Origin of the sequence: Roseateles sp. (genome assembly GCF_046300915.1) — a bacterium.
Taxonomy (GTDB): domain Bacteria; phylum Pseudomonadota; class Gammaproteobacteria; order Burkholderiales; family Burkholderiaceae_C; genus Kinneretia.
In genome coordinates, this window is record NZ_JBKCLH010000040.1 from 1 (window position 1) to 50,773 (window position 50,773).

General features: G+C 68.8%; 45 protein-coding genes. 19 read left to right on the top strand and 26 right to left on the bottom strand.

Annotated features, from left to right (window positions below; all coding sequences use genetic code 11):
- From ACK5F2_RS02705 to ACK5F2_RS02715, 3 genes are all read right to left on the bottom strand, one after another.
- A partial coding sequence (locus ACK5F2_RS02705) for a double zinc ribbon domain-containing protein (protein WP_409862575.1) occupies positions 1 to 484 on the bottom strand: 484 nt, incomplete at its 3' end.
- Positions 485 to 612: 128 nt separating this feature from the next.
- Positions 613 to 1,965 (bottom strand): MATE family efflux transporter, encoded by a 1,353-nt coding sequence (locus ACK5F2_RS02710; RefSeq protein ID WP_409862577.1) that lies wholly within the window; start codon positions 1,963 to 1,965, stop codon positions 613 to 615.
- Positions 1,966 to 2,043: 78 nt separating this feature from the next.
- Positions 2,044 to 2,601 (bottom strand): peroxiredoxin, encoded by a 558-nt coding sequence (locus ACK5F2_RS02715; RefSeq protein ID WP_409862578.1) that lies wholly within the window; start codon positions 2,599 to 2,601, stop codon positions 2,044 to 2,046.
- A 197-nt stretch (positions 2,602 to 2,798) separates the two neighbouring features.
- On the opposite strand from ACK5F2_RS02715, the gene murQ reads away from it, so the two are divergent.
- From murQ to ACK5F2_RS02735, 4 genes are all read left to right on the top strand, one after another.
- Entirely contained in the window at positions 2,799 to 3,683 is an 885-nt protein-coding gene (gene murQ, locus ACK5F2_RS02720) for an N-acetylmuramic acid 6-phosphate etherase (RefSeq protein WP_409862580.1), read from the top strand.
- 131 nt (positions 3,684 to 3,814) lie between these two features.
- Entirely contained in the window at positions 3,815 to 5,128 is a 1,314-nt protein-coding gene (locus tag ACK5F2_RS02725; protein ID WP_409862582.1) for an MFS transporter, read from the top strand.
- Positions 5,125 to 6,258: an acyltransferase family protein gene (locus ACK5F2_RS02730; protein ID WP_409862583.1), complete on the top strand. Its 1,134-nt coding sequence runs from the start codon at positions 5,125 to 5,127 to the stop codon at positions 6,256 to 6,258. Before ACK5F2_RS02725 ends, ACK5F2_RS02730 begins: the two co-directional genes overlap by 4 nt.
- Positions 6,240 to 7,814 (top strand): glycoside hydrolase family 10 protein, encoded by a 1,575-nt coding sequence (locus tag ACK5F2_RS02735; RefSeq protein ID WP_409862585.1) that lies wholly within the window; start codon positions 6,240 to 6,242, stop codon positions 7,812 to 7,814. Before ACK5F2_RS02730 ends, ACK5F2_RS02735 begins: the two co-directional genes overlap by 19 nt.
- A gap of 12 nt (positions 7,815 to 7,826) precedes the next feature.
- Here ACK5F2_RS02735 and ACK5F2_RS02740 read toward each other — a convergent pair whose 3' ends face one another.
- Positions 7,827 to 8,537 carry a PEP-CTERM sorting domain-containing protein gene (locus ACK5F2_RS02740; RefSeq protein ID WP_409862586.1) on the bottom strand — a complete coding sequence of 237 codons (711 nt, stop codon included), beginning with the start codon at positions 8,535 to 8,537 and terminating at the stop codon, positions 7,827 to 7,829.
- Between the two features lie 228 nt (positions 8,538 to 8,765).
- On the opposite strand from ACK5F2_RS02740, the gene ACK5F2_RS02745 reads away from it, so the two are divergent.
- From ACK5F2_RS02745 to ACK5F2_RS02770, 6 genes are all read left to right on the top strand, one after another.
- Positions 8,766 to 9,698 (top strand): N-acetylglucosamine kinase, encoded by a 933-nt coding sequence (locus ACK5F2_RS02745; protein ID WP_409862588.1) that lies wholly within the window; start codon positions 8,766 to 8,768, stop codon positions 9,696 to 9,698.
- Positions 9,695 to 9,880, top strand: coding sequence for a hypothetical protein (locus ACK5F2_RS02750; RefSeq protein ID WP_409862589.1), 186 nt, complete (start codon positions 9,695 to 9,697; stop codon positions 9,878 to 9,880). The genes ACK5F2_RS02745 and ACK5F2_RS02750 overlap by 4 nt, the downstream gene beginning before the upstream one ends.
- The gene (locus ACK5F2_RS02755; protein WP_409862590.1) at positions 9,847 to 10,560 is read left to right on the top strand and encodes an N-acetylmuramoyl-L-alanine amidase; all 714 of its coding nucleotides are present in this window, start codon (positions 9,847 to 9,849) and stop codon (positions 10,558 to 10,560) included. Before ACK5F2_RS02750 ends, ACK5F2_RS02755 begins: the two co-directional genes overlap by 34 nt.
- A 210-nt stretch (positions 10,561 to 10,770) precedes the next feature.
- Positions 10,771 to 11,670 (top strand): LysR family transcriptional regulator, encoded by a 900-nt coding sequence (locus ACK5F2_RS02760; protein WP_409862592.1) that lies wholly within the window; start codon positions 10,771 to 10,773, stop codon positions 11,668 to 11,670.
- The gene (locus tag ACK5F2_RS02765) at positions 11,667 to 12,302 is read left to right on the top strand and encodes a M15 family metallopeptidase (protein ID WP_409862594.1); all 636 of its coding nucleotides are present in this window, start codon (positions 11,667 to 11,669) and stop codon (positions 12,300 to 12,302) included. Before ACK5F2_RS02760 ends, ACK5F2_RS02765 begins: the two co-directional genes overlap by 4 nt.
- Positions 12,303 to 12,312: 10 nt before the next feature.
- Complete coding sequence (locus ACK5F2_RS02770; RefSeq protein ID WP_409862595.1) at positions 12,313 to 13,359, top strand: LD-carboxypeptidase; 1,047 nt, start codon at positions 12,313 to 12,315, stop codon at positions 13,357 to 13,359.
- A 15-nt stretch (positions 13,360 to 13,374) separates the two neighbouring features.
- Here ACK5F2_RS02770 and ACK5F2_RS02775 read toward each other — a convergent pair whose 3' ends face one another.
- From ACK5F2_RS02775 to dacB, 4 genes are all read right to left on the bottom strand, one after another.
- The gene (locus ACK5F2_RS02775; protein ID WP_409862597.1) at positions 13,375 to 13,662 is read right to left on the bottom strand and encodes a hypothetical protein; all 288 of its coding nucleotides are present in this window, start codon (positions 13,660 to 13,662) and stop codon (positions 13,375 to 13,377) included.
- Entirely contained in the window at positions 13,584 to 14,213 is a 630-nt protein-coding gene (locus tag ACK5F2_RS02780; protein WP_409862598.1) for a substrate-binding periplasmic protein, read from the bottom strand. The genes ACK5F2_RS02775 and ACK5F2_RS02780 overlap by 79 nt, the downstream gene beginning before the upstream one ends.
- 25 nt (positions 14,214 to 14,238) lie before the next feature.
- The gene (locus ACK5F2_RS02785) at positions 14,239 to 16,521 is read right to left on the bottom strand and encodes an ATP-binding protein (RefSeq protein WP_409862599.1); all 2,283 of its coding nucleotides are present in this window, start codon (positions 16,519 to 16,521) and stop codon (positions 14,239 to 14,241) included.
- An 89-nt stretch (positions 16,522 to 16,610) separates the two neighbouring features.
- Positions 16,611 to 18,068 carry a D-alanyl-D-alanine carboxypeptidase/D-alanyl-D-alanine-endopeptidase gene (dacB, locus tag ACK5F2_RS02790; protein WP_409862601.1) on the bottom strand — a complete coding sequence of 486 codons (1,458 nt, stop codon included), beginning with the start codon at positions 18,066 to 18,068 and terminating at the stop codon, positions 16,611 to 16,613.
- Positions 18,069 to 18,504: 436 nt separating this feature from the next.
- Between dacB and ACK5F2_RS02795 the strand changes: the two genes are divergently transcribed.
- Positions 18,505 to 21,294, top strand: a complete 2,790-nt coding sequence (locus ACK5F2_RS02795) for a TonB-dependent receptor (RefSeq protein WP_409862602.1) — start codon at positions 18,505 to 18,507, stop codon at positions 21,292 to 21,294.
- Between the two features lie 399 nt (positions 21,295 to 21,693).
- The gene (locus tag ACK5F2_RS02800) at positions 21,694 to 24,516 is read left to right on the top strand and encodes a TonB-dependent receptor (RefSeq protein WP_409862604.1); all 2,823 of its coding nucleotides are present in this window, start codon (positions 21,694 to 21,696) and stop codon (positions 24,514 to 24,516) included.
- Positions 24,517 to 24,596: 80 nt separating this feature from the next.
- Here ACK5F2_RS02800 and ACK5F2_RS02805 read toward each other — a convergent pair whose 3' ends face one another.
- The 9 genes from ACK5F2_RS02805 to ACK5F2_RS02845 all read right to left on the bottom strand — a co-directional run bounded on the left by ACK5F2_RS02805 (position 24,597) and on the right by ACK5F2_RS02845 (position 35,574).
- Positions 24,597 to 25,940: a hypothetical protein gene (locus ACK5F2_RS02805; RefSeq protein ID WP_409862606.1), complete on the bottom strand. Its 1,344-nt coding sequence runs from the start codon at positions 25,938 to 25,940 to the stop codon at positions 24,597 to 24,599.
- Between the two features lie 97 nt (positions 25,941 to 26,037).
- Positions 26,038 to 27,027 (bottom strand): hypothetical protein, encoded by a 990-nt coding sequence (locus ACK5F2_RS02810; protein WP_409862608.1) that lies wholly within the window; start codon positions 27,025 to 27,027, stop codon positions 26,038 to 26,040.
- A gap of 335 nt (positions 27,028 to 27,362) precedes the next feature.
- Positions 27,363 to 28,277 carry an LD-carboxypeptidase gene (locus ACK5F2_RS02815; protein ID WP_409862610.1) on the bottom strand — a complete coding sequence of 305 codons (915 nt, stop codon included), beginning with the start codon at positions 28,275 to 28,277 and terminating at the stop codon, positions 27,363 to 27,365.
- Between the two features lie 4 nt (positions 28,278 to 28,281).
- A complete protein-coding gene (locus ACK5F2_RS02820) occupies positions 28,282 to 29,526 on the bottom strand; it encodes a hypothetical protein (protein ID WP_409862612.1) in 1,245 nt (414 codons plus the stop codon).
- Between the two features lie 10 nt (positions 29,527 to 29,536).
- Entirely contained in the window at positions 29,537 to 30,796 is a 1,260-nt protein-coding gene (locus tag ACK5F2_RS02825) for a D-amino acid dehydrogenase (protein WP_409862613.1), read from the bottom strand.
- A 125-nt stretch (positions 30,797 to 30,921) separates the two neighbouring features.
- Positions 30,922 to 32,115, bottom strand: a complete 1,194-nt coding sequence (locus tag ACK5F2_RS02830; protein WP_409862615.1) for an aromatic amino acid transaminase — start codon at positions 32,113 to 32,115, stop codon at positions 30,922 to 30,924.
- 60 nt (positions 32,116 to 32,175) lie between these two features.
- Positions 32,176 to 33,522, bottom strand: coding sequence for a glutamate carboxypeptidase (locus ACK5F2_RS02835; RefSeq protein ID WP_409862616.1), 1,347 nt, complete (start codon positions 33,520 to 33,522; stop codon positions 32,176 to 32,178).
- Positions 33,523 to 33,644: 122 nt separating this feature from the next.
- Entirely contained in the window at positions 33,645 to 34,367 is a 723-nt protein-coding gene (locus ACK5F2_RS02840; RefSeq protein ID WP_409862617.1) for a substrate-binding periplasmic protein, read from the bottom strand.
- Between the two features lie 100 nt (positions 34,368 to 34,467).
- Entirely contained in the window at positions 34,468 to 35,574 is a 1,107-nt protein-coding gene (locus tag ACK5F2_RS02845; protein ID WP_409862619.1) for a DUF2332 domain-containing protein, read from the bottom strand.
- 59 nt (positions 35,575 to 35,633) lie between these two features.
- Here ACK5F2_RS02845 and ACK5F2_RS02850 point away from each other — a divergent pair, with 59 nt between their 5' ends.
- The gene (locus ACK5F2_RS02850) at positions 35,634 to 36,308 is read left to right on the top strand and encodes a Crp/Fnr family transcriptional regulator (protein WP_409862621.1); all 675 of its coding nucleotides are present in this window, start codon (positions 35,634 to 35,636) and stop codon (positions 36,306 to 36,308) included.
- 19 nt (positions 36,309 to 36,327) lie between these two features.
- Here ACK5F2_RS02850 and ACK5F2_RS02855 read toward each other — a convergent pair whose 3' ends face one another.
- Positions 36,328 to 37,233: a bile acid:sodium symporter family protein gene (locus tag ACK5F2_RS02855; protein ID WP_409862623.1), complete on the bottom strand. Its 906-nt coding sequence runs from the start codon at positions 37,231 to 37,233 to the stop codon at positions 36,328 to 36,330.
- Positions 37,234 to 37,237: 4 nt separating this feature from the next.
- A complete protein-coding gene (locus tag ACK5F2_RS02860; protein WP_409862624.1) occupies positions 37,238 to 38,968 on the bottom strand; it encodes an AMP-binding protein in 1,731 nt (576 codons plus the stop codon).
- A gap of 240 nt (positions 38,969 to 39,208) precedes the next feature.
- On the opposite strand from ACK5F2_RS02860, the gene ACK5F2_RS02865 reads away from it, so the two are divergent.
- Positions 39,209 to 39,976 carry a substrate-binding periplasmic protein gene (locus tag ACK5F2_RS02865; protein ID WP_409862625.1) on the top strand — a complete coding sequence of 256 codons (768 nt, stop codon included), beginning with the start codon at positions 39,209 to 39,211 and terminating at the stop codon, positions 39,974 to 39,976.
- A gap of 12 nt (positions 39,977 to 39,988) precedes the next feature.
- Here the strand turns inward: ACK5F2_RS02865 and ACK5F2_RS02870 are convergent, their stop codons facing one another.
- Both ACK5F2_RS02870 and ACK5F2_RS02875 read right to left on the bottom strand, forming a co-directional pair.
- Entirely contained in the window at positions 39,989 to 40,477 is a 489-nt protein-coding gene (locus ACK5F2_RS02870; protein ID WP_409862627.1) for a glutathione peroxidase, read from the bottom strand.
- Positions 40,478 to 40,519: 42 nt separating this feature from the next.
- Positions 40,520 to 41,392, bottom strand: coding sequence for a DMT family transporter (locus ACK5F2_RS02875; RefSeq protein ID WP_409862629.1), 873 nt, complete (start codon positions 41,390 to 41,392; stop codon positions 40,520 to 40,522).
- 212 nt (positions 41,393 to 41,604) lie between these two features.
- Here ACK5F2_RS02875 and ACK5F2_RS02880 point away from each other — a divergent pair, with 212 nt between their 5' ends.
- Positions 41,605 to 42,558, top strand: coding sequence for a hypothetical protein (locus ACK5F2_RS02880; RefSeq protein ID WP_409862630.1), 954 nt, complete (start codon positions 41,605 to 41,607; stop codon positions 42,556 to 42,558).
- A gap of 47 nt (positions 42,559 to 42,605) precedes the next feature.
- Here the strand turns inward: ACK5F2_RS02880 and lplT are convergent, their stop codons facing one another.
- Entirely contained in the window at positions 42,606 to 43,883 is a 1,278-nt protein-coding gene (gene lplT / locus ACK5F2_RS02885) for a lysophospholipid transporter LplT (RefSeq protein ID WP_409862632.1), read from the bottom strand.
- 164 nt (positions 43,884 to 44,047) lie between these two features.
- Here lplT and alr point away from each other — a divergent pair, with 164 nt between their 5' ends.
- The 3 genes from alr to ACK5F2_RS02900 are packed head-to-tail and all read left to right on the top strand — an operon-like array spanning position 44,048 to position 47,158.
- Entirely contained in the window at positions 44,048 to 45,157 is a 1,110-nt protein-coding gene (alr, locus tag ACK5F2_RS02890; protein ID WP_409862633.1) for an alanine racemase, read from the top strand.
- 14 nt (positions 45,158 to 45,171) lie between these two features.
- On the top strand, positions 45,172 to 45,576 hold the full coding sequence (gene arfB / locus ACK5F2_RS02895) for an alternative ribosome rescue aminoacyl-tRNA hydrolase ArfB (protein WP_409862634.1): 405 nt from the start codon (positions 45,172 to 45,174) through the stop codon (positions 45,574 to 45,576).
- Between the two features lie 49 nt (positions 45,577 to 45,625).
- The gene (locus ACK5F2_RS02900; protein ID WP_409862636.1) at positions 45,626 to 47,158 is read left to right on the top strand and encodes an EAL domain-containing protein; all 1,533 of its coding nucleotides are present in this window, start codon (positions 45,626 to 45,628) and stop codon (positions 47,156 to 47,158) included.
- Here the strand turns inward: ACK5F2_RS02900 and ACK5F2_RS02905 are convergent, their stop codons facing one another.
- The 4 genes from ACK5F2_RS02905 to ACK5F2_RS02920 form a co-directional block, all read right to left on the bottom strand.
- The gene (locus ACK5F2_RS02905; protein ID WP_409862637.1) at positions 47,159 to 48,040 is read right to left on the bottom strand and encodes a DMT family transporter; all 882 of its coding nucleotides are present in this window, start codon (positions 48,038 to 48,040) and stop codon (positions 47,159 to 47,161) included.
- Between the two features lie 63 nt (positions 48,041 to 48,103).
- Positions 48,104 to 48,739, bottom strand: a complete 636-nt coding sequence (locus ACK5F2_RS02910; RefSeq protein ID WP_409862639.1) for a LysE family transporter — start codon at positions 48,737 to 48,739, stop codon at positions 48,104 to 48,106.
- A gap of 112 nt (positions 48,740 to 48,851) precedes the next feature.
- Positions 48,852 to 49,199: a nuclear transport factor 2 family protein gene (locus ACK5F2_RS02915; RefSeq protein WP_409862641.1), complete on the bottom strand. Its 348-nt coding sequence runs from the start codon at positions 49,197 to 49,199 to the stop codon at positions 48,852 to 48,854.
- Positions 49,200 to 49,342: 143 nt separating this feature from the next.
- Positions 49,343 to 49,840, bottom strand: a complete 498-nt coding sequence (locus tag ACK5F2_RS02920; protein WP_409862642.1) for a hypothetical protein — start codon at positions 49,838 to 49,840, stop codon at positions 49,343 to 49,345.
- Positions 49,841 to 50,063: 223 nt separating this feature from the next.
- On the opposite strand from ACK5F2_RS02920, the gene ACK5F2_RS02925 reads away from it, so the two are divergent.
- The coding region (locus tag ACK5F2_RS02925) for a hypothetical protein (RefSeq protein WP_409862643.1) at positions 50,064 to 50,773 on the top strand (710 nt) is incomplete at its 3' end.

Here is a 50,773-nt window from a genome sequence, read left to right on the forward strand (position 1 = left end):
CGCCAGGCGCGGACGCGGCAGGACCCACAGGCACAAACGCGGGCGCCAGCGACTGCGCCGCCGCCTGATGCAGGGCCAGGCGATAGCCGCCCCAGGCGCTCAGGCCGGCCAGCAGCAGGCCGGGGGCCAGCAACCAGGGCCAGCGTGGTGCCCGGGGCGCAGAACTGGTCGGTTCGCTGGCCAGGCGCCAGTCCCGGTCCACCACCAGCTCAGCGACCAGGGGCAGGGCCGGACGGGGGCTCAGGGCGCTCGTCGCCGGGGGACTGGCCTCAAGTGGCTCGGGTTCCTGCGGCTCGGGTTCCTGCAGCCCCAGATCCTGATGACAGCGCGCGCATTGCCGGGTCTGGGTTACGTCATTGAGCGCACCGCAGTGCCGGCAGGGCTGCAGATGCAGGGCCGCACCGCATTGATTGCAGAACTTGGACCCGGACGGGCTGCGATGCTCGCAGAACGGGCACAGGCTCAGTGGCCGGTGCGCGTGCACGGCCGTCTGTGGCTGCGCCGACGTGGACGGTTCGGCTTCTATGCTGGTCCCCTCAATCTGCCCAGCGCAGTGTAGGACGGCACCCCGCCCGCCGCCACCCGCCCGCCTGAGTGGGTCAAGACCTGTCCCTAGAGCGGGTGACGCCGGTGTAGCCGCCGGTGAACACCGCGGGCATGGGGCACCCAGCCCTGGGTGGCCCAGCGTCGCCACATCAGCAGGCCCCGCAGCCACTCGTCGGCCGCGTAGGCGATCCAGAGGCCCACCAGGCCCCAGCCCAGTCCATGGCCCAGCAACCAGCTGCCACCCGCCAGCACCAGCAGCATGGAGCCCGCGCCCACCATCACCGGATAGCGCGCATCGCCCGCGGCTCGCAGGGCATTGATGACCACCAGATTGAAGGTGCGGCCGGGCTCCAGCAGCACGGTGAGCCACATCAGGGTCACGCCGGCCGAGACGATGCCGGCATCCGTGCTGAACTGCTTGAGCAGCCAGGGTGAGGCCAGGGCCGCCAGCGTGGCCACCACCACACTGATCAGCAGACCTCGGGCCAGGGCCCGGCGCACCAGGCGATGCGCCTCGTGCAGACGGCCCGCACCGATCAGATGCCCCACCACGATCTCCGCCGCGAAGCCGGTGGCCAGGCCGGGCAGCAGCACGAAGTACATCAGCTGGGAGGCGTAGGAATGTGCCGCCAGGGCCGAGGCGCCCAGGGTGCCGGCCACCGCGATGCTGACCATATAGGCCAAGCGGTAGGCAATGTTCTCGGCCGCCCCCGGCAGGCCGATATGCAGCACCGTGGCCAACTCGCGGCGGGGCAGGCGCCACCAGTCGCCCCATTGCGGCCGCAGGCCCAGGCGCAGACGCCACAGCCCCAGATGCAGGCCCAGCCCCAGGCCGCGGCTGAGCACCAGGGCCAGGGCAAAGCCCGGCAGGCCCAGCAGCTGCATCAGCGGAATGGCCAGGGCCAGCTGGCACAGCTGCATGGCCACCAGCACCGCCAAGGTGTCCCGGCTGCGCAGATGGGCGCGCATCACGCTGGCCATGGAGGCATTCCAGGCATCCAGCAGCAGGGCCGGGGCCAAGGCCATCAGAAAGGGCTGGGCCAGGGGCAGCACCTCGGCCGGCGCGTTCAGCAGGCGCAGCAAGGGCCCGGCGCCCAGCAGGGCCGCGGCCCCACCCAGCAGGCCGATCCAGCTGCTGGCGCCCAGGGCCGCGCGGGCCAGGGCGTCGGCCTGGTCGCGGCGTCCGCCGCCCAGGCTCTGGGTCACGACCACGCTGACGCCCGCCCCGATGATGCGAAACAGGATGAAGAGCGTGGCCAGCACATGATTGGCCAGCGCAAAGGCCGCCCCGGCTGCGTCCGACACCCGAGCGGCCAGCAGCGTCCCTATCATGCCCACGGCCAGGCCGAGCAGCAGCTCGATGAACAGGGGCCAGGCCAGGGCGAAGAGGCGGGGCGAGGGCGCGGTGTGTGGCGTCATGGGCTGGGGCGGCGAAGCTGCGCATGCTAGCGCCGCAGCCCAGCGGCTCAATGACTCAGGGGAGCCAAGGGGCGAGGGTCAGGGCTTGGCGGCCCCGCTCTTCCAGCGCTGCAAGGCTTGCAGCATGGCATCCACATGGCCGTCCGGATTCATGCTCTCGTGCACGGCGGCAATGCGTCCGTCGGGGGTGATGAGGTAGGAGATGCGGTCCGCCATGCCGGGCACGATGCGCAGGGCGGCGTCATAGTCCTTCATCACCTTGGCGCCCGCGTCCGCCGCCACGGCAAACCGGCTGCGGCAGGCCTCGACCGAGAACTTCTTGAGCGTAGCGATATCGTCATTGGACATGCCGATCACGGTGGCACCCAGCTGCTTGAACTGAGGCGTGGCGTCCGCGAAGCGCTTGGCCTCAATGGTGCAGCCGCTGGTAAAGGCCTTGGGGTAGAAGTACAGCACCACCGGCCCCTCCTTCAGGGCCGTAGCCAGATGGAAGGCAAAGCCCTGGCCGCCCAGAGCGGCCTCGGCTTTGAAATCGGGCGCTCGGGCGCCCACCTGCAGGGCGGCTTGAGCAGCGGTGCCGAGCAGCAGCAAGGCGGCAAGGCCCGATCGGGCAAGGTTCGGAATGGATATGTTCATGATGGGCAGGGCGGTTGGCGTCGGGCTGATGATCGCTCATTCGACAGTGGCTTGCAGAGACCGGCCCATGCCCGCTGCGCCAGCCACCTCGTGCCACCTCTCGATTACCTGATGTTATGCGCCGAGCGCCGGCTTTCATTGGTCAGACGGACGGGCGAGCTCTAGAGTCAAAGCTCCCGCCAGAACGCAAGCCCCCCATGCTCAAGACCGAGACCCCCAGCACGGCCCACCCGGATCTGGACCTGTATGAACTGCCCCAGCTGATCAGCGCCTTTGTCGAGGATCAGCTGCAGGCGGTGGCGGCGGTCCGCGCTGCCGGTCCGCAGCTGGCTCAGGCCGTGGCCGCCGCCCTGCCCCGCATCCAGGCCGGCGGGCGCCTGATCTATGCCGGTGCCGGCACCTCGGGCCGCCTGGGCGTGCTGGACAGCGTGGAGCTCTACCCTACCTTCTCCTGGCCGCGCGAGCGCGCCGTGGCCCTGATCGCCGGGGGGCAGGAGGCCATGTTCGTGGCGGTGGAAGGTGCCGAGGACGACCAGGCACAGGGCGCACGCGATGTGCAGGGCGTGAGCATCGGCCCCCAGGATGTGCTGCTGGCCCTGGCCGCCTCGGGCGGCACGCCCTATGTGCTGGGCGCTTTGGAGGCGGCGCGCAGCGCCGGGGCCCTGACGATTGCCTTTGCCAACAATGCGGACGCGCCGGCGACGGCCGCGGCCGAGATCGGCATCACCCTGGACACCGGCCCCGAAGTGATCTCGGGCAGCACGCGACTCAAGGCCGGCAGCGCGCAGAAGATGGCGCTCAACACCTTCTCCAGCAGCCTGATGGTCAAGCTGGGCAAGGTCTACGGCAATCTGATGGTGGACCTCAAGGCCACCAATGCCAAGCTGCTGCGCCGCGCCGTGGCCCTGACCGTGCGCGCCACCGGCGCCGATGAGGCCCAGGCCCGCGCGGTGCTGGAGCAGTGCGACTTCCAGGTCAAGGTGGCCGTGGTGGCCCTGCGCCGCCAGATCCCGGTGGAGGCGGCACGCCAGCTGCTGGACCAGGCCCAAGGCCACGTGCGCCAGGCCCTGGACGCAGGCTGAGCGCTAGCCGCCCGTGAATCAGCGCGGTGCGCCACGGCGATGAGCATCGAGCGCATGGAGTTGTCCCGCTTGCGGGCCGAGAATGCACGCCGGACTATGCGGCTGCTCCACGCCGAAACGAACCCTAGCGCATGACAACAAGCATCCCTGAAGCCGGCGGCTCCACCGTCCGCAATCCCTGGGCCTGGAGTCCCAGCCTCTACTTCGGCCAGGCCCTGCCCTATCTGGTGGTCATGACCCTGTCCGTGGTCATGTACAAGAACCTCGAGGTCTCCAACACCGAGATCGCGCTGTACACCAGCTGGCTCTACCTGCCCTGGGTGATCAAGCCGCTGTGGTCGCCACTGATCGAGATCTTCGGCACCAAGCGGCACTGGATCACGGCGCTGCAGTTCCTGGTGGGTGCGAGCCTGGCCCTGGTGGCCTTGTCGGTGCCGGCGCCCAAGTTCTTCCAGCTGACGCTGGCCATGTTCTGGCTCATGGCCTTTGCCTCCGCCTCGCATGACATCGCGGCCGACGGCTTCTACATGCTGGCGCTCAAGACCCACCAGCAGGCGGCGTTCGTGGGCGTGCGCTCCACCTTCTACCGCCTGGCCAATATCGGCGGTCAGGGCGGCCTGGTCTATCTGGCGGGCGAGCTGCAGGAACGCACCGGCAGCATGACGACGGCCTGGAGCATCGTGTTCTTCATCCTGGCGGGCTTCTTCGTCGCCATGGCGGCCTATCACCAGTGGGCCCTGCCCAGGCCCGCATCGGACACGCCACGCAGCCCGACCGGGCAGCACTGGCTGGCTGAGTTCCTGGCCGTGTTCGCGGCCTTCTTCCGCAAGCCAGGCATTGCGGTCTTCCTGGCCTTTTTGCTGCTGTACCGATTCCCCGAAGCCCAGCTGCTGAAGCTGGCCACGCCCTTTCTGCTGGACAAGCTGGAGGCCGGTGGCCTGGCGCTGACGACCAAGCAGCTGGGCATCGCCTACGGCACCGTGGGCCTGACGGCGCTGACCCTGGGCGGCCTGCTGGGCGGCTGGATCATCTCGCGCGTGGGTCTGGGCCGGGCGCTGTGGCCCATGGTGCTGGCCATCAATGTGCCCAATATCGTCTATGTGCTGATGGCAGCCTGGCCGACCGGCAATCTGTGGCTGATCAGCGCCGCCATCGCCTTCGAGCAATTCGGCTACGGCCTGGGCTTCGCCGCCTATCTGCTGGTGATGATCTATGTGGCCGAGGGCGAGCATAAAACTGCGCACTACGCCATCTGCACCGGCTTCATGGCCCTGGGCATGATGCTGCCCGGCATGTGGAGCGGCTGGCTGCAGCAGCAGCTGGGCTATCTGAACTTCTTCATCTGGGTGCTGATCGCCACCCTGCCCTCCTTTGCCGTGGCCGCGCTGATCAAGGTGCCGGCCGAGTTCGGCAAGAAGACGGACGAGGAAGACGCGGCCCGATGAATGCCCGCCTGCTGTCCCTGGATGCCTTTCGGGGCTTCACGATCGCGGCCATGCTGCTGGTCAACAACCCGGGCAGCTGGAGCCATCTGTACGGCCCGCTGGGGCATGCGCCCTGGCACGGCTGGACCTTCACGGACTGGATCTTCCCCTTCTTCGTCTTCATCAGCGGCATGGCCATGCCCATCAGCCTGGGCCGCCGCGCGGCGCTGGGCGATGACAAGCTGAGGCTGCTGGCCCAGACGGCGCGGCGCGCGTTGACCATCATCGCCATCGGCCTGCTGCTCAACTGGATCCCCAGCTTCAGTCTGGCCGAGCTGCGCATTCCCGGCGTGCTGCAGCGCCTGGGCCTGTGCACCCTGCTGGCCGCACCCATCGTGCTGTGGTGGGGCTGGCGCGGCCAGCTGGCCTGGGCCCTGGGCCTGATGGCGCTCTACAGCGCCATCCAGCTGGGCGTGCCGGTGCCGGATGCCCAGGGCGTGTGGCACACCGGCTCGCTGCGCCCGGGCGAGGATGTGGGCGCCTGGCTGGACCGCTGGCTGATGGAGGGCCATCTCTGGCGCCAGAGCAAGACCTGGGACCCCGAGGGTCTGCTGTCCACCCTGCCGGCCGTCGCCAGCCAGCTCCTGGGCGTGCTGGCCGGCCAGTGGCTGCTGAGCCGCCGCGAGCCGGGCGAGAAGGCCATGTGGTTCATGGTGTCGGGTCTTGCCTGCCTGTGGATCGGCCAGCTGCTGGATGCCTGGCTGATGCCCATCAACAAGAATCTGTGGACCCCGTCCTATGTGTTCGCGATGGCGGGCTGGGCCCAGCTGGTGTTCGCCTGCTGCTACTGGCTGCTGGACGCCATGCCCCTGCCGCTGCTGCGCGCGCGCATGGCGCGCCTGGCCAGGCCCCTGCTGGTCTTCGGGATGAATGCGCTGTTCATCTTTGCGTTTTCGGGCCTGGTGGCCAAGCTGCTGGCCAGCGTGAAGCCCGACGGTCAGACCAGCCTCAAGGCCCTGCTCTATGCGCCCATCCAGCAGCTGGGGCTGGCGCCGGTCAATGCCTCCCTCCTGTATGCGCTGGCATTCCTGGGCGCCATGTATGGTGTGGCCTGGTTGATGTGGAAAAAGCAATGGTTCGTCAAAGTCTGAATGCCGGGCGCCGCCGCCTGCTGCTGGCCGGCGGTGCCGGTGCCGCCCTGTCGGCCTGCGGCAGCCTGCCGCCGCCGCAAGAGCGGGCCCCGCTCGCGCGCCCCGCGCCCGAGCTGGCCGCTGCGGCCCCGCCCGCGCCGCGCGAGTTCCGCGCCGCCTGGGTGGCCACCGTGGCCAATATCGACTGGCCCAGCCAGCCCGGCCTCAGCGCCGAGCAGCAGATCACCGAGATGCGCGCCATCCTGGACCGGGCGGTGGCACTCAAGCTCAATGCCCTGATCCTCCAGATCCGCACCAGCGCCGATGCCTTCTACGACTCGCGTCTGGAACCCTGGAGCGAATACCTGAGCGGTCAGCAGGGCCGCTCGCCAGGCTATGACCCCCTGGCCCTGTGGATCCCCGAGGCCCACCAGCGCGGCCTGGAGCTGCACGCCTGGTTCAACCCCTTCCGCGCGCGCCAGAGCGGCGCGAAGTCGGCCCCGGCCCCCAGCCATCTGAGCCAGACCCGCCCCGACTGGGTCAAACGCTATGGCGACCAGCTCTGGCTGGACCCGGGCGAGCCCGGCGCGGCCGAGCACACCCTGGCCGTGTTCCGCGATGTGCTGCAGCGTTACGACGTGGACGGCATCCACATCGACGACTACTTCTACCCCTACCCCGTGCCGCAGCCGGGCAGCGACCCGGCGGCCAAGCTGGAGCTGGACTTCCCGGACGAGCCGGCCTGGCAGCGCTATGTGCAGGGGGGCGGCAAACTGGGCCGGGCGGACTGGCGGCGCCAGAATGTGGACGAGCTGGTGCAGCGCCTGCATCAGCTGATCCGCAGCACCAAGCCCTGGGTGCGCTTCGGCATCAGCCCCTTTGGCCTGCCCAAGCCGGCGCTGCGGCCCGAGGGCATCGCCGGCTTCAGCCAGTACGACAAGCTCTATGCCGATGTGGAGCGCTGGCTGCACGAGGGCTGGCTGGACTATCTGGTGCCCCAGCTCTACTGGCCGCGGGCCCAGCGGGCCCAGGCTTTTGCGCCCCTGCTGGACTACTGGAACGCGCAGAACCGCCAGGGCCGCCATATCTGGGCGGGGCTTTTCACCAGCCGCATCACCCCGGCCGACAAGGCCGAGGGCTGGCCCGTCGAGGAGATCACGGCCCAGATCGCCCACTGCCGCCAGGCCTACCCGGGCAGCGGTCACGCGCACTTCAGCATGGTGGCCCTGAGTCAGAACCGCCGCGGCCTGAGTGAAGCCCTGCAGCGCGAACTCTATGCCGAGCCAGCCCTGGTGCCCGCCACGCCCTGGCTGGAAGCGGGCGGCCCGGCCGCCCCACAGCTGGCCGTGCAGGAAACCGGCCCGGCCCAGCTGCGCCTGCAGCTGCGTCCCGGCCCCGGCAAGCCGGTGCTGCGCTATGCGCTTTGGCAACGCCGTGCGGGCCAATGGCGCTTCAGCACCACGCAGGAGGCCGAGCTCCTGCTGGAGCGCGCGGGACTGGAGGCCCTGGTGGTCTCGGCCCTGGACCGCGTGGGCAATGAGGGCCCGCGTGCCGCCCTGCGGCTGATGGCGGACTGAGCCGCCGCAGGCTCAGGCGGCCCGGGCGCGACGGCGCCAGCCCAGGGCCAGCACACCCAGGCCCAGCATGGCCCAGCTGGCCGGCTCGGGCACCTGGGCCACCAGGGCGATGGGCGTGATCGAGACAAAGCGCTGAGCCCCGTCGAGCTGGATCATGGGGCTGCTCAGCAGGCTGCTGACCTGGCTGAAGCTCAGGCTGGTGCCCCCGATATATTCGTTCATCAGATTGCCGCTGGTGTTGACATGGCCCAGACCCAGCACATGGGCCAGCTCATGCGCGGCCAGGGCGGATCCCAGATTTGAGGCCGCGGTGCTGGACTTCAGCACCATGATGCGCGCAGAGGGATAGCCGGGGCCACCCAGATCCGCGCAACCCACAAAATTGCTGCCGTCCTCGCCACACCAGCTGATGCTGTCCGCGAAGAACATGCTCAGGGTCTTGCTGCCCGGCGCCGCCAGGCTGCGCAGCTCGTCCATCTCCCAAATGCTGTCCAGGCCCAGCAGACTGGGCTTGACCAGGGTCATCGGGGCATTGAATCGGATATCCAGGGTCTGAGAGCCAAAGCTCGGCTGGCTGAAGATGCTGTCCATACCCTGTTCATTCAGGGTAATGAAGCCGGCCATGGCGCCCGCACTCGCCAGGGTGCCCAGCGCCATGACGGCGGCAGCGCGCAGACGCTGCCAGGGCGTGGGGCGGGAAGTCTGGGCGAAAGAGGTAGGCATGGGAAAGCTCCTGCAAGGCAATGCTGCACCGCAGTGTCTCCTCGGACACTCGGCTTTTCCGGGAACGTCCACCCACAAACTAGGGGGATAGACGCGACAGGCCGCAGATGCGGACTCATGAGCCGAGCGCGGTCCGCATGGCGAGGCACCACTGAGCCCAGGTTATGGGCCGGGCCGGCATTGACATTGGCCGCGGCAGGACTGCGGCCCTAAGCTGGGCCGCCGACCATGTCAGTCTCCCCTTACTCCACCACCGCGCTGGGCCTGGGCCTGGATGCCGGGGGCACGCAAACCCGCTGGGCATTGGCCCGGGCCGATGGGCAGATCCTGGCCGAAGGCCAGGTCGCGGGCCTCAGCGGCCTGCAGCTGGCCAGCAGCGCGGGGCGTGTGAGCTTGGCCCTGACCAGCCAGGTCCTGGCCAGCGCCGTGCTGGCGCGGGGCCGGCCGCGGGGCATTTACGCCGGCATCACCGGCGTGGGCGAGTCCGACGGTCCGGCCGCCGCCCAGCTGCGCGAGCTGCTGTCCCAGGCCCTGGGCCTGGCGCCCGCCGCCATCTTCGTGGGCAGCGATATGGACATTGCCTACCGCAGCGCCTTCGCGCCGGGCCAGGGCTATCTGCTGTACGCCGGCACCGGCGCCATCGCGGCCTTCATCGACGAAGGGGGCCGCATGCAGCGTGCCGGCGGGCGCGGTCCCCTGCTGGGCGACGAGGGCGGCGGTTTCTGGATTGCCCGCGAGGCCCTGGCCCAGGTCTGGCGGCGCGAGGACGAGGCGCCTGGCGCCTGGCAGGACAGCGCGCTGGCCAGGCGCCTGTTCGAGGCCCTGGGCGACAGCGACTGGGCCCGCAGCCGCGCCTTTGTCTACGGCGGGGAGCGCGGCGAGATGGGCCGCCTGGCCCTGGCCGTGGCGGCCGCGGCCGAGCAGGACGGCGATGCACAGGCCCGCGCGCTGCTTTATCGTGCCGGCCAGGAGCTGGCCCGGCTGGCGCTGGCGCTGATCCGGCGTTATGGTGCGCGTCCGGTGGTGGCCGCAGGCCGCGCCCTGCAGCTGCACCCGCTGCTGGGCGAGGGCCTGCGCGCGGGTCTGCCCGGCGACACTTCGCTCACCATCACGCATCTGCAACCCCATCTCACCGCCGCCCAGCTGGCCGCCCGCTCATGAAGATCCCGCCACTGCTCGCCCCGCTGACCCTGGCCCTGCTGCTCAGCGCCTGTGCCACCGGTCCGCAAACCCCGGCCCTGCAGATTGACAGCAGCTATGTCTCGGACAACCAGGACAGCCGCGCCCAGTTCCTGATCCTGCACTACACGTGCTGGACTTTCCCAAGTCGCTCAAGGTGCTGACCACGGGCGGCCTGGTCTCCTCGCACTATCTGGTGCGCGACGAGCCCCCCACCATCTACCGCCTGGTCGACGAGAACCGCCGCGCCTGGCATGCCGGCCCCAGCTTCTGGGCCGGCCATAGCAATCTGAACGCCGCCTCCATCGGCATCGAAATCGTCAACCCCGGCTATAGCGACACCGCGGCCGGGCGCGTCTACGCCCCCTTCCCGCAAAAGCAGATCGACGCGGTGATCGCCCTCAGCAAGGACATCGTGGCCCGCCACGGCATCAAGCCCGAGCGCATCATCGGCCATGCGGACATCGCCCCCGGCCGCAAGCAGGACCCGGGCCCCATGTTCCCCTGGAAGCAGTTTGCCGATGCCGGCCTGAGTCCCTGGCCCGACGCCGCCCAGGTGGCGGCCAAGGTGCCTCTCTTCACCCTGCAGCCGCCCGACTACGCCTGGGCCCAGGAGCGCCTCGCGCGCATCGGCTACAACGTGCCGCGCCATGGCCAGCTCGATCAGCTGACGCAGGAAACCATCGTCACCTTCCAGATGAAGTACCGGCCCAGCCGCTACGACGGCCAGCTCGACCCCGAGACCGCCGCCCTGATCGATGTGGCCAGCAGCCCCGGCGGGCTGCTGCTCAAGAGCAGCAGCCCGCTCAGCGGCGAGGCCAAGCCCTATACCTCGCGCTGGTAGGGCCGGGACAAGGCCGACCGGCACCAGGCCGGGTTCTCCCGACAGGTTCACGGAGGCGATAACACAAAGTTATATTCGCCCACGCTCTATTCAGTTGCGAGCGCCGCCCCGCCTCCAAACAATGACCGGTCCCGTCATGAAACCCATGCCCCTGCCCAGGTCCCCCGCCGAAGCCGCTCCACGCCGCTGCGCCGCAAGAGGCTGTGGGGCATGAGGCTGCGCCATATCGAGGTCTTCCACGCGGTGATGCAGGCCGGCACCATCAGCGGTGCCGCCCAGCTGCTGCACATCTCCCAGCCCGCCGTGACCAAGGTGCTGCAGCATTGCGAGCTGCAGCTGGGCATGCCCCTGTTCGACCGGGTGCGCGGCAAGCTCTACCCCACGCCCGAGGCCGAGCGCCTGTTCGTGGAAATCGACAAGCTCAACCGCGACCTGGTCTCGATCCGGCGCCTGGCCGCCAATCTGCGCAGCGGCGAGTCCGAGCAGGTGCGCCTGGTGGCCACGCCCACCCTGGGCGCCACGGTCATTCCCCAGGCCATGAGCCAGTGGTGCCGGGCCTATCCCCAGGCCCGCTGCGTGCTGGCCACCAACCACACGCGCGAGATCGTCTCGGCCCTGCTGCTGGGCGAGGCCGATCTGGCCCTCTCGCTGCAGGACCCACGCCACCCGGGCATACGCTCCGAGAGCATTGCCAGCGGCCCCATGGTGGCCCTGTGCCCCCTGGGCTCACCCGAGGCCGCCGCCGAAGGCCCCCTGCCCCTGGGGCAGATCCACAGCGAGCTGGTGGCCCTGCCGGCGGATGATCCCCTGGGCAGCGTGGTGCTCAATGCCTGCGAGGCCCAGGGCCTGCAGCCGCGCAGCCGCCTGACGGTGCAGACCTACCAGCTGGCCCGCTCCCTGGTGGAGGCCGGCCTGGGCCTGGCCATCGTCGACCCCTTCACCGCCGCCGGCGCCGACCGCAGCCGCCTGCGCCTGCGCCCCGTGGCGCCGCATCTGCCGGTGCAGCTCTATCTGCTCAGCGCCGCCAATGCGCCCCTGGCCCAGACCGCACGCCGTCTGGTGCGCTTTCTGGGCGATGCCGCCAAGGACAATCTGGAGACCCTGGCTTGAACGCCCCCGAATCCCTGACGCCGCCGCCCATGATTCCCTGCGAGGAGGTGCCCGGCCATGCCGACTTCCGCGCCCTGCTGAGCATTCCCGGCATTGCGGTGGACCTGCGCTACGCCACGCCCGACAACTTCGTGGGCCGCAATGTCTATGGTGGCCTGGACTGCAGCTATCTGCGCCGCGAGGCCGCCGACGCCTTGGAGCGCGCCGCCGCCTGGCTGGCGGCCCACCGCCCCGGCTACCGCCTGCTGGTGCTGGACGCGCTGCGCCCCCAGCGCGTGCAGGAGGTGCTGTGGGACGAGCTGCAGGGCACGCCGCTCACCCTGTATCTGGCCAACCCCGTGCGCGGCTCCATCCACAGCTACGGCATGGCCGTGGACCTGACCCTGCTGGACCCCCAGGGCCGCGAGGTGGACATGGGATCGGGCTTTGACGAGATGGCTCTCACCTCCCACCCCGACCACGAGGCCGAGCACCTGGCCCTGGGCCTGCTCCGGCCCGAGCATCTGCTGGAGCGCGGCTGGCTGCGCGCCGCCATGCGCCAGGCCGGATTCCAGGTCATCAGCACCGAGTGGTGGCATTTCGACTTCGGCGACCGCGTGGCGGTGCGCCGCGATCTGCCCCGGGTGATGTAGACAAGCCGCCATGACGCTGAGCCGCCGCCTGCTGGGCCAATCCCTGTTCGCCGCGGGTGCCGGTCTGGCCGCGCCCGCCACCCGGGCCGCCGCGCCCGCAAGCCCGGCCCCGGTCTATCCGCGCCGCCTGCAAGCCGGCGACACCATCGCCCTGGTCAGCCCGGCCAAGGCCACCTTCGAGCGCGAGCCCTATGCCATCGCCACCGAGGCCCTGCAGGCCCTGGGCTTCAAGGTGCGCGAGGCGCCCAACTTGCGCGCGCGCTGGGGCAAGTTCGGCGGCACCGACGAGCAGCGCGCCGCCGACCTGAACGCCATGTTCGCCGACGACACGGTGCAGGGCATCATGGCCATGACCGGCGGCTCGGGCTGCAACCGCATCGTCGACAAGCTGGACTACCGCCTGATCGCCGCCAAGCCCAAGTACTTCGGCGGCTTCTCCGACATCACCTGCCTGCTCAACGCCATGCAGCGCCAGACCGGCCTGGTCTGCTTCCACGCGCCGGTGGCCGAGTCGGAGTGGAATGCCTTCTCGGTGGCGCACTGGCGCGCCCTGGTGATGGAAGGCCAGGCCCCGCTGCTGAGCAACCCCAAGGGCGAGCGCGGCGACAACCTGGTGCAGAAGGACGACCGCATCAGCACCCTGCGCGGCGGCCGCGCCCGCGGCCCCCTGGTGGGCGGCAATCTGGCGGTACTGGCCTCCCTGGCCGGCACGCCCTACTTCCCCGACTGCCGCGGCGCCATCCTCTTTCTCGAAGAGATCAACGAGTACATCTACCGCGTGGAGCGCATGCTCTCCACCTTGCGCCTGTGCGGCGCGCTGAGCCAGCTCAGCGGCGTGGTGATCGGCAAGTTCACCAAGTGCGAACCCGGCGACGGCTATGCCAGCCACACCCTGGACGAGGTCTTCGACGACTACTTCCTGCCGCTGAAGGTGCCGGTCTACCGCGGCGCCATGATCGGCCACATCCGCCGCAAGTTCACGATTCCCGTGGGCGCCGAGGCGGAGATCGATGCCGACGCCGGCAGCTTGCAGATCCTGCGGCCCGTGGTGCGCTGAAGGAGCTGGCCGACGTCAGGACGACGCCTTGGCACAAGGCGAGGCGGGCACGGCGTGGGGCTTGATCAGGGCGGCACTGCGGCCGCTGCGGCACAGGCGCACCAGGGCGGCGTTGAAAGCCTGGAAGTCCTTGAGGCTGACCCGGCTGCGCGAGAGGCCGAAAGAGTAGGCGAACTGCTTCACCACCCCGGCGGCCTGCAAGCCGCCCATGCCGCGCTCGCGGATCAGGTGCAGGGCCACGCCCTCATTGATGAGGGCCAGGCCCTCGGCTCCGTAGCGGCCCGCCACCAGCTTGCGCAGCACGGTGAGATTGTCCGGTCCGGCTCGGTCTCGACCCGCAGGCTGGGCTCGGCCTGGGCCAGTTCCTCCAGGGCCAGCAGGGTGCCCGAGGGACCATAGGCCGCGACGGTGCGGCCCGCCAGCTGTTCGGGCCGGCCGCGGTACACAAAGTCCTCACCCGCCCGGGCAAACAAGGCGTAGCGCCCGTCCACCACGGGCACGCTCACATGGAAATAGGCCCGCCGCTCCGGGGTGTCAGAAATGGTGAACAGGCCATGGGCCTCGCCGCGCTGCGCCTCGTTGAGCGCCCTGCGCCAGGGCAGGACCTCGATGCTGCAACGCCAGCCCAGCTGCTCGCAGGCCTCGCGCAAGACATCCACCATGGGACCCGCGGCGCGGCCCGCTTCGTCGGCAAAGGTGTAGGGCGGGAAGGGCTCGGTCAGGAAACGGCGCACCGGCTCGGCCCCCAACGCAGCCTGCGAAGACAGGAGTGCCAAGCCGCACAGCAGCCGTGTCAGCCACCATCTCCTCCAGCTCTTGTCAGCCACCTCGCCCCAGCCGTCAGCAAGCAGCATGCGTCGCGCTCCTTGTGGATCATCCTCAGGGCGAGGATAGCGCCTCGTCGCGCAGCTCAGGCCCGGCCTCGGGCAGCAGCAAGGTGAAACAGCAACCCATGCCGGGCTCGCTGCTGACGCTCAGCGTCCCACCCAGCCTGGCCAGCGCCAGGTTGTGGCAGATATGCAAACCCAGGCCGCTGCGGCCCTGCCCGAAGCGGGTGCTGAAAAATGGGTCAAACACATGGGGCAGGTTGTCCGCTGTGATGCCGCAACCATCGTCCTGCAGGCTCAGGCGCAACCCGCGCTCGCCCTCGATGGCGGCCCGCAGGCTCAGGCGTCCCTGGCTGCGCCCCGCAAAGGCATGCAGACGGGCGTTGACCAGCAGTTCGGCCAGCAGCTGCTGCAGCGCCACGGGATCGCTGCTGAGAACCAGACGCGGATCCACCTCCAGCCCCAGCGTCAGGCGCAAGTCCGGGGCGGACGCGAGCTGGCCCTGGAACTCATGCAGGAGCTGCTCGCACAGCGGGCGCAGCCGCAGGCGCTGCCGCACCCGGGCATCCGAGCTCACGGCCAGCTGCTTGAACTGTTCGACCAGGCTCGCCGCACGCGCCAGATTGCGCGTCAGCAGCGCCCCGGAGCTGCGGATCTGATCCAGAAAGGTCTCCAGTGCACTGCGGCGCAGCTGCTGCTCCTGCAAGGCCTGATGCAGCTCGTCCGCACGGGACTGCAGATTGCTGGCGGCCATCAGGCTGTTGCCCAGCGGCGTGTTGAGCTCATGGGCCACGCCGGCCACCAGACGACTCAGTGCCTGCAGCTTGCCCTGCTGCACACGCTGGGCCATCTCGCGATCCAGCCGGTCAGCGCGCCGCGCCTGCTCCGCCGCCTCGGCACGCGCCTGCTCGGTTTCGTGCAAGACCTGCATGGCCAGCACACGCTGGGCAGCTTGATCGGTCTGGCTGCGCCGCCTGGCGGCCTCGGCCAGTCGGCACAGCCGGTAGGCCTGCGCCATATCGCCGCTGGCCGCCCAGGCATCGGCGAGCTCGTCCCAGAGCTCGCCGGGAGGCGTAAAGCCGGCCAATGTGCCGGCCAGCTGCTGCGCCTGCAAGAGGTAGTGCAAGGCCGGGCTGGGCGCCCGCGAGGGCTCGTCCGGCTGAAGCTCCGGGTGATCCGCATGCAGGCGGGCCAGAGCGCGCAGCGACTCGATCTGCCGGTACACATGCGCGCTGTCGCGGGCGCGCTGCAGGGCAGCATGCGCACGGCCCAGCGCCGCCTGCCCCCGCCCGAGCAGGCTCAGAGCCTGCGCCTCGCCACGCAGGGCATGTATGCCCAGATCCGGGTGCAGCCGGGCCTGACCATGGGCCTGGAGCTGCTCGAAGGTCTGCAGGGCAGGTTCCGCCTCGGCCCGATCCAGCAGCAGATCACCCCGGCACTTGAGCAGAATCGCATAAGGTCTGGAGGCCGGCAGGCCGCCCAGCCTGTCGAGGGCCTCATCCAGCGCCTGCAGGGCCTGATCCAGCCGCCCGAGTCGCCTGAGCGTATCGCCCAGCTGGGTCAGGCTGTGCCCCTCCAGCATCGGCCAGGCACGCGGGCGCAGCAGTTCCAGTGCATGCTCCATCCACTGCAAGGACTGCTCGTAGATGCCCAGATTGTTGAGCGCATCCACGGCGTTGTGGATGGCCACCACGGCCCGGTGCAGCTGGCCGCTGTTGCGGGCCTTCTCAAAGGCCAGGAGGCGTTCGCCGGCGGCCCGGCCATAGTCACTGGCCTGGGCGGCCAGCGTGCCACGAAGCTCGTGCGCCCAGGCGTCTACGCCCACGGGTAGCGCGCCAATCTGCTCCAGCGACGGTGCGCCGCGCGCGCGGCCGGCCAGAGGGTCGGCAAAGGTATGCAGCAAGTCCGCCCACAAGCTCGCGGCCTGCGCGCGCTGGGACTGCGCCCCGGCCCGGCGCCGCACGCTCTCCAGCCTGGGAAGCGCCTGGGTCTGGCGTCCCTCCGAGGAGGCACGCCAGGCCTCCAACCAGTCGCAGTCGGCCAGCCCCAGCGCATCGTCCGCCGCCTCGAAAGCCTGACGCGCGCGCTCCAGGGCCTGGTCCAAAAGCAGGAAGTCCATCTGGAGCAATGCAAGCTCGGCCTGGACCAGATCCAGCCGGGCACATCCGACCTCGGGCACCAGGGGTCGCAGCTGGGCGCTCAGGACCAGGGCGGCGGCCGGGTCGCGCTGCCGCTGGTGCCAGCACAAGGCCAGGCGTTCGGCCACGCTGGCTCCAGCCCGCCCGGCCGAGCGGGCCAGGATCAGATAGCTCGCCTCGTCGATGAACAGATCCATGGCGGCTTCAGCATAGGCCAAAGCCGGCCGCCTGTCGCCGCGAGCCGATCAAGCCCGCTGCGCAGCCTGGGGCGCCGAGCGCGCGGCCTTCAACGCTGCCGCGCCAGCCAGTCGATCAGGCCATCCAGCACCGCACGACCACGCGGGCCGGCGCGTTCGTCATTGAGCATGGCAGCCACCACCCAGGTGCGACCGGCGGCATCGGGCACAAAGCCGGCCAGGGCGGTGACATCGCGCAGGGTGCCGGTCTTGAGACGGGCCCGACCGGCCGCGGGGCCCTCACGCAGGCGCCGGCTCAGCGTGCCGTCCACCCCGGCCACCGGCAAGCTGACCAGCAGCTCCGGTCCATGACGGCCGCGCTGCGAGGCCAGCAGCAAGGCCACCATCTGGCGCGCGCTGATGCGCTCGCTGCGCGAGAGGCCCGAGCCGTTGTCCAGCACCAGGCCCTGGGCGTCTATGCCCTGCTCGGCAAACCAGGCGCGCACCTGGCGCTCGGCCGCGGCGCGGCTGTCCTCACCCGGCGCCGCAGCCGCCGCGCCCAGGCGCAGATAGACCAGGCGGGTGAGCGGGTTGTCCGAGCGCTTGTTCATGCCGTACATCAGCTCGGCCAGGGGCCTGCCCTGATGCAGGGCCAGTCGTACGGCGCCGGCCGGCGTCGCGCCCTCGCGGTCCTCGCCCCCCACGCTGCCGCCCAGCTCGCGCCAGATCTGACGCAGGGCCTGGGTGGCGATCCACTGCCGCTCGATCAGATTGAGCTGGGGCTCGACCCGGCAGTCGCGCGGAAAGCTGCCGCGCAGCCGCACCACGGCCTCGCCGCCCTGCCAGAGCACCTCGGGCAGCTGCCAGCCGGCCTCCCAGTCCTTGCAGGGGCGGTCAGCCAGCGTCATACCGCGGACGTCCACGCGCATGCCGGGCCAGGCCGGGCTCAGCCGCGCCTGCAGCTGCTGCCCATCCGATTGCAGTCGCAAACCGAGCAGCTGCCCGTTCAGATAGAGCGCATCCGGAATCACGTTGTACTGGAACTCCGGTGCCTCATCGAAGGGCGGCACGCCGATATCCAGACGTGCCGGCTGGAACAGGCTGCGGTCCACCACCAGACCGCCGCGGATCTCGCGCAGGCCCTGCTCGCGCAGCTGGCGCAGCATCTGCCACAAGGCGCCCCAGTCCAGCTGGTCGTCGGCGCCACCGCGCAGATACAGCGGCCCCTCCAGCACCTCGCCGCGGATGGGTGTGTCGGCCAGCAGCTCGGTCTGGCCGCGGCTGTTGGGCCCCAGCCGGTCCAGGGCGACCACACTGGTCACCAGCTTCATGATGGAGCCCGGCTGCATCAGCCGCTCGGGCTGCACCTGCAGGCCCTCAGGCCCGGCCTCCCCGCCCTGCAAGGGCACGGCCACCACGGCCAGGGCGCTTTCAGGCAGGCCGGCGCCCTGCAGCGCCTGACGGATCTCGGCGGGCAGCCCGGGGCCGACGGGCGCGAGGCTGGCGCAGCCCGACAGCAGCAGGGCCGTGGCAAGCAGGCCCAGGAACTTGGCAGTAGTGGCGCTCATCTTTGCGGGGTCTCTCTACGGTCGTTGGCTGCGCCCCGGGGAGAAGCGGACGCGGGCTCACTGTATAGTCCGCCGCCGTCTGCGGGCATAACTTCTTTCGCGAGCTCCACAAGCGCGGGGAATGACCCGGGCAAGCTGCCCCAGTCTGCGGCGTGGTCTGCCCCGCCAAGGGGCGGGTGCGCGCCAAGCGGGGGCAGATCTTGTCCTGCATTCCATCAGGTTATGGCCAGGCGATAAGCATTCATCGTGACAGACACAACAAATGGGTGGGAGCCCTCTGGCGGGGTTCAGGACCCTGTCTGATCATGAATGCAAGCGGGCCGTGCGCAGACAGCGCCACCAGACCCACCCCAGGGACCAGTATTCCATTCCTCTGCACATCAACCAGCGGCTTGCGCCGTCCACGATGTGCCAGCCCCTACGAAGGAGAAGCAGCTTGAAATTGAACAAACTCGCGCGCAGTCTGGCCCTGGTCGGTATTGGCGTTCAGGTGGCAGGCATGGCCTGGGCGCAGAGCGGCCCGGAGGTGAAGAAGGTTGAGCGCGTGGAAGTCACCGGCTCCAGCATCAAGCGCCTGGCCTCGGAGGGCGCGCTGCCGGTGCAGGTCATCTCGGCGGCGGAACTGAACCGCAAGGGCATCACCACGGCCGAGCAGATGCTCAGCCAGATGGGCGTGAATGGCACGGGCGCCGACAGCGCCGTGGCCAACAACAATGTGTTCGGCTCCGACACCGACCGCCTGACCGGCGGCTCGGCCAACGCCAATCTGCGCGGCCTGGGCCCGGGCAGCACCCTGGTGCTGCTGAACGGTCGCCGCGTCTCCACCCACGGCATGAGCGGTGGCGCGGTGGACCTGAACGCCATCCCCATGGCCGCCGTGGCCCGCGTCGAGGTGCTCAAGGACGGCGCCTCCGCCATCTACGGCACCGACGCCATCGGCGGCGTGATCAACTTCATCCTGAAGAAGGACATGCAGGGCGTGGACGTGGGCGTGAACTTCTCCCAGCCCCTGGAGTCCGGCGGCGGCACCAAGCGCCGTGCCAGCATCACCGGCGGCTTCGGCAATCTGGACCGCGACCGCTTCAATGTGCTGGCCAGCCTGGCCCTGGACAAGGACGACATCCTGCGCGGCAATGAGCGCAGCTGGGCCAATGGCTTCCAGCCCGATCGCTACCTCTCGCCGGACTCGTCCAGCCATCCCTTCGCCAACGTGATCAATGTGGCCAACACCGCCATCGGCGCCACGGGTTCCACCGTGGGCAGCGGCGACGCGACGCGATACACCCGCATCAATGCCCTGAGCCTCAGGGGCGCTTGCGACGCCATCCCCACGGGCGTGCAGTACCAACCCCAGCTCTGGAACGCCAGCGCCGCGGCCAACCGCTACCTGTGCAACACCGACTATGGTCGCCAGTACATGCTGGCCCCGCCCAAGGAGGCCTTCAATCTGGTGACGCGCGGCAACTTCCTGCTGAGCGACAGCCACACCGCCTTCGTCGAGCTGACCGCCTCGCGCACCGAATCCAGGGCCGAGCTGACCCCGGCCCAGTTCAGCACCACGGCCGCGGCCGGCAACCATTACCCGGTCAACGGCCCGCACTATCTCAACCTCAAGAGCGTGGGCGTCAATGACTTCGACCCCACCAAGCCCATCGCCTACCGCTGGCGCATGCAGGACTTCGGCAACCGCGTGATCGGCAATGTGTCCGACAACCAGCGTCTGGCCACCGGCCTGGACGGCGATATCGGCCAGTACGCCTACAAGCTGGGCCTGTCCACCGCCAAGGCCAAGGCCTGGTCGGATCTGATCGACGGCTATGCCTACACCGCCAAACTCAACGAGGCGCTCAAGACCGGCATCATCAACCCCTGGGTCAAGCCCGGCGAGAAGCAGAGCCAGGCCGCCATGGACCTGATCGAGTCCACCAAGGCGCGCGGCCGCCTGCAGGGCGGTGAAACCACGCTGACCCAGTTTGACGGCGCGATCTCGGGCGGCCTGATGGCCCTGCCCGCCGGCTCGCTGGACTTTGCCGCCGGCTTCGATCTGCGCCGCGAAGGCTACAAGTTCGCCCCCGAGCCCGGCGCCTTCAACTGCGTCTCCGGCCTGAGCAATGGCGCCACCGATGTGCTGCTGTGCCCGGGCAATAGCGCGATCGGCAAGCAAAGCCGCGACATCAAGGCCCTGTACGGTGAGCTGGCCGTGCCGGTGTTCAAGGGCTTTGATCTGCAGCTGGCCCTGCGCCATGACCGCTACAGCGATGTGGGCAGCACCACCAACCCCAAGGTCGCCTTCCGCTTCCAGCCCAATGACATGGTGCTGCTGCGCGGCTCGGTCAACACCGGCTTCAAGGCCCCCAGCTTCCAGCAGCTGGCGCCCAATACCGCGCCCCTGCTGGACACGTCCGACTGGCGCGACCCCGAGCTCTGCCCCACCGTCAGCGCCAGTAATCCGAACTGCACGCGCCGCCTGGACTACATCGTGACGGGCAAGCCCGACCTCAAGCCCGAGAAGTCCACCCAGGGCACCATCGGCATCGTGTTCTCGCCCCTGCGCGATCTGTCCTTCTACGCCGATTACTGGCGCGTGGACCTGGACGAGCGCCTGCGCAAGCTGACGCTGAGCGAGGTCAAGAACAACTACGCGCTGTTCAAGGATCGCTTCGCCCGCGACAGCAGCGGCCGCGTGTCCCTGGTGACCACCGGCTGGGAAAACGCGGCCGACAGCTCCACCAAGGGCCTGGACTGGGGTGGCAGCTATCTGTTCAAGCATGCGACGGGCACCTGGCGTGCCAGCGTGAATGGCACCCACATGATCAGCCACAAGGAGCGCGCCCTTGAGAACCAGCCGCTGCAGGAGCTGGTGGGCGAATTCGCACTGCGCACCCTGTATCTGCGCAACAAGCTGAGCGCCGACCTTGGCTGGGCACGCGACAACTGGGCCACCACCCTGACCACGGTCTACAAGTCGGGCTACAAGGACCAGGACATGACGCGCTTTGGCACGCCGCGCCGTGATATCAGCAGCTACACCACGGTGAACCTGTTCGCCAGCTACACCGGCCTCAAGAACACCACCATCACCGCCGGCCTGAACAATCTGTTCGACAAGGCCCCGCCCTTCTCGTATCACAACGTGGACGATGTGGTGGGCGCCGGTTGGGATCCGCGCGTGGGCGACCCCTTCGGCCGCACCCTGAGCGTTTCGGTGAACTACAGCTTCCGCTGATCGCAGCCTGCGGAGCGCCTCCAGCGCTCCCTGGCCTCATCACTGCCAACCCGCCAGCGCCATTCGGCCCTGGCGGGTTTTTTGCGTCCCCCTCACGGGCCCGGTGGTGAAGGCTCCGCTCGGCAGGGCCGATACGCGGCCGACGACCGTCGCGTGGGCGGTACATGCGGGCAAGACCCTAGACGGTTGCACCCTGCGCCGGATTGCAAGTTTTCGTCGCCTGGTGGCAAGTCACGGGCAGCCCGGCGGGCCGCAGCACTACAGGCATAACCGCGACACATGCCACGCCCTCACAACGCAATGGGCGCTTCGTGGGCAAACGTCCGACAGTCCAGGCAGTGCCGGCACAGGCGCAGGCACCCCCGCAAGCACTCAAGCAAGCAAGAAACTGGAGACTCCATGCCACCCCGCCTCAAGTTCCATCCCCTTGCCCTGGCCAGCGCCCTGGCCGCACTGAGCCCGGCCCTGATGGCCCAGACCGCGCAGCCCGCCAAGACCGCGGCGGCCAACAAGCTGGAGACGGTGGAACTCACCGGCATCCGCGCCTCGCTGCAGCGCTCCATCGATGCCAAGAAGCAGGCCGACACCAATGTCGAGGTGATCAGCGCCGAGGACGTGGGCAAGATGCCCGACAAGAATGTGGGCGATGCGCTGAGCCGGGTGCCGGGCGTGAATGTGCAGGCCGGCAATGCCCTGGCCATGGACGAGGCCGAGCGCGTGGCCATTCGCAGCGTGCCGCCCAGCCTGAATCTGTTCACGGTGAACGGCCACGCCATCAGCTCGGGTGACTGGCATATCTCCGACCAGGCCTCCTCCACCCGCAGCGTCAGCTTTGCCCTGCTGCCCTCCCAGCTGATCGGCCAGGTCACGGTGTTCAAGAACGGCCAGGCCGACGCCATCGAGGGCGGCATCTCGGGCAGCGTGGACATGAAGCTGCGCAAGCCCCTGGACTTCCGCAAGCCGCTGGTGGGCGAGGCCGCCATCGGCCTGGTCCATTCGGACCGCGCCGGCAAGACCGATCCGCAGCTCAGCGGCCTGATTGCCTGGCAGAACGAGGCCCGCAGCGCCGGCGTGCTGGTGCAGGCCTTCTCCGAGAAGCGCCATATCCAGCGCGATGCGGCCGAGACCTTCTCGCGCGGCTTCTTCAATCAGGCCGGTGCCACCGCCTCGGGTGATGCCTCCCTGCTGAACGTGCGCTTCCCGGCCAACTTCAATGCCGCCAGCTTCCAGGGCGTGCGCGAGCGCAAGGGCGCCTATATCGGCGCGCAGCTGCGTCCCAGCAAGGACACCGAGATCCACCTCAGCGCCTTCAGCGCCCGCCTGGATGCGCAGAACTTCAACAAGGCCCCCTATGCCACGGTGAGCGGCATGATCGGCACCCTGGCCACCGGCGCCTACCGCGTCAGCGATGCCAAGGTGGTGGACGGCGTGCTGACCGAGGCCACCCTCACCCGACCCGCCGGCAGCAGCACCCAGACCCAGGGCCTGATGGTGGACCAGCTGCTGCGCGACGGTGCCCACTCCACCAGCCAGTTCCTGGACCTGGAGGCCGAGCACCGCTTCTCGGACAGCTTCAAGCTCAAGGCCCGCATCGGCAGCACCAAGGGCGACGGCATCACCGAGGCCCAGCCCTATATCAAGCTGGGCCTGATCAATCCGCACCAGTTCAAGTACAAGATCTTCCCGGACAAGGCGCCCGAGTACGCCTTCTATGACGCGGCCGGCAAGGCTATCGACCTCTCGGACATCAAGAACTACCAGCTGGTCCATGAGCGCACCAATGCGCCCAAGTCCCTGGACAAGGAAGACTATCTGCACCTGGACGGCGAGCAGCGCCTGGACTGGGGCCTCTTCAATCTGCTCAAGTTCGGTGTGCGCGCCACCGAGCACCGGCGCGACTTCTCGCAGAACCTGATCTTCTGGAAGGCCGAGCGTGACGGCGGCTACAGCCAGGTGGGCCTGAGCTCGGGCAACTTCCTGCCCCTGATCAACGGCGTGGCCCCCGCGCTGCCGGTGCCGGCCGGCAGCTTCCCGGCCGACCAGGGCAATGGCCTGGGGGGCAACTACCCCACGGCCTATCCCTTCTTCTCGGAAGCGCAGATCCGCGCCTTCAACGCGCAATACCTCTACCAGGACCCGGCCAATATCAACTGGGGCGGCGCCTACACCATCAAGGAGTCCAACCAGGCGGCCTATCTGATGACGGAGTTCGAGACCGGCAAGTGGAGCGGCAATCTGGGCCTGCGCAGCGTGACCACCAAGGTCAGCTCCATCAGCTATCAGCGCCTGGGCAACTTCGGCTGCGACACCACCACGCCGCGCTGCCGCGCCGATGGCGCCTTCACCACCAATGCGCAGGTCAACGGCGTCTTCCTGCCCCAGCTGGTGGAGACCACGCACCGCGTGCTGCTGCCCAGCCTGAGTGCGCGCTACCAGTTCAGCCGCGACCTCATCGGCCGCTTCAGCCTCAACCGCACCATGGGCCGCCCCAACTATGGCGAGCTGGCCGGCTCGGTGAGCCTGACGAACGAGGACATTGCCAAGGGCCCGCTGACCGCCACCATGGGTGGCAACCCGGCGCTCAAGCCCACGGTGTCGAACAATGTGGACGTTTCCCTGGGCTGGTATTTCGCACCCCGGGCCTTTGTCTCGGGCGGTCTGTTCCAGCAGCGCATGAAGGACTATGCCGGCCGCGGCCGCACCAGCCTGCCCCTGTTCAACCCCTTGACCAACAAGGTGGAGAACTTCGACACCGCCACCCGCGTGGGCGTGGATGCACGGGTCAAGGGCCTGGAGCTGGCCACCGAGGTGCCGGTGGGGGCGGGCTTCGGCTTCGGCGCCAACTACACCTATGTGGATGCCGAGGACGACAGCTTCACGCCGGCCCAGCCCATGGTGGGCAGCTCCAAGCACACCTACAACCTGATCGGCTTCTACGAGACCGAGCGCTACTCGGTGCGCATGGCCTGGAACCACCGCTCGCCCTTCCAGTGGGTGCAGGTGGCCTCGGCGCCCTTCAATGTGCAACGCTGGGCCGACTCGGTGGGCACGCTCTCGGCCTCGCTCAACTACAAGCTCAGCGAGAACCTGAGCCTGAGCCTGGACGCCAACAATCTGAACAACCCGCGCCGCAAGTACTACCACGACGGTCTGGAGCAGCTGCCCCAGGGCTACTTCGTCTCCGGTCGCCAGTACTACCTGAACCTGCGCGCCAAGTTCTGAGGCGGTTCCGCCCGCCCCAGAAGCGCAAAGCCCGTCGGCACAAGTCGACGGGCTTTTTCAATGCCAACGCTGGCCCGGCATCAGTTAGGGCTCTTGGGGTAAGGCAGTTCCTGCGGCAGCGGATGGCGCGATTCGCAAGTACGCTTCCAGCGCGATTGCACCGGGTCCATGCATTCACTCATGCGTCGCTGGAAGTTATTGCTGGCACCCACTCGCTTCTTGCAGGTGTAGTAGAGCCGCCCCAGCAGGTCGGGGCCGTATTCGGCAGTCTCCAGATCTTTCAGGCAGGTCTCACGCGCGTCCTTGACAGCTCTGATTTCGCGCTGCCGCGCCTGATATTGATCCATAGCCCGCTCGTAGTCCGCGGCCGCCTCGGCCTTGGCGCGAGCCAGGCGCTCCGCTTCCATCTTTTCAAAACCTCCGCCGGCCCCCGCCTGAAGCAGGGATCGCGCGCGCTCAGGGCCCCAGATCTCCCCGAACAGTCCCAGCAACTCGGGGCTGCCCTGCCATGCATCGAGCGTCAGCCATCGACGCTCCAGCGCGGCTTGCAACCACTGCTTGCGATGCAGGCTCATCAGCGCGGGTCGCAACTGCTCCCAGTCACGCCCAAGCGCCAGCTCATCGGCCAGCAGCACCGCGGCCACCTCATGATCCGCATCCAGTTCGATGGCACGGCGCAAGGCCGCCAGGCGTTCCGCCGAACCTGAGGCGCTACGGCGCGCCAGGGCCAATTGCTCCCGGGAGCGCTGGCTCAGCTCCGGCGCCAGCGCCTGCAGGCGTTGAACGGCGGTCTCGGCCTCAGGGGTCCCCAGGTGCTTGCCCGCTCGGGCGCGCAGCACCGCCACGGCGCCGGCCAAGTCCGCCTGGCGCCCCTGCAGCAGCTCCGCGTAGGCCAGCTTGCGCTGCGGCGACAGGGCTTCGGCCTTCCAGGCCCGATCCAAAAGCCCCGCCGCCTTGGCGTACAGGCCCTCGGCCAGGGCAGCGTCGGCATCGCTCAGGGTTTGCTGTGCCGCAATGCGCTGGCCGAGCTGAGCCACCGCACCGCGAGCAGCTTCGTTCGGGGCCAGGCTGGCGCTACGCTGCTGCGCCTCGCTCGCGGCGGCCGGCTCACCCAGCATCAACAGGGCAAGGGCCAGGTAGTAGGGCGGCCGATAGTCATTGGGCGCCTGCTGCCCGGCCTTGCGCGCCAGCGACATGGCCTGGCTGGCCTGACCGGTGGCGAGCAGCCTGCGCGCCTCCTCGACCAGGCTGTCCACGCCGGGCGCAGAAACAGCTTTTGTGGCCGGACTACCCGACGGCTTGGTGGCCGCGCCTGGCGTCGCACTGGGCGAGGGTTTGGGCTTGGCCTGTTGCGCCGCCGGGGTCTGCGCCTGGGCATGCGCTGACAAGGGCAGCGCCATGGCCAAGGACAGCAGACCGAGCATATGGCGGGTCAAGCCATGCAAGCTTCGGGAGTGAGACGGGGTCATGATGTTTGGAAACGCTGGGGTGAGGGGGCGGCAGCAGGCCTGCAACAGACCTTCAGGGCAGCTTCTGCAGCAGATCGGACATACCGCCGGGCACTGCCGGGCGCGCAGGCGCCGGTGAAGGCACCGCGGAAGTTGGGGCGGCCGGCGCCACGCCCAGCCACGCACCCGCACTCTGCTTGAACTGTTGAACGAAGTCCTCAACCTCCTTCAGCGAAGCGGGCTGGTCGGACTGTGTGCTCACGGCCGCAGGGAGTCCGCCCATCAGGTAGAACACCCCCAGATCAAGCGGCGCACTCTGGGGCGATTGGCTTGCATCGCTGACCGCCGGGGCAGCCAGACGCAGATGGCGTTGGTCCAGATAGGACTCCAACACCGCCTTCTGCTGACGGCGCAACTCCAGGCCATGCACCAGCCAGGACTGCCCCTGAGTCACGGCCTCCGTGATCTCGCGCTGACGTCTGTCGAGCTGACGCTGGTGTATGGCTGCATCAGCGCTCAGCGCCTGGTAGGTCTTGTCATCACCCGCGATCTGGGCTGCGCCGGCACGCAAGAGGGTGCGCTCGTGAAGATCACGCAGGGCCTGGGCCTGATCTTGCAGCAGGCGCTGGCGCAGCGTCAGCGCGCGGTTCAGCTGGCCCGAGGCATCGCTGAAAGCGCAGCGCCAGAACGCCAAGCCATACACCAGCTGTTCCAGGCCGGATTGGGCGCGAGCCCGGGCCGCAGCCTGCTCCAGGCGTGTGGTATCCAGTCGCGCGCTCAGATCGGCCACCGGGCGCGCCAGGTCCTGTTCCTTGCTGTGGATTTGCTGAGGCGTCGGGCGCAGCACCTGCTGACCGGGGTGGGGAAAGCGCTCCCCTTTGGCGAGGATTTGCGAGCGTGTCTGGTTGCAGCCGCTGCAAAACAGGCCGTTGCGATATTCCGCCAACAGGGCTTCATTGCGACGCTTCATCTCACTCAATTCGGCGCCCAAACGCCTCATCAGCTCGGTGAGTTCCTCACGACGGGCATGCAAACGCTCGACTTGCTGGGACAGCCCGTTCATCGTGGCCACAGTCCGGGCCGCCATGGCCTGGGCATGCTCCGCACGATGTTTCGCCTGCTCCCACTCCTGCGCACCGGTGGCCACGGCAGGCGCTGAGGCCAGGCCTGGCAAGAGGAGTGCAGCCAGACATTGGCGACGGCTGAAGACCGAGCGGCCCGGATGAGCACGGCAATCGCAGGAGAGCCGCTGTCGATGCAGCTGAGAACGTTCCAACATGGCCACCAGTGTGGCCGATAAGGGGCAGCGCCGTTCGGCGCCGACCTCAGTCCGGGCGCCAAAACCGCTGAGGATTCCGCAAACTACGCCATTCCCATGAGCGGCATCCTGTGATGCGCTTACAGATACTGCAGCCGCCTTGCCTGCACGTCCATCTCCACCGCCAGCCCCATGGGCAGGGCCAGATTGGGCACCTGGTGACCGCTGGGCCAGCCGGCCAGCACGGGCTTGCCCAGCTCACCCAGATAGTCGGCCAGCACCGCGTCGGCCGGCTCCTCGGCGCCGGTGAAGCCGCCCAGCACAAAGCCGGCGGCAGCGTCCAGCACGCCGGCCAGGCGCAGCTGGGCCAGCAGGCGGTCCACCCGGTAGGGCGCCTCGCCCACATCTTCCAGGAAGAGGATGGCGCCCTCGGCGCGCGGCGCCCAAGGCGTGCCCAGCAGGGCCGTGAACACCGCGAGATTGCCGCCGATCAGGCGGCCACGCGCCAGGCCCAGACGGTCCAGCGCATGAGGCGCCGCTGCGCCGGCCTGCGCCGCCTGCAGGCACTCACCGCGCCGCAGGCCGCGCCGCAGCAGCCCGAACAAGCCGCGCGCGTCGGCCTCGCTGCCGGGATCCAGCAGGTTGGAGCTGGGCATGGGCGCGTGCAGGCTGGGCAGCCCCAGATGGTCGAGCAGGCCGATCAGCGAGCTGATGTCGCTGAAGCCGACCAGCAGCTTCGGATGGTGGCACAGCAGCGTCGTGTCGATGCGGTCCAGCAGGCGCGCGCAGCCATAGCCGCCGCGCAAGCACATCACCGCGTCTACCGCGGGGTCGGCAAAGGCGGCGTGCAGATCGGCCAGGCGGCGGGCGTCATCCGCCGCCAGATAGCCCAGCGGCGACGGGCCGGCCACGCCGGGCATCAGCTTTGCCTTGAAACCATGCGCTTCGAGCAGGGCCGGCACGCGCGGCAGGGTCTCCGGCTTGGGCGGACCGGCCGGCGCGATCAGAGCGATGGTGGAGCCGAGCGGCAGCGCGGGGATCAGCATGTCGTCCATGGACTCATTCTCCGAAGCGCTGGCGCAGGATCTCGTCCACCGCCCGACCCAGGGCCGGCAGGCGCCAGGTGCTGGCGGCGCGCGGGTCGGGGGCGTAGCGGCGGCCCAGATTGCTGGTCAGCGCGATCAGGTAGTGGCGCCGCGCGCCCAGGGCGACGCCGCGCACGATGCCGGCATCGGACGCGTAGTTCTCGGTGGTGCCGGTCTTGTGGGCAAAGAGCAGGCTGCCCTGGCGCACACGCGCACGCAGATCGCCGGGGAAGGCACGTTCGCCGGCCTGGGCGCTGCCGTCCTCGGGCTTCAGCCAGCGCCCGGGCAGGCGGGCGGGCAGACCCTCCACATGGCCGGGCAGTCCGGCCAGCAGGCCGCTGGACAGGATCTCGTGCAGGGCCTGCTGCTCCAGGGTGTGCAGCACCCAGCTGCGCGAGAGTGGGCTGAGCAGGGGCGCGTGCTCCGGCCCCAGCCAGGGCGCGGGCGGCGCGGCGGGGTCGATGAGCCAGAGCAGGCGCAGGCTGTCCCAGGCCGTCATCTGGATGCGGCCCACGCCCGAGCCCGCGGCATTGCCCCAGCCGCCCTCGGGCCGGGTGCCGGCCAGGCGCAGGGTGGGCAGGCCCAGGTCCTGGAAGAGCGCATGCAGGGCATTGTGCAGCTCCTGGCCGCTGGCGGCGTCGCGCCGGATGGCGCCCAGCTGGTGCAGCAGCACGACCAGGGCCGAGGTGGCGCGGTTGCAGCTGATGGCCACCATATCGAAGGCCCAGTCGGCGACACGGCGCGTGGCGCCCTGGTCATCCAGATCCTCGGTCCAGCTGGCCCGGCCCTGGTCGATCAGGCGGGCCACGCCCACCAGCACCATGAGCTTGAGCAGGGAGGCCGGGTAAGGCGCCACAAAGCGCGGCGCGCCGCCATGCTGCGGACCGGCCAGGGGCGCGAAGTCCAGGCGCGACCAGTCGGCCCCGGGCAGCCAGGCGATGGAGTCACCCTGGGCGTTCTGCACATCGGCGCGGAAGTCGATGTTGCGCACCGGCCCGGCCTCGGGACCGATGTCGGCAACCACGCCTTCAGGGTGCTCGCGCGAGAACAGCACATTGGCCCACAAAGGGCGCCCTCCCTCGGGGAAGGCGGCCACGGCCAGGTCCAGGCTGGGAAAGGCCTCCAGCGGGGCGCCGCCGCGCAGGCCGTCGGGCGTGGCCATGAAGTCCTGGGCCAGCACGGCCTGGCGCAGAGCTTCGGCCAGGGCGGGGTCGTTCATGCGCCGAGCCTCAGCGCGCCAGCTGCAGGCCGTCCAGCGGCAGGGGGCTGGCGCGGCCGGCCATCAGATCGGCCACGATGCGCGCCGAGCCGAAGGAGAAGGTGAAGCCCAGGGCCCCATGGCCCACATTGAGCCAGAGGTTGTCCGCCACACCGCTGGCGCCCAGGATGGGCGCGCCGCTGGGCGTGGCCGGGCGCAGGCCGGCCCATTCCTCGGCCCGCTCGTAGTCGGCGGCGCGCGGGAACATGGCCAGGCAGGCGCGCTTGAGCGAGGCGATGCGCTGGGGGTCGATGCGGGCGTCGTCGCCCACCAGATCCACCATGGCGGCCACGCGCAGCTGCGCGCCGATGCGGGCATAGAGCACCTTGCGCTCGAAATCGGTCACGCTGACCTCGGGCGGCCGGTGCTCGCCGGCCACGATGGGCGCGCTCAGGCTGTAGCCCTTGAGCGGGTAGAGCGGCAGGTCCAGGCCCAGGCTCTTGCCCAGACCGCGGCTGTGCAGGCCGGCGGCCAGCACAAAGGCGTCGCCGCCGATCTCCTGCCCGTCGCGGGCGATCAGGGCTTTCACGCGGCCGCCCTCCAGGCGGAAGCTGTGGCCTTCGGCGCGCTGCACGCCGCGGAAATTGGGGTGGCTGTGCAGGCGCTCAGCCAGCTGCAGGCACAGGGCGTGGCAATCGGCCACGGCCTCGCCGGGCGTGAAGACACCGCCGGCAAAACGGCTGTCGGCCAGGGCCAGGGCCGGCTCCAGGGCCAGGCATTCGCCATGGTCCAGGATCTGCTCGGGACCGCCGGGGGCGGCGCGCAGGCGCTGGGCCAGACGGGCGAACTCCTCGGGCTTGCGGTAGATCACCAGCTTGCCGGGCGCGCGCAGGGCGATGGCGTCCAGGCCGGCGTCCTGCTGCATGCGGGCGAAGGCCTGCTGGCTGAGGGCACCCAGGGCCAGCAGCCGCTCGGTGCTGCGGCGGTTCACCGGGCCGCGGCAGGCGCGCAGAAAGGCCAGCATCCAGGCCCACTGGTGCCAGCGCAGCTCGGGCTTGAAGCGCAGCGGGCCGTCCGGGTCCAGCAGCCAGCGCAGGGCCTTGAGCGGCACGCCGGCATCGGCCAGGGGCGAAACATAGCGGTAGCTGAGCTGGCCGCCATTGGCACGGCTGGCGCCCTCGGCCAGGGCGGCCTCGCGCTCCACCAGCGTGACCTGGTGCCCTTCCTCGGCCAGGGTCCAGGCGGTGGTCAGACCGACCACCCCACCCCCGATCACCACAATCTGCTTCATCCTGTCCCTTGGGCTTGGCTTGGCCCGGCAGGGTAAGGGAGCAGCGACCCGCCGGGCCAATGAAAGCCGTGGCGGACGCTATAACCCTGGCGAATGTGGGGCGCGGGCCGCTTAACCTGGGGTGATCAGGCCAGCACCGCTGCCATGGCGGCGGCCGTGGCCTCCACATTGCGGGTGTTCAGACCGGCCACGCACATGCGGCCCGAGCGGATCAGGTAGACGCCGAACTCGTTCTTGAGACGGTCCACCTGCTCGGCCGAGAGGCCGGTGTAGCTGAACATGCCGCGCTGGGTCAGGAAGTAGCGCAGGTCACGGCCCGGCAGCTTGGCGCTGAGGGTGTCGAACAAAGCGTTGCGCATGGCCAGGATGCGCTCGCGCATTTCCTCGACCTCGCCTTCCCAGAGGGTGCGCAGCTCGGGGTCGTTCAGCACCCGGGCCACCACCTGGCCGCCGTGCATGGGCGGGTTGGAGTAGTTGCGGCGGATCATGAACTTGAGCTGGCCCAGCACATTGGCGGCCTGCTGCGCGTCGGGGCAGACCACCGACAGCGCGCCGCAGCGCTCGCCGTACAGGCTCATGTTCTTGGAAAAGCTGTTGGCCACGAAGAAGGACAGGCCGGCGTCCGCCAGGGCGCGGATGGCAAAGGCGTCCTGCTCCAGACCGTCGCCATAGCCCTGGTAGGCCAGGTCCAGGAAGGGCAGCAGCTCGCGCTCGGCCAGCACCGGGATCAGCTCATCCCACTGCAGGGGCGTGAGGTCCACGCCGGTGGGGTTGTGGCAGCAGGCGTGCAGCAGCACCACGCTGTGCTTGGGCAGACCGCGCAGGGTCTCCAGCATGTCGGCAAAGCGCAGGCCGCCGGTCTTGGGGTCGTAGTAGGGATAGGTCTTGACCTCCAGGCCCGAACCCTCGAAGACGGCGCGGTGGTTGTCCCAGGTGGGGTCGGAGACATAGATGGCGCTGCCGGGGAAGTAGCGCTTGATGAAATCGGCACCCACCTTGAGGCCGCCGCTGGAGCCCACGCTCTGGATGGTGGCCACGCGGCCGGCCTTGAGCACCGGGTGCTCGGCACCGAAGAGCAGGCCCTGCACCGCCGTGCGGAAGGCCGCCAGGCCTTCCATGGGCAGATAGGGCCGGGCACCAGCCTCGGCCACCACGGCCAGCTCGGCGCGGCGCACCGAGTCCATCATGGGAATGCGACCGTCGTCGTCGAAATAGATGCCGATCGAGAGATTGATCTTGCCCGGGCGCTCGTCCTTCTGGAAGGCTTCGTTGAGGCTCAGGATGGGGTCGCCGGCGTAGGCATCGACGTGCTGGAACATGGTGGGAACTCCAAGATGCGGATGTCGGCCGCCATTATCACCAGCCTGATGCCCGCAACATCACCAGCGGGCGCGGCCGCTGGCGATATCGGCGATCAGGCGCAGGGTCAGGCTCATCTTGCTGACGAAGGAATCGAGCTGCACATACTCGGCATTGGTGGTGTGGGCGCCAAAGCCGCGCAGGCCCATGCCCTCGATCACCGGGGCCTGGGTGTTGAGGGCGGCAAAGGCGGCATCGGTGCCCCCGCCGGTGGGTACATCACGCACGACCAGGGGCGTGCCCTGCTCCTTGGCCAGGCTCTCGGCATGGGCGGCCAGGCGCCGGGCGGCGTCCGTGGCCTGCAGGGGCGGACGGCGGCGCTCGAAGTTCAGGCTGACTTCCGACTCGGGCAGCAGCCTGTTCTTGATGCGCTCGCGCAGCGCGGCCTCGATGCCGTCAAAGTCCGCCACGCGTTCCACGCGGATATCGGCCGAGGCCTCGGCGGCCGGAGGGATCATATTGCGCACGATGCCGGCACGGGCCAGGGTCCAGTGCACCTGACGGCCCACCGAGCGGTCGGACAGATCCCGCGCATTGAGCAGCTGGTGCGAGAGCTCGTACAGGGCATTGACGCCACGCTCCGGCGAGGCACCGGCATGCGAGGCCCGGCCCTTGACCAGCAGATTGGCCGCGGCAATGCCGCTGGTGGCCAGGCGCAGCTGGTCCGGGCCGTCGGGCGCGCCGCCGCCCTCGAAGGACAGCACCACATCATGGGCCCGGCCCTCACGCGTGAGGGTGGCACGCGAGCCCGGGGAGCTGATCTCCTCGTCCGAGTTGATCAGCACCGTCAGCTGGCCCCAGTCCTGATGCACGCCCAGTTGCTTGAGCAGACCCACCACATGCAGCAGCATGGCCACGCCCTGCTTGTCGTCGGCAATGCCCAGGCCGTAGGCCTTGCTGCCTTCCACACGGAAGGGCTGCTGCGCCAGCATGCCGCGCGGATACACCGTGTCCATATGGGCGATCAGCAGGATCTTGCGGCTGCCCTTGCCCTTGAACGTGGCCTTGACCATGGGGCCTATGCGCTCGGGCGTGTCAAACATCTTGTAGATCTCGGCCTCGCTGGGCTCGATCAGCTCCACCTGACCGCCCGCGGCGCGCAGTCGCTCGGCCACCAGGGCGGCGATGCGCTCCAGCCCCTCGCGGTCACTGCTGCCGGATTCGATCTCGACCAGGGACTTCAGCGTCTGCACAAAGGCCGCCTGCTCCTTGGCCACCAGGGCCTGCACCGCCTCGGGGGCCAGACGGCTCTGGGCCCAGCCCAACTGGGGCAGGCCGATGAGGCCGCCGCTGAGGGCCAGGGCGACCAGGCCCTGCTGCAGCAGGGATCGGCGGGCATGGCGAGGTGAGGGCTGATGAGTATTCATGCTGTGCGGGCGATTGATGAGCGGCTCTTGATACTAGCCAAGGCCCAGCCAGACGCAAGGCAGCGAGTTCGCGGCCAATACGCCCCTCGCCCTTCCCCCTAGCCCCGGCGGCCCCGGGCCCACTAGCGATAGCGCTGCAGGATGCGCTGCCAGCTGCCATCCTCGCGCATGACGCGAAAGACACGCTCGAGTTCGCCCTGTCGGTGTTGCCATGCGGAACGCCGCGAGAACACCACATGGGCTTGCTGAGCCGCCATGCGCAAGGGCTGCTTGGCCAGCTCCAGTTGCAGCTCCTTCTGCAGCAAATCGCCCTGCAGCTCCGGGATGACAACCACATCCAGGCGTCCGCGCGCCACCATCTCAAAGGCGGCGCGGTAGTTGCTGAGCTCGTGACGCTGCAGCCGCCCATCGCCGTCGAAGTCCGGGCCATAGCGCTTGCCACGGTGGACGGCAATGCGCCTGCCCAGCAAATCATCGGGCGTCTTGATCGCGGGGGCCAGCGGCCGGGTGTAGAAGGCGATCTCGACCGGAGGCAGCGGCGCCTGGGTGTAGATCATGAAGTGCTCCCGCTCCGGTGAGCGGAAGGGCCCCACCATCAGATCGGCCTCGCCGCGCTCCATCATGCGCAGGGCGCGGGCCGAAGGCGTATCTTCATAGCGCAAAGGCCAGGACAAACGGGCCGCCGCTTCATTGAGCAGGTCGTAGTAAAGCCCCGTGGCGCCCGCGGGGCTGAAAACCCGGTAGGGCGGGTCAGCGCTTCCCACCACCAGCGCGGCAGCAGGTTGAGCCTGGGCGTCCGGGGAAAGCAGCCCCGGGGCCAGCATGAGCAGTGTGCGACGGCGCATGACCGACCTAGCTTACGCCGTATGGGCCCGCAAGCGCTTGTAAACTCTTACAGGGTCAGGGCTTTCCTCCCCTGGGCCGCGCAAGACCGCAAGCGCGTACTCAGGCCAACCAGTGCACCCACCGCCCATGCGGATGCGACCAGGCCAAGGCCTGGGTGCGCAAACCCGAGGCATGCGCGGTCTGCAGGGTCCACAAGCTGGCCGAGCCCGGCTGATTGCCAGCCGGCAGGGCCCGGGGCGGTGGGCAGTCTGGCGGAGCGAGCGAGGGCGCCTCCGCACTCAGCCAGGCCAGACCGCGCCCGCGCACCAGATCGGCCACACGGGCACGGTGGGCTTGCAGTGCGTCAGCCTCGAAGTAGGCCAGCACCCAGGTATTGAGCAGCACCGGCTGCACGCCGGCGGGCAATTCGTCCAGCCATTGCTCCAAGAGCGCCAGCCCCTCGCTTGATGGCTGCACCTGCAGATCGCCGTGCCGGCGCGCCAGGCCCAAGGCCAGTTCCAGCCGCTGTGCGCGCTCTTGGTCGCTGGGCCAAAGGCAGGCGCGCAACCAGCGCAGGGCCTCGGCATCCAGCACATCCACGGGCGCCAGATCGCAGCCCAGGCGGGCCACCAGCCGCCAGGCCGCAGCGCTGGGCAAGGCCGCCGAGCCCTGCCAGCGGCAGGCCAGGCGTGGCGTGTCTGGCGCCTCGGGCGCGCCACGCTGGCCCATGGGGCCGTAGTCGTAGCGGTAGCGGTCCACGGCCAGGTTGAGCCCGGCGCTGCTGCCGAAGTCGAACAGGGCCAGCTCGCTGCAGCCTGTCTGTTGCGACACATACGACAAAGCGGGCCAGAGCACGGCGCAGCGGCCGATCTCGTTGGTCTGCGTGGAGCGTTTGCGCAGGTGCTGGATCAGACTGGCCCGCTCCCGCCGCACCAAGTCCAGCAACAGACCGGGCAACTCGGCATCGGGCGCACGCTTGCCGCCGCGGCTGGGGAAGTAAGCCGCCAGGGGGTGGACCACGCCGGCCAGCAAGCGCTCATGCAGCGCCGCCAGCAAGAGATTGGGCCGGCGCTGGGTCTCGGGCGCCTCGGCCATCAGGGCCAGCATCTCGGGACTATCGGACAGGGCCAGGCAGACCGCCACATAGAGCGGGTCTTCCTGGCACTCGTGCGCGGCAAAGTGGCGGTATTGGGCGGCCCAGACAGGCATCAGGGTGGCAATGTCCATGGGCCACAAGCCTAGCCCCACTGCCACGCCGCAACTGTCGGGCACCCGACAATGCATGCATGGATGATCCCGTGGATACCGCCCTGGACGCGGTGCTAGCCGCCAACTTTCCCGGCCTGCACCTGGCCCCAGCCCTGCAGGGGCGCCTGCGCCCCCTGCTGCGTCTGCAGCGCCTGACGCGCGGCCGCACGCTCTTCGCCCAGGACCAGGGCTGCAACGCCTTCTACGCCGTGGTGTCCGGTGAGATCGAAGCCCGGCTCACCGGCGAGGACGGCCAGGTCTCGGTGCTGGAGCATGTGCAGGCGCCGCGCCTCTTTGGCCTGGCCGCTTTTGCCACGGGGCGACCGGCCGGCTACGAAGCCCTGGCACGGCGGCCAAGCCGCCTGCTGGTGATCGGCCCGGCGGCTTACACCCTGCTCATGGACGAGCAGCCGAGTTTTGCCCGCGCCCTGCTGCGCGAGTTCGCCCTGCGCTTTGACGGCAATCTGCGTCTGCTAGAGGCGGCGCGCCACCGCAGCGCCGCTCAGCGCTTCGCCCTGGCCCTGACCCAGCTGACACGCGAGCGGGGACTCGCCGCCGACGCCGAGGGCTGGCAGGCCGTGGCCGCGACCCAGGCCGAGCTGGCCGCCCTGGCGCATCTCTCGCGACAGACGGTGAACCAGCTGCTGGGCGAGGCCGTGGCGCGGGGCGAGCTGCGCCGCGGCTATGGCCGGCTGTGGGTGAAACCCCGCTGAACCCCGGGGCGGCCGGCGCTCAGGCCTTGGCCAAGGCCCCGATCTTGCTCTGGTCACGCGCCAGCTCCTCCCGCTGCGTGATGCGCCGGAACCAGACGGTCACGACGGAGCTGGTCAGCACGATGAAGAGCGAGTACAGCACCGGGATCAGCAAGACCTGCTGCTGCTGCGTGCCGCTGAAGGTGAGCAGCACGATCAGCACACCCAGGGGGCCGTTCTGAATGCCGGTTTCCAGCGCGATGGTGCGGGCCCGGCGCTTGTCCTGGCGCACCAGGCGTGCAAAGGCATAGCCGACCGCGAAGCCGAACACCCCCAGGCCGATGGCGCCGAAGTACACCTGCCAAGGCGTGGTGGCCAGCAACATGTGGTTGCGCGGTACCCAGCTGACGATGAGGAACAGGATCACCACGATGCCCAGCGCGCCGCCAATCAGCTCGATCACGGCGCCCACATTCGCATTGAGCTTGCGCAGCAGCATGCCGATCAAGGTGGGCACGAGCAGCACGAAGAGCACGCGAGCCACGTTCTCCGGCGGGATCTGCCATTCGCCCTCGATGCCCTGGCTGAAGAAGCCCAGGGTCAGCGGCACCAGGACCACGGCAAACAGGGTCGAGACGATGGTCATCAGCAGGGACAGGCTGAGCACACCCTTGCTGAAGTAGTTGAAGATATTGCTGGTCGTCCCGCCCGGCAGACAGGCCATCAGGATCAAGCCGATGGCGTAGGCCGGCGGCAGCTCCAGCAGCTTGGCCAGGGTGACACCCACCAGCGGTGTCAGCACATAGGTCGTCACCAGGCCGATGCCCACGCCCACCGGCTTGCGCAGGGCGATGACGAAGTCCTTGAAGGTCAGGCTTGCGCCCATGCCCAGCATGATGACCATCATCATCACGCTCAGCAGCTGTGTCTCGAAATCACTGAGCATCGCTTCAGCCCTTCTTGATGGTTGCCAGAACTTCGGCACGCAGATCCTTGCGCAGGATCTTGCCGATCGGGGTCTTGGGAAGTTCGTCGCGGAACTCCACATGGACCGGCATCTTGTAGCCGGTGAGCTGCTGGCGGCAGTGGGCCAGCACGGCCTCGGCGGTCAGCGCGGCATCGCCCTTGACGATGTAGGCGCGCACCGCCTCGCCCGTCTTGGCATCGGGCACGCCGATCACCGCGGCCTCCATCACCCCGGGGTGCTGGGTGAGCACATCCTCGATCTCGTTGGGGTAGACGTTGAAGCCGCTCACCAGAATCATGTCCTTCTTGCGGTCCACGATCTTGAAGGTGCCGTCCTCGCTCATCACCGCCACATCGCCGGTGTAGAGCCAGCCGTCCTTGAGCACCTGGGCGGTTTCCTCGGGGCGCTGCCAGTAGCCCTGCATGACCTGGGGGCCGCGCAGGATCAGCTCGCCGGGCGCCCCCAAGGGAACGTCCTGGCCGACATCGTCCACCAGGCGGATCTCGGTCATGGGCACCGGAATGCCGATGGTGTCCACCCGGCGGCCGCTGTTGAGCGGCTGGAAGCAGGCCACCGGGCTGCTCTCGGTCAGGCCATAGCCCTCCACCAGCGGGGCGCCGGTGCTCTCTTCCCAATGCTTGACCACGGCGTGGTGCATGGCGGCGCCGCCGCCGCCGGCCGCCTTGATGTGCTTGGGCGGGAAGGCGGTGAACCATTCCTCGCGCAGCAAGGCGTTGTAGAGGGTGTTGACGCCGGTGAGCCAGGTGATGCGGTAGTTCTCCAGCGCGCGCTGCAGGTTCTGGATGGGCCGCGGGCTGGGCACCAGGATGTTGCGGGCCCCCATGCGGTACATGGTCAGGAAGTTCACCGTGAAGGCGAAGATGTGATAGAGCGGCAGCGCGGTCAGCACCACCTCCTTGCCCTCATCGATATGGCTGCGCGTCATGCCCAGCATCTGCTCCACATTCCAGAGCAGATTGCCGTGGGTCAGCATGGCGCCCTTGGCCACGCCAGTGGTGCCACCGGTGTACTGCAGCAGGGCCAGGCTCTGTTGGCCCAGGCCTTGCACATAGGCGTCCAGGTCGCCGGCCTGCGCCCGGCCCTGGGCCAGGGCCTCGGGCAGACGCGTGACCGTCATGCCGTGCGCCGGCACCAAACGGTTCCAGTACTTCATGACCCCGTAGACGATGGGCTTCACCACCGGCGGGAAGAACTCGGGCACCCGTGTCATCAGCACATGGCGGATGCCGGTCTGGGCCAGGATGGACTCCAGCTTGTCGGCAAACATGTCCACGATGACGATGGCCTTGGCACCACTGTCCTTGAACTGGTGCGCCATCTCCTGCGAGGTGTAGAGCGGGTTGGTGTTCACCGCCACGCAACCCGCCTTCAGAATGCCCAGCAGGGCCACCGGATAGCTCAGGCAGTTGGGCATCTGCACCGCCACGCGGTCGCCCTGCTCCAGCTTGCACACGCCGCGCAGGTAATGCGCCAGGGCGTCGCTCATCTCATCCACCTGGGCGTAGCTCAGGGAGCCGTACATGCCGTTGGGCATGACGCAGGTGAAGGCGGCTTGCGTGCCGTAACGCCGAGCGGCCTCACGGGCCATGGCCGGCAGATGGGGCACCGTGGGAGCAGCCAGGCTGGCCGGGATGCTGCTGCCGTAATGCTGCAGCCAGGGTTTACGAGCGTAAGGGGAGGCGGAATCGGTCATGGATCGAAGGCGCGGCCCAGGCGTTGAGGCAGTGCGCACCGGCTGGACCGGCCGGCGCGGCCGCATCCAAACCGGACGCAGCGGCGCGAAGATTAGCGAATGAAGCCCGCCTGTCCAGCAGGCTTCTACCAATCCAGTCCCGGGCGTAGGTGCATTGGGCCGCGGACGGCCACTGTGCTGCCCTGCTGACTAGGCAGGGCGCTTCGGCGGCACTACGATGCATGCACCATGCCCTGGCCCATGACCCGTCGCGCTCTGCTGACCCTGCCCTGGCTGGCTCTGGGCACCGGGCATACCCATGCCGAGCGTACTGTCCTCGTCACGGGGCATCCGGGCTTCGCGCCCTTCAGCTTTCAGCAGGGCGAGCAGGTGGACGGCATCCTGCCCGAGGTCGCTCGTCGCCTGTTACGGTCGCTGTCACTGCAGCCTCAGCTCCGCGCGCTTGGCCCCTGGGCACGCGTGCAGCAGGCGGCCCGACAGGGGCAGGTGGATCTCTTGGCCGGCCTCTATGACAGCCCCGAACGCCGGGAATACCTGGACTTTCTCAACCCCGCAGTCATGGGCAATGATGTGGTCGTGGTGGTGCGCCGCGGCCGGGCCTTTCCCTACCGGCGCTGGGAAGACCTGGTGGGCCGCCGATTGGGCCGCGTCCACGGCGACCGCTACAACGAGGAATTCGAGCGCTTTCTGGAGCAGCGGCGGGATCAAATCGAGGTGGATGCCGCCCTGAATCCCGAGCTCAACTTCCGCAAGCTGCTGCTAGGGCGGATCGATGCCATCGTTTACAGCCGCTGGGTAAGCGAGCGCCTGAGCCGCCAGCTTGGCCTGCATCAGGAGCTGGAGTTCCTGCCCATTCCCGTATTCACCGGCCAGCTGCATCTGGCCATTGCACGCAGCAGCGGGTCCTTGCTGGAGCTGAAGCCCAGGCTGGAAACCCAGCTCCAGGAACTGCTGCGCGACGGCCAACTCCTGCCTCAGCTGATCCGCCACTACACCGCAACCCCCTGAGGTTTGCGCGCTTCACGCCGCCAGCGCCGCCTCGATGTCCGCGCGCAGCTTGTCCGGCGCCTCGTTGGGTGCGTAGCGCTTGAGCACCCGGCCGTCGCGGCCCAGCAGGAACTTGCTGAAGTTCCACTTGATGGCCTCGGTGCCCAGAAAGCCCGGCTTCTCGCTCTTGAGCCACTGCCACAGGGGGTGGGCCTCGGCGCCATTGACGCGGATCTTGGACATCATCGGAAAGCTGACCCCGTAGTTCATCTCGCAGAAGGAGGCGATCTCCTCATTGCTGCCAGGGTCCTGGCCGCCGAACTCGTTGCTGGGGAAACCCAGCACCACCAGGCCGCGGGCCGCATAGTCCTCCCAGAGCTGCTCCAGGCCCTTGAACTGGGGCGTGAAGCCGCAGGCGCTGGCGGTGTTGACGATCAGCAGCACCTTGCCGCGGTACTGGGCCAGGTCCGCGGCCTCGCCGCGTATGGTCTGGGCCTGGAAGTCATAGACGGTCTGGGACATATGCTTTTCCTTGCCCCCGGGACGGGGGCCTTGTGCGGGATGCTAGCGCTGACGCTCCAGCGCAGCCAGCACGGCCGCGCCCAGGATGGCCAGACCGCCGATGGCGGTCTTGGTGTCCAGCACGCCGCCGCCCAGCCACAGCGCCGACAGCGCGGCCGCCGGCACCTCCACCAGCATCACGATGGCCGTGATGTTCGCCGGCAGGCGGCTGGCCCCGTACTGCAGGGCCAGGTTCGACAAAAAGAACACCAGGGCCATCAGCAGCAGGGGCAGAGCCCAGAGCCAGCCCGGCAGACTGGGGGCGGCCATCAGGCCGCTACCCGTCATCAAGGCGGCCACGGCGCCGGCCACCAACACCCCGCCGCCAAACATGGCCAGGGCGCGGGCTTGCGGACTGCGGGCCGCCTCGCGGCGCAGCATCACATTGTTGAGCGCGAAGCACAGGCCGCCCAGCAGACCCAGCCAGTCAGCGGCGCTGGCAGGCAGGGGAAAGCCTCCCTGCTCGGGCCACAGCACGGCGGCGGCACCGCCCAGGGCCAGGGCGATGCGAGCCAGGGTGGTGGGCCGCAGGGGCTCCTTGAGCAGCAGCCGGGCCAGCAGCACCGCCCACAAGGGCATCAGGTAGAAGAGCAGCACCACCCGCAGCACATCGCCCATGGAGACCGCCCAGTTGAAGGCGGCATTGGTGCTGCCGGCGGCCACAAGGATCAGCCAGAGGCTGGGGTGGCGAAAGAACTCCGCCCAGGCCCGACGCCCGGCACTCAGGCTGATGACCAGCAGGGACAGGGCGTAGAGCAGCACCGTGGTCCACAAGGGATGCAGGCCGGCCTCCTGAAACTGCCGGAAAGGCCACCAGGACAGGCCCCAGACCAGGGCATTGAAGACAAGGGCGAAATAGGGAAGCAGGGCAGGCATGGGCGATATGACGCCCAGCTGACATGAGGGCGGGAAACGGGAGGGTTGGCTGGCTGCAACAACCCCCTGAAATGCGCTGGCAAAGCCGCTGCGGACCGGCCAACAATGCCCAGGGTTTATAGCATGGCGAAACGCATGGCCCTGGCCTTCCAATTCGGCTGCGGTGCCCGCGTCCCGCCCTCACCGTTCGAGCCATCTAGGGAGAGCTTCTTTTGGATCATCTGGCCTGCTTCACACCGGCAGACTTGCCCTCGACGAACCCCGCCGCCCTGCTGGACGGCTACCGCTGGCACCTGCTGGCTCAGGGGGATTCCTGGTTCTCGACGGCCGCCGCCCGGCTCGGGGCACATGCCAATCTGCTGCAGGAACTTGTTTTCAAGCAGCGCGCCATGGCCATCAACTGCGCCGGTCAGGGCGAGGCCCTGTCCCATATGGTGGACCTGGAGTCGGCCCCCGATTTCGTGCGGCTGCTCACCGGCCAGGACGCCCCGGTCTGGGACGGCCTGCTGCTGTCCGTGGGGGGCAATGACCTGATCGAGGCGGCCCGCACACCGGCCCACACGCCGGGGCAAGACCCGACCCCGACCGGTCTGATCCCCCTGCATCTGCGCCTGCTGCGCCACCAGACCGAGTGGGGCGCCCCCTCGCAAGGCGTGGCCCGCTACTTCTCGGAGCCAGGCTGGCAGACCTATGCCGACTATCTGCGCACCAATATCCGCCATCTGCTGAGCCTGCGCGACCAGGGCCCCTCGGCGGGCAAGCCGGTGTTCATGCACTGCTACGCCGTGCCCATGCCGCGCCCGGCCGCCAGCGAGGGCAGCGGCCCCTGGCTCTACCCCACGCTCAAGGCCTACAACGTGCCCAGCGCCGATTGGGCGGCCGTGAGCCGGCTCATGGTCATGCACCTGGCCCAGTTGCTCAAGAGCCTGGCCGCCGACCAGGAGAACTTCCCCGGCCTGCATGTGTTCGACAGCACGGCCGTGCCCCTGGCCCTGGCCGCCCCGGGCAGTACCGGCATCAGCGGCGACTGGCACAACGAGATCCATCTCAACCACAGCGGCAGCTTCAAGATCTCCCGGGCCTGGTCCGAGCATATCGAGCGCGTGCTCAGCGGCGAGCCGGCCGTGCCGGTGCCCGCTCCCAAGCTGCGCGGCCGCGGCCGCTGAAACAGCCCGCGCCAAAACGGGGCCCCGACGGGGCCTCGTCGTCCGGGTCAGTGATGGTCGCTGCGGGCAATGCTCAGCAAGCGCTCCAGCTCCGCCGGATGCTGCTGGCAGTTGCGTTGATGCCAGCCGCGGATCAGCCACATGGTGCTGGCCACGACCAGACCGAAGATGGTGATGGCGCCGAAGGCGGACATGCCGAACTTGGTCAGGCCGGTGTAGAGCGCGCCCAGGCCCAGGATGCAGGCCTGCTCATTGAAGTTCTGCACCGCAATCGAGCGGCCAGCGCCCATCAAATTGTGGCCGCGGTGCTGCAACAGGGCGTTCATGGGCACGACCAAGAAGCCGCCGATGGCACCCAGGATGATCAGGAAAGGCGCCGCCACCCAGACATTGCTGATGAAGTTCATCAGGATCACCAACAGGCCCATGGCAATGCCCAGGGGAATCACGCGGGTGGCCTGGTCCAGGCGCATCCAGACCGAGGCGACCACGGCACCCACGGCCGTGCCAATGGCCACCACCCCCACCAGGCTGGATGCCTGGGTGGTGCCATAGCCCAGGGCCGCGGCCGCCCAGGCCAGCACGATGTAGCGCAGATTGCCGGACACGCCCCAGAACAGGGTGGTGGTGGACAGCGAGATCTGGCCCAGCTTGTCCTGCCACAGGCGCGAGTTGCACTGGGCGAAGTCGCGCACCAGGCACAGGGGACTGCCCGAGAGGGGCTGCAGGGCGGCCGAGGTGCGCGGAATGCGCAGATTGAAGAGGGCCGCCACCACATACAGACTCACCAGGGCCGCAATGGCGGCCTCGGGTGCGCTGTCGATGCCGGTATTGATCATGGGCAGATCAAGACCCAGCAGCATGGCCGAGACCTTGTCGCCCACCAGCTGGCCGCCCAGCAGCACGCCCAGGATGATGGAGGCAATGGTCAGGCCCTCGATCCAGCCATTGGCCTTGACCAGCTGGGACGGGGGCAGCAACTCGGTGAGGATGCCGTACTTGGCCGGCGAGTAGGCCGCCGCGCCCAGGCCCACGATGGCGTAGGCCAGCAGGGGGTGGCTGCCGAAGAGCATCATCAGGCAGCCGATGACCTTGATGCTGTTCGAATAGAACATCACCTTGCCCTTGGGTACCGCATCGGCAAAAGCGCCCACAAAGGGCGCCAGCAGCACATAGAACAGGGCGAACATGGGCACCAGGGCGGCGCGCTGCCACTCGGGCTCGCCCGAGGTGCGCAGCAGTTCCACGGCGGCGACGAACAGCGCGTTATCAGCCAGCGAGCTGAAGAACTGCGCTGACATGATGGTGTAGAAACCTTTTTTCATCGGCCCTGGGTGAGAAGGTCTGGTGCTTGCGATCAAGGCTGGCCTGGCACCCGGAAGGAGCTTCCACAAGTGGGCACGAGCGCGGCTTTATAGCATGCAGGCCTTGCAATCCCTAGGTCGGCGCGCGGGCCGGCCCGTGGCGGCGGGGTGACACAATGTGGGGCATGCCGCGCCCCATAGAAGCCATCATCCACGCCCCCGCCCTCGCCCACAACCTGGCCCGCGCCCGGGCCTGCGCACCGGACGCCAAGGTCTGGGCCGTGGTCAAGGCCAATGCCTACGGCCACGGTATTGCTGCCGCCTATGAAGGTCTGCGGGGCGCCGACGGTTTCGCCCTGCTGGACTTTGCCGAGGCCGAGCAGCTGCGCCAGCTGGGCTGGCGCGGCCCCATCCTGCTGCTGGAAGGCGCTTTCGAGGCCCGCGATCTGGAACTGTGCTCGCGCCTGCGCCTGTGGCATGCGGTGCATTGCCAGGAACAGATCGACTGGCTGGCCATGCACAAGACCCATGAGCCGCACCGCGTCTTCCTCAAGATGAACAGCGGCATGAACCGCCTGGGTTTCACGCCCTCGGCCTTCCGCGCCGCCTGGACCCGGCTCAACGCCCTGCCCCAGGTGGACGAGATCTCGCTGATGACGCATTTCTCCGATGCCGACGCCCTGCGCTTCGGCCAGGACGGCATTGCCCACCAGCTGGCGGCCTTCGAGGCCGTCACCCACGACCTGCCTGGCGAGCGCTCGCTCTCCAACCGCGCCGCCACCCTGCGCCACACCCCGCGCGTGCGCAGCGACTGGGTGCGCGCCGGCATCATGAGCTATGGCGGCGTGCCGGACTACCCGGAGCACGACGCCGCCCACTGGGACCTGCGCCCGGCCATGACCCTGCGCTCGCGCATCATCGGCGTGCAAAACCTGCAGCCCGGCGACACCGTGGGCTATGGCAGCAGCTTCACCGCCGACAAGCCCATGCGCATCGGCATCGTGGCCTGCGGCTATGCCGACGGCTACCCCCGTCACTGCCCCACCGGCACCCCGGTGCTGGTGGACGGCCGGCGCAGCCGCACGGTGGGTCGTGTCTCCATGGACATGCTGACCGTGGACCTGAGCGATCTGCCCCAGGCCGGCTTCGGCAGCGAGGTCACGCTCTGGGGCCAGGGCCCCAAGGGCAGCGTGCTGCACATCGACGAGGTGGCCCGTGCCGGCGGCACCATAGGCTATGAGCTGATGTGTGCCATCACCCGCCGCGTGCCCATGCATCTGCAAGCCCTGGGCTGAGCCCGCTCGGCCCCATGCTGCTGCACTGGACGCCGGCGGACTGGGAACTGGAGATCAGCGCCATACGCGCCAGCGGTCCCGGCGGCCAGAACGTCAACAAGGTCTCGAACGCGGTGCATCTGCGCTTTGACATCCGACGCTCCAGCCTGCCGGCCGCGATCAAGGAACGCCTGCTGGCCCTGGCCGACCAGCGCATCAGCAGCGAGGGCGTGGTGGTGATCAAGGCCCAGGACTCGCGCAGCCTGGAGGCCAACCGCCAGGAGGCCATCGCCCGGCTTCAGGCCCTGGTGCAGAGCGTGGCCCACATCCCCAAGGCGCGGCGCGCCACCAAGCCCAGCTGGGGCTCGCAGCAGCGCCGTCTGGCGGGCAAGACATTGCGCGGCGAAGTCAAGGCGGGACGGGGAAAGCTCAGGGTCTGAGGCGCCGGTCCCCGCTTAATATGCGGGCACCGCTCCTTCAGGCTGACCCATGCGCCCCACGCTTCTGGCTCGCATCCCGCGCGATCGCCTCATCACCCTGTCGACCTTTGTCCTCAGCGCCTTGCTGAGCCTGGTCGCTCTGGGCTCCCTGAATCAGCAGTTCGCCCAGCGCCAGCTGCGCCTGCAAGGCGAGGCCTTGCTGCACGAGTTCCAGGCCTCGCTGCGTCAGGCTGGCCAGGAGCTCCTGGCCCTTGACCCCGCCGAGGCTCGCGCCTGCGAGGGGGGCATCAGCCTGTCCCTGGCCCGACGCACCTTCGGCAATGCTGGCGTGCGCTGGATGGCCATCGCACGCGAGGGTGAGCTGCTGTGCCGCAGCCATGTGGTGGGTGTCCCCTGGAGCAGCGGCAAGCGCGTGCACAAGGTCGACGCCCAGTGGTCCCTGATCGCGCTGGAACCCGGCGAGGGGCGTTACGGGCTGTTCCTGAGCCGCGAGCAGCAGGGTCTGCAATACCTGGCGGCGCTGGAGCCTCCCAATCTCGATGCGGTGGGCGAGGCCGGCTGTGCCCAGTGCCGCCGCTTCAGCCTCAAGATCCAGGGCACGCCGCCCCTGCAGTTGCAGGGTGGCGGGCTGCGCGGCACCAGCAGCCTGAGCCATGAAATCCAGGGACAGGAGGGCGAGCTGGGCATGGTACTCACCCTGCAGGCGGACGCACGCTTTGCCGAGCACTACCGGCTGCAGGGCTGGCTGGCCAGTCTGCTGATTGCCTTGGTGCTGGCCTCTACCCTGGCCCTGGGCATGCACAAGCTGCTCAAGTCACGCAGCTCCCTGGACTTTCTGCTGCGCGAGGGCCTGCGGCGCAATGCCTTCGTGCCCTTCTACCAAGCTATCGTGGACTCCCGCAACGGCAGGATCCTGGGGGCCGAGGCCCTGATCCGTTGGCGGCGCGCCGACGGCAGCTTTGTGCCGCCGGGCCAGTTCATCCCCTACGCCGAGGACAGCGGCCTGATCCTGCCCATCACCGAGCAGCTGACTCGCCAGATCATCAAGGACATTGCGCGCTTTGGCTGGTCGGGCAGCGAGCAGTTCGTCAGCATCAATCTGGTGCCCGAGCAGCTGAACACGCCCAGCTACGGCCAGACTCTGTCCCAGCTGATCACGGAGCAAGGCCTGCACAGCCACAATGTGTCGGTGGAGATCACCGAGCGGCGGCAGTTCCACGATCTGGTCAAGGGCCGGCAGATGCTCAGCCTGCTGGTGCAGGCGGGCATCGAGATCAAGCTCGACGATGCCGGCACCGGCTTTGGCGGCTTTTCCTATGTGCAGGAACTGCCCATAGGCACGCTCAAGATCGACAAGATGTTCGTGGACACCCTGCGCAGCGGCTCCGACGCCAAGCGGCCCGTGCTGGACGCCATCGTGCAGTTCGCCCGCCAATCGGGCCTGCAGACCATTGCCGAGGGCGTGGAAACCGAAGACCAGGTACAGAAGCTGGCCGCCATGGGGGTCTACGCCATCCAGGGCTATGTCTACAGCCGCCCGCTCAGCGCCGAGGACTTCATGCGCTGGATGGCTGGCCGTTGATCAGCGCTGGCGCTGAGCCATCCAGAGGCTGCCCAGGCACAGCGCCATGCCCAGCACCGACAGGGCGCTGGGCCGCCAGCCCTCCAGGGCCGCCGAGATGCCCAAGGCAATCACGGGAATGATCACCCCCGTCAGCGCCGCGCGTGCAGGCCCCTGACGCTGGGCCAGCTTGAAATACAGCACAAAGGCCACCACCGAGCCGAAGACCGAGAGGTAGAGCAGGCTCAGGCCATAGGACCAGGTCCAGCTGAACTGCAGGCCACCCGGGCCCATCAAGGCTAGGCCGCCCATGAAGAGCGCACCATAGCCCATGCTCCAGGCCAGCACCGGCACCAGGGGCAGACCACGCCGGGTGAGCGTGAGCGTGAGCACATTGCCGATGCAGGCGGCCAGCACCGCGGCCAGGCCCAGACCCAGGCCCAGCGCCGCCGTGGGCCTGGCGCCGGTGGCCGCGATCTCGGGCCAGAAAATCAGCACCACCCCGCTCACCCCGCCGGCCGCCGCGAGCAAGAAGCCGCGACTGACCCGCTGCCCGAAGAACACGCGGCCGGACAGGGCATTGCCGAACACCATCAGGCAGAACAGCACCGCCACCAGACCGGAGGGGATGTGGCGCTCGGCCTCGTAGACCGACCAGTAGTTGCCGCTGTACTGCACCACGCCGGTCAAGAGGGCCAGGGCATGGGCCGAACGCGGCAGACGCAAGGACTGACCCTGGCGCCAGGCCAGGGCCGCCAGCAGCACAGCCGCCAGGGCAAAGCGCCATGCCACCGAGCTGAGCACCGGCACGCCGGACTCCAGCTGGTAAAGGATCACATGCCAGGTGCTGGCCCAGATGAGTGCGGGAACCCAGAACAGCCAGCGGTCGGAAAGATGGGACATGAGCAAAGAGAGCGGGGCAAGAAAAAGGCCGCCCAGCGGCGGCCTGCCTGGGAAGGCGGGAAGTCAGAGCGCGCGCTTGAAGCTGGCGAGCAGGGCGCCTGCCGCGATGAAGAGCGAACCAAAGGTCTTGTTCATCAGCCTGAGATGCGACTCGGAGCGCAGTGCCGAGAGCACCCGCGCGGCCAGCGCGGTGTAGCCGGCCATCACCACCAGGTCGGTGAACATCAGGGTGGCACCGATCACTGCGTACTGCGGGGCAAGAGGCGCTTGCAGATCCAGAAACTGCGGCACCACGGCCAGCAGAAAGACCGTGCCCTTGGGGTTGACCGCATTGATGCCCCAGCCACGCAGCACCAGCTGGCGCCGCGTGACCCGGCTGGCCCCGCCCTCACCTGCCTCGGCCACCAGGGGGCGGGCCGGGGCCCGCCACTGCTGCACACCCAGATAGATCAGATAGGCCACGCCGGCCCACTTGACGATGGCAAAGCCCAGCGATGAGGCTGCGATCAGGGCGCCCAGGCCCGCACCCACCAGCACGATCTGGGTCAGGATGCCCAGCACCAGGCCGAAGGTCATGAAGTAGCCGCGCTTAAAGCCGTGATTCAGGCCCGCACTCATGGCGGCGATGGCGCCGGCCCCGGGCGAGAGACTGATGGCCCAGGCGGCAGCAAAGAAGGCGAGCCAAACCGAGAATTCCATGCGGTCACCTGTGTGTGAGGGTGGGTTCTTGTAGATTGCCTCACGTTGTAGCACGCGGACCGGGTCGTCGCGGCCGCAGGGGCTTGCGCCACGGTGCGTTCTGCGCCCGCACTCATCTGGCGGGCTCGTCACGCCCGAGATAGGCGCGGATGGCCGTGATACGGCCCTGGACGTCGAAGCTCAGCTGGTCCATCACGAAGAGCTCCTGCGTCTCGTCCACCCAGATGCGCAGCTCGCCGGCCACGCCGGACTCGCCCTCGTAGAGCCGCAAGACCTCAATGCGCAGGCTGCACACCGCCTCGAAATTGGCCCGCGTCTCGGCCAGGGCCGCCGCCTTGCCGCGCACGCAGATCTTCCAGTCGCGCAGCAGGACGTCCTCGGCGAACAGCGGCGCCAAGGCCGCCAGGTCGCGACGCTCATAGGCATGCAGGTAGGCGAGAAAGCACGCGCGCAGGTCCATGGAGCAATCCAGAGAGTCAGGCTGACAGGGGCCGCGCAGCTTAACCAGACCTCTTGCCGAGTTCTGGCAGGAGGATCGCCGGGCTAGCACGGTCCGGAGCGCTGAGCGAGCTCGCGCCGGGCATCCCGGGATCGTCACGCTGGCTATCCTGGGTGCCGGTGGCCCGAGGCGCGAAGTGCCGCACTCAGCTTGAGGAGATAGTCCTTCGCCAGCCTTGTCTCACCGCGCTTGAGCCACTTGATGCAGTCCACGAGCTCCCAGACCAGTCCCTCGTCACCGTACTCATAGGCCTGGAAGTCCTCGTGCCGAACGGGCGGTCCAGCGATCTCCAGCGTTCGCGCGAGTTGCTGCGGATCCCAGACCACCAGGTAAGGGCGCTTGAGCAGCAAGGGGCCCCCGAGCTCAAACACATGGAGCTCCACACTGCTGAAATCCAGATAGACCCATTTGCTGAAGCGGCCGTGCTCGCCATGCTGGCCATCGAATCGATCCAGCACCGGCTCAGCCGCCGTCAGGATGTGCCGGGCCTGAGCCATCAGGGTCGATGCGGCGCCGGGCGAGGCCCATGCGATCAAGTCCAGATCGGAAAGGCGATTGCCGCGCCCCGCGGCGTAGGAGCCCACCAGCACCAGCGCTTGCATGCCGTAGGGCCCCTGGGCCAGCTCCCGGAGCCGATGCAGGCGGCGAAGATGAGAGCTCGGCGCCCCCTGGTTTGCGATCCGCTGAAGCAGTTCCGCGCCGACACTGCCCTCGGCGCCCGGCCAATCTCTCTCATCCATGCGTCCTCCCTGCTTGTTGTCACCAGAGCATAGAGGACGGGGGCGAAGCTACAGTGAATGGCCGCCACGGAACCCCGCTCTGCCCATGCCCCCCACCGCCGCCAACCGCGCCCGCAGCCGCGCCAGCCAATCTCGGAACTCGCCGCATCAGCGCGAGCGCGCCTTCGTGCACGACACGCGCCAGCGCCTGCAGCGCGAGCGCTGGCTGCGCCTGCATGTGCTGATGATCGCCCTGCTGACCCTGGGCGGCCTGATGGCGGCCGGCGGCCTCTTGCGGGTGCTGGGCGTGGAATCGCTGGCCTGGCGCTATGCGATCGCCCTGCCCATCAGCTATCTGCTCTACCTCGGGCTGCTGCGCCTGTGGGCTGGCCATCTGCTGGGCCGCGAGTCGGGCGTCTGGGATCAGGGGCCGGATGTGCTGGACGCCATCGACCTGCTGCCCACGCCGCGCGGTGGTGGCGGCACGGGCGGCAGCGTGCCCATACGCCCAGGCGGGGGCGGCGACTTCGGCGGGGGCGGCGCCAGCGCCAGCTTCGAGGTGGACGAGGTGCTGGACGCCGGCACCGGCCTGGGCGAGGCGGCGGGCGAGATCGCCGGCCAGACCGCCAAGCTGGGTGCCGCGGCCCTGGATTCGGATGAGGGCGCGGTGGTGGCCGTGCCTCTGCTGGTGGTGCTGGCCATCGGCGCGCTCCTGATGACCCTCCTGGGCCTGGGCGTGTTCGCGCTCTTTGGTGTGGACGTGCTGATGGCCGTGGTGCTGGAGCAGGCGCAGGGCGTGGGGCAGGGAGTCAGCCT

What these genes read in the sequence shown, in the direction of transcription:
- ACK5F2_RS02710 (WP_409862577.1), bottom strand. Translation starts at nt 1,965, where the DNA reads ATGACGCCACACACCGCGCCCTCGCCCCGCCTCTTCGCCCTGGCCTGG.
- ACK5F2_RS02715 (WP_409862578.1), bottom strand. Translation starts at nt 2,601, where the DNA reads ATGAACATATCCATTCCGAACCTTGCCCGATCGGGCCTTGCCGCCTTG.
- murQ (WP_409862580.1), top strand. Translation starts at nt 2,799, where the DNA reads ATGCTCAAGACCGAGACCCCCAGCACGGCCCACCCGGATCTGGACCTG.
- ACK5F2_RS02725 (WP_409862582.1), top strand. Translation starts at nt 3,815, where the DNA reads ATGACAACAAGCATCCCTGAAGCCGGCGGCTCCACCGTCCGCAATCCC.
- ACK5F2_RS02730 (WP_409862583.1), top strand. Translation starts at nt 5,125, where the DNA reads ATGAATGCCCGCCTGCTGTCCCTGGATGCCTTTCGGGGCTTCACGATC.
- ACK5F2_RS02735 (WP_409862585.1), top strand. Translation starts at nt 6,240, where the DNA reads ATGGTTCGTCAAAGTCTGAATGCCGGGCGCCGCCGCCTGCTGCTGGCC.
- ACK5F2_RS02740 (WP_409862586.1), bottom strand. Translation starts at nt 8,537, where the DNA reads ATGCCTACCTCTTTCGCCCAGACTTCCCGCCCCACGCCCTGGCAGCGT.
- ACK5F2_RS02745 (WP_409862588.1), top strand. Translation starts at nt 8,766, where the DNA reads ATGTCAGTCTCCCCTTACTCCACCACCGCGCTGGGCCTGGGCCTGGAT.
- ACK5F2_RS02750 (WP_409862589.1), top strand. Translation starts at nt 9,695, where the DNA reads ATGAAGATCCCGCCACTGCTCGCCCCGCTGACCCTGGCCCTGCTGCTC.
- ACK5F2_RS02760 (WP_409862592.1), top strand. Translation starts at nt 10,771, where the DNA reads ATGAGGCTGCGCCATATCGAGGTCTTCCACGCGGTGATGCAGGCCGGC.
- ACK5F2_RS02770 (WP_409862595.1), top strand. Translation starts at nt 12,313, where the DNA reads ATGACGCTGAGCCGCCGCCTGCTGGGCCAATCCCTGTTCGCCGCGGGT.
- ACK5F2_RS02780 (WP_409862598.1), bottom strand. Translation starts at nt 14,213, where the DNA reads ATGCTGCTTGCTGACGGCTGGGGCGAGGTGGCTGACAAGAGCTGGAGG.
- ACK5F2_RS02785 (WP_409862599.1), bottom strand. Translation starts at nt 16,521, where the DNA reads ATGGATCTGTTCATCGACGAGGCGAGCTATCTGATCCTGGCCCGCTCG.
- dacB (WP_409862601.1), bottom strand. Translation starts at nt 18,068, where the DNA reads ATGAGCGCCACTACTGCCAAGTTCCTGGGCCTGCTTGCCACGGCCCTG.
- ACK5F2_RS02800 (WP_409862604.1), top strand. Translation starts at nt 21,694, where the DNA reads ATGCCACCCCGCCTCAAGTTCCATCCCCTTGCCCTGGCCAGCGCCCTG.
- ACK5F2_RS02805 (WP_409862606.1), bottom strand. Translation starts at nt 25,940, where the DNA reads ATGCTCGGTCTGCTGTCCTTGGCCATGGCGCTGCCCTTGTCAGCGCAT.
- ACK5F2_RS02810 (WP_409862608.1), bottom strand. Translation starts at nt 27,027, where the DNA reads ATGAACGGGCTGTCCCAGCAAGTCGAGCGTTTGCATGCCCGTCGTGAG.
- ACK5F2_RS02815 (WP_409862610.1), bottom strand. Translation starts at nt 28,277, where the DNA reads ATGGACGACATGCTGATCCCCGCGCTGCCGCTCGGCTCCACCATCGCT.
- ACK5F2_RS02820 (WP_409862612.1), bottom strand. Translation starts at nt 29,526, where the DNA reads ATGAACGACCCCGCCCTGGCCGAAGCTCTGCGCCAGGCCGTGCTGGCC.
- ACK5F2_RS02825 (WP_409862613.1), bottom strand. Translation starts at nt 30,796, where the DNA reads ATGAAGCAGATTGTGGTGATCGGGGGTGGGGTGGTCGGTCTGACCACC.
- ACK5F2_RS02830 (WP_409862615.1), bottom strand. Translation starts at nt 32,115, where the DNA reads ATGTTCCAGCACGTCGATGCCTACGCCGGCGACCCCATCCTGAGCCTC.
- ACK5F2_RS02835 (WP_409862616.1), bottom strand. Translation starts at nt 33,522, where the DNA reads ATGAATACTCATCAGCCCTCACCTCGCCATGCCCGCCGATCCCTGCTG.
- ACK5F2_RS02840 (WP_409862617.1), bottom strand. Translation starts at nt 34,367, where the DNA reads ATGCGCCGTCGCACACTGCTCATGCTGGCCCCGGGGCTGCTTTCCCCG.
- ACK5F2_RS02845 (WP_409862619.1), bottom strand. Translation starts at nt 35,574, where the DNA reads ATGGACATTGCCACCCTGATGCCTGTCTGGGCCGCCCAATACCGCCAC.
- ACK5F2_RS02850 (WP_409862621.1), top strand. Translation starts at nt 35,634, where the DNA reads ATGGATGATCCCGTGGATACCGCCCTGGACGCGGTGCTAGCCGCCAAC.
- ACK5F2_RS02855 (WP_409862623.1), bottom strand. Translation starts at nt 37,233, where the DNA reads ATGCTCAGTGATTTCGAGACACAGCTGCTGAGCGTGATGATGATGGTC.
- ACK5F2_RS02860 (WP_409862624.1), bottom strand. Translation starts at nt 38,968, where the DNA reads ATGACCGATTCCGCCTCCCCTTACGCTCGTAAACCCTGGCTGCAGCAT.
- ACK5F2_RS02865 (WP_409862625.1), top strand. Translation starts at nt 39,209, where the DNA reads ATGACCCGTCGCGCTCTGCTGACCCTGCCCTGGCTGGCTCTGGGCACC.
- ACK5F2_RS02870 (WP_409862627.1), bottom strand. Translation starts at nt 40,477, where the DNA reads ATGTCCCAGACCGTCTATGACTTCCAGGCCCAGACCATACGCGGCGAG.
- ACK5F2_RS02875 (WP_409862629.1), bottom strand. Translation starts at nt 41,392, where the DNA reads ATGCCTGCCCTGCTTCCCTATTTCGCCCTTGTCTTCAATGCCCTGGTC.
- lplT (WP_409862632.1), bottom strand. Translation starts at nt 43,883, where the DNA reads ATGAAAAAAGGTTTCTACACCATCATGTCAGCGCAGTTCTTCAGCTCG.
- alr (WP_409862633.1), top strand. Translation starts at nt 44,048, where the DNA reads ATGCCGCGCCCCATAGAAGCCATCATCCACGCCCCCGCCCTCGCCCAC.
- arfB (WP_409862634.1), top strand. Translation starts at nt 45,172, where the DNA reads ATGCTGCTGCACTGGACGCCGGCGGACTGGGAACTGGAGATCAGCGCC.
- ACK5F2_RS02900 (WP_409862636.1), top strand. Translation starts at nt 45,626, where the DNA reads ATGCGCCCCACGCTTCTGGCTCGCATCCCGCGCGATCGCCTCATCACC.
- ACK5F2_RS02905 (WP_409862637.1), bottom strand. Translation starts at nt 48,040, where the DNA reads ATGTCCCATCTTTCCGACCGCTGGCTGTTCTGGGTTCCCGCACTCATC.
- ACK5F2_RS02910 (WP_409862639.1), bottom strand. Translation starts at nt 48,739, where the DNA reads ATGGAATTCTCGGTTTGGCTCGCCTTCTTTGCTGCCGCCTGGGCCATC.
- ACK5F2_RS02915 (WP_409862641.1), bottom strand. Translation starts at nt 49,199, where the DNA reads ATGGACCTGCGCGCGTGCTTTCTCGCCTACCTGCATGCCTATGAGCGT.
- ACK5F2_RS02920 (WP_409862642.1), bottom strand. Translation starts at nt 49,840, where the DNA reads ATGCAAGCGCTGGTGCTGGTGGGCTCCTACGCCGCGGGGCGCGGCAAT.